This is a genomic window from Chitinophaga ginsengisegetis (genome assembly GCF_900168065.1).
Lineage (GTDB): Bacteria > Bacteroidota > Bacteroidia > Chitinophagales > Chitinophagaceae > Chitinophaga > Chitinophaga ginsengisegetis.
Genome location: NZ_FUZZ01000007.1, coordinates 57,672 through 115,342, shown reverse-complemented (window position 1 = coordinate 115,342; position 57,671 = coordinate 57,672). Strand labels below are relative to the sequence as shown.

At 46.6% G+C, this 57,671-nt stretch carries 46 protein-coding genes and 4 tRNA genes (2 of these 50 cut by a window edge); 21 read left to right on the top strand and 29 right to left on the bottom strand.

The features are described from left to right. Together B5Z18_RS31830 and B5Z18_RS31825 are read right to left on the bottom strand one after the other, a co-directional pair. Nucleotides 1-3,611, bottom strand: partial view of a BamA/TamA family outer membrane protein gene (locus B5Z18_RS31830; RefSeq protein ID WP_079473621.1) — the 5' portion only. It extends 43 nt beyond the left edge of the window; 3,611 of the gene's 3,654 nt are visible here — the first part of the coding sequence; the start codon lies at nucleotides 3,609-3,611; the stop codon falls past the left edge of the window. Beyond that, nucleotides 3,608-4,456: a hypothetical protein gene (locus B5Z18_RS31825; RefSeq protein WP_143313763.1), complete on the bottom strand. Its 849-nt coding sequence runs from the start codon at nucleotides 4,454-4,456 to the stop codon at nucleotides 3,608-3,610. Before B5Z18_RS31825 ends, B5Z18_RS31830 begins: the two co-directional genes overlap by 4 nt. 162 nt (nucleotides 4,457-4,618) lie before the next feature. On the opposite strand from B5Z18_RS31825, the gene B5Z18_RS31820 reads away from it, so the two are divergent. Genes B5Z18_RS31820 through B5Z18_RS31800 form a run of 5 tightly spaced genes read left to right on the top strand, consistent with a single transcriptional unit; the run spans nucleotide 4,619 to nucleotide 10,365 of the window. Further along, on the top strand, nucleotides 4,619-5,881 hold the full coding sequence (locus B5Z18_RS31820) for a Pycsar system effector family protein (protein WP_079473619.1): 1,263 nt from the start codon (nucleotides 4,619-4,621) through the stop codon (nucleotides 5,879-5,881). A 6-nt stretch (nucleotides 5,882-5,887) separates the two neighbouring features. Then, nucleotides 5,888-7,879 (top strand): polyphosphate kinase 1, encoded by a 1,992-nt coding sequence (gene ppk1 / locus B5Z18_RS31815; RefSeq protein WP_079473618.1) that lies wholly within the window; start codon nucleotides 5,888-5,890, stop codon nucleotides 7,877-7,879. A 28-nt stretch (nucleotides 7,880-7,907) separates the two neighbouring features. After that, nucleotides 7,908-8,411, top strand: a complete 504-nt coding sequence (locus B5Z18_RS31810) for a thioredoxin family protein (RefSeq protein WP_079473617.1) — start codon at nucleotides 7,908-7,910, stop codon at nucleotides 8,409-8,411. 7 nt (nucleotides 8,412-8,418) lie between these two features. Next, on the top strand, nucleotides 8,419-8,928 hold the full coding sequence (locus B5Z18_RS31805) for a DUF4442 domain-containing protein (RefSeq protein WP_079473616.1): 510 nt from the start codon (nucleotides 8,419-8,421) through the stop codon (nucleotides 8,926-8,928). A 33-nt stretch (nucleotides 8,929-8,961) separates the two neighbouring features. Next, nucleotides 8,962-10,365: an MBL fold metallo-hydrolase RNA specificity domain-containing protein gene (locus tag B5Z18_RS31800; RefSeq protein ID WP_079473615.1), complete on the top strand. Its 1,404-nt coding sequence runs from the start codon at nucleotides 8,962-8,964 to the stop codon at nucleotides 10,363-10,365. Between the two features lie 42 nt (nucleotides 10,366-10,407). On the opposite strand, the gene B5Z18_RS31795 is transcribed toward B5Z18_RS31800, so the two are convergent. From B5Z18_RS31795 to B5Z18_RS31760, 8 genes are all read right to left on the bottom strand, one after another. Beyond that, nucleotides 10,408-13,605, bottom strand: a complete 3,198-nt coding sequence (locus B5Z18_RS31795) for a ligand-binding sensor domain-containing protein (RefSeq protein WP_079473614.1) — start codon at nucleotides 13,603-13,605, stop codon at nucleotides 10,408-10,410. Nucleotides 13,606-13,761: 156 nt separating this feature from the next. After that, nucleotides 13,762-13,833, bottom strand: a tRNA-Glu gene (locus B5Z18_RS31790). A 101-nt stretch (nucleotides 13,834-13,934) separates the two neighbouring features. Then, nucleotides 13,935-14,621: a DUF1345 domain-containing protein gene (locus B5Z18_RS31785; protein WP_079473649.1), complete on the bottom strand. Its 687-nt coding sequence runs from the start codon at nucleotides 14,619-14,621 to the stop codon at nucleotides 13,935-13,937. 54 nt (nucleotides 14,622-14,675) lie between these two features. Next, on the bottom strand, nucleotides 14,676-15,668 hold the full coding sequence (locus B5Z18_RS31780) for a PorP/SprF family type IX secretion system membrane protein (protein ID WP_079473613.1): 993 nt from the start codon (nucleotides 15,666-15,668) through the stop codon (nucleotides 14,676-14,678). 15 nt (nucleotides 15,669-15,683) lie between these two features. After that, nucleotides 15,684-16,619 carry a T9SS type B sorting domain-containing protein gene (locus B5Z18_RS31775; protein WP_079473612.1) on the bottom strand — a complete coding sequence of 312 codons (936 nt, stop codon included), beginning with the start codon at nucleotides 16,617-16,619 and terminating at the stop codon, nucleotides 15,684-15,686. A 5-nt stretch (nucleotides 16,620-16,624) separates the two neighbouring features. Continuing rightward, nucleotides 16,625-17,542 (bottom strand): hypothetical protein, encoded by a 918-nt coding sequence (locus B5Z18_RS31770; RefSeq protein WP_079473611.1) that lies wholly within the window; start codon nucleotides 17,540-17,542, stop codon nucleotides 16,625-16,627. Between the two features lie 3 nt (nucleotides 17,543-17,545). Further along, on the bottom strand, nucleotides 17,546-18,973 hold the full coding sequence (locus tag B5Z18_RS31765; protein WP_079473610.1) for an immunoglobulin domain-containing protein: 1,428 nt from the start codon (nucleotides 18,971-18,973) through the stop codon (nucleotides 17,546-17,548). 316 nt (nucleotides 18,974-19,289) lie between these two features. Then, nucleotides 19,290-19,361 (bottom strand) — tRNA-Glu (locus tag B5Z18_RS31760). 140 nt (nucleotides 19,362-19,501) lie between these two features. Between B5Z18_RS31760 and gap the strand changes: the two genes are divergently transcribed. The 3 genes from gap to B5Z18_RS31745 all read left to right on the top strand — a co-directional run bounded on the left by gap (nucleotide 19,502) and on the right by B5Z18_RS31745 (nucleotide 23,427). Then, nucleotides 19,502-20,518, top strand: coding sequence for a type I glyceraldehyde-3-phosphate dehydrogenase (gene gap / locus B5Z18_RS31755; RefSeq protein ID WP_079473609.1), 1,017 nt, complete (start codon nucleotides 19,502-19,504; stop codon nucleotides 20,516-20,518). 164 nt (nucleotides 20,519-20,682) lie between these two features. Next, entirely contained in the window at nucleotides 20,683-21,876 is a 1,194-nt protein-coding gene (locus B5Z18_RS31750) for a phosphoglycerate kinase (protein ID WP_079473608.1), read from the top strand. A 138-nt stretch (nucleotides 21,877-22,014) separates the two neighbouring features. Beyond that, the gene (locus tag B5Z18_RS31745) at nucleotides 22,015-23,427 is read left to right on the top strand and encodes a cation:proton antiporter domain-containing protein (RefSeq protein ID WP_079473607.1); all 1,413 of its coding nucleotides are present in this window, start codon (nucleotides 22,015-22,017) and stop codon (nucleotides 23,425-23,427) included. Nucleotides 23,428-23,505: 78 nt separating this feature from the next. Here B5Z18_RS31745 and B5Z18_RS31740 read toward each other — a convergent pair whose 3' ends face one another. The 9 genes from B5Z18_RS31740 to B5Z18_RS31700 form a co-directional block, all read right to left on the bottom strand. Then, a complete protein-coding gene (locus B5Z18_RS31740; RefSeq protein ID WP_079473606.1) occupies nucleotides 23,506-24,786 on the bottom strand; it encodes a lytic transglycosylase domain-containing protein in 1,281 nt (426 codons plus the stop codon). A gap of 10 nt (nucleotides 24,787-24,796) precedes the next feature. Next, nucleotides 24,797-26,242, bottom strand: a complete 1,446-nt coding sequence (gatA, locus tag B5Z18_RS31735) for an Asp-tRNA(Asn)/Glu-tRNA(Gln) amidotransferase subunit GatA (protein ID WP_079473605.1) — start codon at nucleotides 26,240-26,242, stop codon at nucleotides 24,797-24,799. 64 nt (nucleotides 26,243-26,306) lie between these two features. Next, nucleotides 26,307-26,591 carry a Sec-independent protein translocase subunit TatA/TatB gene (locus tag B5Z18_RS31730; protein ID WP_079473604.1) on the bottom strand — a complete coding sequence of 95 codons (285 nt, stop codon included), beginning with the start codon at nucleotides 26,589-26,591 and terminating at the stop codon, nucleotides 26,307-26,309. 160 nt (nucleotides 26,592-26,751) lie between these two features. Next, a complete protein-coding gene (rplS, locus tag B5Z18_RS31725; protein WP_079473603.1) occupies nucleotides 26,752-27,099 on the bottom strand; it encodes a 50S ribosomal protein L19 in 348 nt (115 codons plus the stop codon). A 119-nt stretch (nucleotides 27,100-27,218) separates the two neighbouring features. Then, nucleotides 27,219-27,890, bottom strand: coding sequence for a tRNA (guanosine(37)-N1)-methyltransferase TrmD (gene trmD / locus B5Z18_RS31720; protein WP_079473602.1), 672 nt, complete (start codon nucleotides 27,888-27,890; stop codon nucleotides 27,219-27,221). Nucleotides 27,891-27,926: 36 nt separating this feature from the next. Then, on the bottom strand, nucleotides 27,927-28,448 hold the full coding sequence (rimM, locus tag B5Z18_RS31715) for a ribosome maturation factor RimM (protein WP_079473601.1): 522 nt from the start codon (nucleotides 28,446-28,448) through the stop codon (nucleotides 27,927-27,929). 129 nt (nucleotides 28,449-28,577) lie between these two features. Next, nucleotides 28,578-29,042: a 30S ribosomal protein S16 gene (rpsP, locus tag B5Z18_RS33070; RefSeq protein ID WP_079473600.1), complete on the bottom strand. Its 465-nt coding sequence runs from the start codon at nucleotides 29,040-29,042 to the stop codon at nucleotides 28,578-28,580. Nucleotides 29,043-29,151: 109 nt separating this feature from the next. Next, complete coding sequence (gene ffh, locus B5Z18_RS31705; RefSeq protein ID WP_079473599.1) at nucleotides 29,152-30,477, bottom strand: signal recognition particle protein; 1,326 nt, start codon at nucleotides 30,475-30,477, stop codon at nucleotides 29,152-29,154. A gap of 222 nt (nucleotides 30,478-30,699) precedes the next feature. Next, on the bottom strand, nucleotides 30,700-31,572 hold the full coding sequence (locus tag B5Z18_RS31700; RefSeq protein ID WP_209857032.1) for a sigma-70 family RNA polymerase sigma factor: 873 nt from the start codon (nucleotides 31,570-31,572) through the stop codon (nucleotides 30,700-30,702). Nucleotides 31,573-31,929: 357 nt separating this feature from the next. Between B5Z18_RS31700 and B5Z18_RS31695 the strand changes: the two genes are divergently transcribed. Beyond that, nucleotides 31,930-32,310 (top strand): START-like domain-containing protein, encoded by a 381-nt coding sequence (locus B5Z18_RS31695; RefSeq protein WP_079473597.1) that lies wholly within the window; start codon nucleotides 31,930-31,932, stop codon nucleotides 32,308-32,310. On the opposite strand, the gene B5Z18_RS31690 is transcribed toward B5Z18_RS31695, so the two are convergent. Further along, nucleotides 32,307-32,921: a hypothetical protein gene (locus B5Z18_RS31690; protein ID WP_079473596.1), complete on the bottom strand. Its 615-nt coding sequence runs from the start codon at nucleotides 32,919-32,921 to the stop codon at nucleotides 32,307-32,309. The genes B5Z18_RS31695 and B5Z18_RS31690 overlap by 4 nt on opposite strands. Nucleotides 32,922-33,053: 132 nt before the next feature. Between B5Z18_RS31690 and B5Z18_RS31685 the strand changes: the two genes are divergently transcribed. The 3 genes from B5Z18_RS31685 to B5Z18_RS31675 all read left to right on the top strand — a co-directional run bounded on the left by B5Z18_RS31685 (nucleotide 33,054) and on the right by B5Z18_RS31675 (nucleotide 36,888). Then, nucleotides 33,054-34,499, top strand: a complete 1,446-nt coding sequence (locus B5Z18_RS31685; protein WP_079473595.1) for an LptF/LptG family permease — start codon at nucleotides 33,054-33,056, stop codon at nucleotides 34,497-34,499. Nucleotides 34,500-34,527: 28 nt separating this feature from the next. Next, nucleotides 34,528-35,202: a phosphatase PAP2 family protein gene (locus B5Z18_RS31680; protein ID WP_079473594.1), complete on the top strand. Its 675-nt coding sequence runs from the start codon at nucleotides 34,528-34,530 to the stop codon at nucleotides 35,200-35,202. A 63-nt stretch (nucleotides 35,203-35,265) separates the two neighbouring features. Beyond that, complete coding sequence (locus tag B5Z18_RS31675; RefSeq protein WP_079473593.1) at nucleotides 35,266-36,888, top strand: ArnT family glycosyltransferase; 1,623 nt, start codon at nucleotides 35,266-35,268, stop codon at nucleotides 36,886-36,888. Nucleotides 36,889-36,966: 78 nt separating this feature from the next. On the opposite strand, the gene B5Z18_RS31670 is transcribed toward B5Z18_RS31675, so the two are convergent. Further along, on the bottom strand, nucleotides 36,967-37,695 hold the full coding sequence (locus tag B5Z18_RS31670; RefSeq protein ID WP_079473592.1) for a superoxide dismutase: 729 nt from the start codon (nucleotides 37,693-37,695) through the stop codon (nucleotides 36,967-36,969). 449 nt (nucleotides 37,696-38,144) lie between these two features. Here B5Z18_RS31670 and B5Z18_RS31665 point away from each other — a divergent pair, with 449 nt between their 5' ends. The 6 genes from B5Z18_RS31665 (at nucleotide 38,145) to B5Z18_RS31640 (ending at nucleotide 43,849) form a co-directional block, all read left to right on the top strand. Beyond that, nucleotides 38,145-39,242 carry an Rv1355c family protein gene (locus tag B5Z18_RS31665; RefSeq protein WP_079473591.1) on the top strand — a complete coding sequence of 366 codons (1,098 nt, stop codon included), beginning with the start codon at nucleotides 38,145-38,147 and terminating at the stop codon, nucleotides 39,240-39,242. Between the two features lie 86 nt (nucleotides 39,243-39,328). Further along, the gene (locus tag B5Z18_RS31660) at nucleotides 39,329-39,979 is read left to right on the top strand and encodes a hypothetical protein (RefSeq protein ID WP_227024684.1); all 651 of its coding nucleotides are present in this window, start codon (nucleotides 39,329-39,331) and stop codon (nucleotides 39,977-39,979) included. A 69-nt stretch (nucleotides 39,980-40,048) separates the two neighbouring features. Continuing rightward, nucleotides 40,049-42,199, top strand: a complete 2,151-nt coding sequence (locus B5Z18_RS31655) for a sensor histidine kinase (RefSeq protein WP_079473589.1) — start codon at nucleotides 40,049-40,051, stop codon at nucleotides 42,197-42,199. A 20-nt stretch (nucleotides 42,200-42,219) separates the two neighbouring features. After that, a complete protein-coding gene (locus tag B5Z18_RS31650) occupies nucleotides 42,220-43,317 on the top strand; it encodes a sensor histidine kinase (protein WP_079473588.1) in 1,098 nt (365 codons plus the stop codon). Then, nucleotides 43,301-43,720, top strand: coding sequence for a response regulator (locus B5Z18_RS31645; protein WP_159454505.1), 420 nt, complete (start codon nucleotides 43,301-43,303; stop codon nucleotides 43,718-43,720). Before B5Z18_RS31650 ends, B5Z18_RS31645 begins: the two co-directional genes overlap by 17 nt. 56 nt (nucleotides 43,721-43,776) lie before the next feature. Further along, nucleotides 43,777-43,849, top strand: a tRNA-Ala gene (locus tag B5Z18_RS31640). 56 nt (nucleotides 43,850-43,905) lie between these two features. On the opposite strand, the gene B5Z18_RS31635 is transcribed toward B5Z18_RS31640, so the two are convergent. The 5 genes from B5Z18_RS31635 to B5Z18_RS31615 form a co-directional block, all read right to left on the bottom strand. Continuing rightward, nucleotides 43,906-45,189: a hybrid sensor histidine kinase/response regulator gene (locus B5Z18_RS31635; protein WP_079473586.1), complete on the bottom strand. Its 1,284-nt coding sequence runs from the start codon at nucleotides 45,187-45,189 to the stop codon at nucleotides 43,906-43,908. 79 nt (nucleotides 45,190-45,268) lie between these two features. Then, complete coding sequence (locus tag B5Z18_RS31630; RefSeq protein ID WP_079473585.1) at nucleotides 45,269-45,841, bottom strand: chemotaxis protein CheB; 573 nt, start codon at nucleotides 45,839-45,841, stop codon at nucleotides 45,269-45,271. A 19-nt stretch (nucleotides 45,842-45,860) separates the two neighbouring features. Continuing rightward, entirely contained in the window at nucleotides 45,861-46,688 is an 828-nt protein-coding gene (locus tag B5Z18_RS31625) for a CheR family methyltransferase (RefSeq protein ID WP_227024683.1), read from the bottom strand. 2 nt (nucleotides 46,689-46,690) lie between these two features. After that, nucleotides 46,691-47,065 carry a response regulator gene (locus tag B5Z18_RS31620; protein ID WP_079473584.1) on the bottom strand — a complete coding sequence of 125 codons (375 nt, stop codon included), beginning with the start codon at nucleotides 47,063-47,065 and terminating at the stop codon, nucleotides 46,691-46,693. 5 nt (nucleotides 47,066-47,070) lie between these two features. Then, on the bottom strand, nucleotides 47,071-51,081 hold the full coding sequence (locus B5Z18_RS31615; RefSeq protein WP_079473583.1) for a response regulator: 4,011 nt from the start codon (nucleotides 51,079-51,081) through the stop codon (nucleotides 47,071-47,073). A gap of 135 nt (nucleotides 51,082-51,216) precedes the next feature. Between B5Z18_RS31615 and B5Z18_RS31610 the strand changes: the two genes are divergently transcribed. Further along, nucleotides 51,217-51,639, top strand: a complete 423-nt coding sequence (locus B5Z18_RS31610) for a response regulator (protein WP_133256265.1) — start codon at nucleotides 51,217-51,219, stop codon at nucleotides 51,637-51,639. A gap of 148 nt (nucleotides 51,640-51,787) precedes the next feature. Here B5Z18_RS31610 and B5Z18_RS31605 read toward each other — a convergent pair whose 3' ends face one another. Next, nucleotides 51,788-53,185 (bottom strand): S41 family peptidase, encoded by a 1,398-nt coding sequence (locus tag B5Z18_RS31605; protein ID WP_079473581.1) that lies wholly within the window; start codon nucleotides 53,183-53,185, stop codon nucleotides 51,788-51,790. A 130-nt stretch (nucleotides 53,186-53,315) separates the two neighbouring features. Between B5Z18_RS31605 and B5Z18_RS31600 the strand changes: the two genes are divergently transcribed. Next, entirely contained in the window at nucleotides 53,316-55,604 is a 2,289-nt protein-coding gene (locus B5Z18_RS31600; protein ID WP_079473580.1) for a tetratricopeptide repeat protein, read from the top strand. Between the two features lie 68 nt (nucleotides 55,605-55,672). On the opposite strand, the gene B5Z18_RS31595 is transcribed toward B5Z18_RS31600, so the two are convergent. Both B5Z18_RS31595 and B5Z18_RS31590 read right to left on the bottom strand, forming a co-directional pair. Continuing rightward, nucleotides 55,673-56,089, bottom strand: a complete 417-nt coding sequence (locus tag B5Z18_RS31595; protein ID WP_079473579.1) for a VOC family protein — start codon at nucleotides 56,087-56,089, stop codon at nucleotides 55,673-55,675. A gap of 60 nt (nucleotides 56,090-56,149) precedes the next feature. Beyond that, nucleotides 56,150-57,373, bottom strand: a complete 1,224-nt coding sequence (locus B5Z18_RS31590; protein ID WP_079473647.1) for an ROK family transcriptional regulator — start codon at nucleotides 57,371-57,373, stop codon at nucleotides 56,150-56,152. A 237-nt stretch (nucleotides 57,374-57,610) separates the two neighbouring features. Here B5Z18_RS31590 and B5Z18_RS31585 point away from each other — a divergent pair. Beyond that, nucleotides 57,611-57,671 (top strand) — tRNA-Leu (locus tag B5Z18_RS31585); it runs 21 nt beyond the window's last position.

The window sequence follows — 57,671 nt, the reverse complement described above, 5'->3', positions numbered from 1 at the left end:
TTGGAATGCCCCACCACTGCGGTAATGATCAGGGCATTGATCGGCGCAATATAAACGCCTCCGCCGTATCCATCGTGCCATACGTGCGAGGTTTCATTTTCCCTCCATATGCGGCCCACATCATTAAAGGCGATGAGCCCTACGCCTGCGGGCAGGATATAAGTTTTGAGATCAAATAACTTCACGCGTATTTCTGTATTGTTATATACGCTGGCGTCGCCGGCAAAGCGGTAGTTGCGGTAACCGCGCAGGTTTTGAACGCCGCCAACCGTGAGTGCCTGGAAGTACTCATAGTTCCCCCATAGTTTACCGCCGCCAAAACGACTTACAATTACAAAATTAGCCGGGATGCGGAAGCTCATGTATAAACTCAGATCCGATTGCAGCGAAGTAGTGTTATAACTCTTATCATTTACGCCAAAGTTACCGGCGTAAGTGGTTGTCCACAGAATGCCGCGGGTAGGAATGATTTTACTGTTACGGGTGTCAATAGTAGCCACTATTTTACCACCCGCATATGCTTTATTAGTATAGATGCCGGCAGAATCCAGTCCATTGTTTTTGAAGTCGGTGATGAAACGGTCATGGTTTTCATCTTTATCAAAGGCGTAATTATTGAATGTAGGACCGTACGCAATGGTCATATGATTTCCTATGCTGGTGCGCAACAATGCTTCTGCAGTATAAAAATTATACCGTGCACGATAGTAAGAAATGGTTTTATTACCGGACTTATCGAATATAGTTTCATTTCCATATCCGAAGAAGTTGATGGTATTGTTGGGCGCTTTTGCTCTGGCAAACAGCAGCAGGTCTGTTTTCCCGATTACATCGGTGTATTCTCCTTCATAGCGGAAGTTCCAGGCACGGGTGGCCAGTGCATGCGTAGCGGTGAACAGGTGTTTGGTGGAGAACGGCTCCCGGCGCCACGCGTGGCGGGTAACGGACAAGCCTAAACCGAGCAGCAAACCATCGTCACGATTGTAGCCGCCGGCCAGTAGCGGCATTGTTTTTTCATACTGGAAGGCGCTGCGGTTATATTTGATATTCGCCGGATCGTTGGACAGACGGCGTTGTTCATTGCCGGTGAGGGCGAAAGTATCTTTGCCGGTTCTCTGGTCGTATATGCGTACCCGTTTGCCAGCCCGCGCAGTGGTGCTGTCGATATAGGAATCGGCGTCCTTGCCGCCAACGAGGCGTATGCGTATGGGAGTTGCGTTATCGCCTTTTATTACAAAGCGATCATTACCACCCATGCCATATACATTTACTTCTTTGGTTACGGAAGGATCAAAAGTGCGGGAGTAGATGTTTTGCTGAACGACTCCTTTCTTGCTGATCTTAAATATATCGAGGGCTACTTTACCACCAGGTTGTTTTTCTACCGAGATGAGTTCATTCTTTTCAGTGGCCGGCACATCAACGCCTTTGGCGAGGAAGCGGTAGTATTTGAGTGTGTTCTTCTCCAGGATGTTGCGGCGGGCAGATAATTTATCGATCATCATAGGGCCTACCAGCGACCGGATAGTATCGGGAAAAGCGTTTACAGCAGCAGTGATCACACTGTCGGTCATCTTCTTTAAAAGCTTATCTGTTTGTTTCTTCCAATCCTCTTCATTCATTTCATTGAGGAAGGAGCGATCGAAGTAACGGGTGCTGAAGTTAAAGCCGTTGATATCGGGGATATCTTTCCGGAAGCCCTGTATGGCCGGCATAAACCAGGGGCGGGCAGCCAGGCGAGGAATAAATCCTCCGTTCAGGAAAAACGCCTGGTCGCGGTCGCGGGGAACCGGGTAATAGTATTCCTCTCCTTTATGTTTTTCCTTATACCAGCGCCACTGGTCGTCATGACGATCAAAGTCCATGATGTACATATCGAAGATGCGGGCGCGGAGTACAGATTTCTGGTCGATATGCTCATCATTATCTCCCCAGATCTTTGCCAGTACTTTTGGCGTATTGTAAGTTTTATTGTTGCTGCCGGTAGCGGGTTCTCTTTCTTCAAAAAGGAATACTTCGTTCCCATAGTCGTTTGCATAGATGCCGAGCGAGCTATCGGCTGGCAGGTATACAAAAGTGGGATTGGTGTGCGGCACGCCGGCGGCTTCGGCCAATACGCTTACTGCCAGCGGGGCATAAGGGTTGGCGGCGGAGATCTGGTCCTGTACTACTTCGCGGGCAATGGTTTCGCGGAGCAGTTCAGGAATAGCTGCCAGCGGGAACTTTTTCAGGGAGCGCATAGCCCATTCGGTGCCGGTGCTGTCTTCCAGGCGGAGTGAGTGTGTTTGTTTTCCACCGCCGCGTTGCAGGATCTTCAGGCCGCCTTTGGCAGTTTTGAGGTCCAGTACCGGGAAGTTGAGCGGGGTGGCCCATACCTGCCGGTAATTTTCTCCCAACAACTTTTTATGAAAATTGGAGACATGTACATACTGTGTATCCGCAGCTACCCTGATAAATGGCGGCAGTGATGCCGGCGGCGTGTAGGCGAGCGACTGTTGCGGAATGTCCTGCAGGCGGAACAGGTTATTGCTGAAAACGGGTTGTGTGCCGTTGTCTGCAACATAATACTGTACGCGTACGGTGCTGTCGGACATTAATTCGATGGCGCTAAAACCGTTATCTGTACTGGCGAACAGCGATTTCGGTCCTTTCTTTACGCGGTTATTTTTTGCGCCGCTGCCACTTACCACGTAGGCATTCTGCTGATCTTTTATGAGCTGGAGGGTGTGATCGTGACCAGACACAAACACCACCGGGCCATGAGGTTTCAGGGCTGCTTCCACTCCTTTGATCATCTGCTGATACTTCGGATTGGGAATGTCTTCCAGGGTACCAAAAACGCCACGGGCAATGGGATAGATAGAGCCTATCACCGGCAAAGGCACATACAGCGCCGGGCGCAGGTCTGTTAACGGGAAAATATGTTGCTTGATGGTATAATATCCTCCGTGAATGCCGTAGCTACGGAAGGGATGATGGGTAGCAAATATGATCAGCTTGTTGCGGTTGGTGGCTACTATTTCCGACAGCCTGGTAAGGATCTCGTCATTGTCTTTACAATCGCAGGAAGATTCTATTCCCGGCTTCTGATAAGGAAACACCCACCATTCGCTATCCATAATGATGAGGGTGATATTATCGGAGATCTTTACTTCTATGGGGCCGGGGCAACCTTCTTTTGGTTCAAACTGAACGTTATCGAGGTGTTGAGAATCCACATACCGTTGCTGGTTGCGGATAATATCCCATCCATCGGGTTTACTTTTGTCCCAGTCGTGGTTACCAGGAATGATATATCCCTGGGCTTTGGTACCACGTACCAGGTTGATCTGGTAGTCGATGATTTCTTTGGCCACCTGGAATTTGTTACTGGAGGAATCGGGTAACCCGTGCGGATATACGTTATCGCCCAGGAAGAGGATAGTATTCCGGCTATCCTGGAGATCGAAGGTATTACGTACGGCATCCACTACGGGATTTTTGCCGTTGTCGTGCAGTTCCCCGGCATCGCCGATAAGGATCACACGTTTCACGACCTGCGGCGACTGGGCATAGGCGGCAGTACATGTAACAATTAATAGGGCAATATAGATGATGGCTGATCTGATCATTTGGACTTGTAGGTAAATTTAAGAATATTGGCAGTACCGTCGTATCCGCCTTCATTAGAAATATACATATCGCCGTTGGGTGCAAATGCCAGTCCTTCCGGCTGAAGGAACAGGCGGTGTTTCAGGTTGTAGGCTTCCTGTACGTGGCCCTGCAGGTCGGAGATCACGAGCAATCCATTCACCGAGGCGATGATGTACAATCGCTTTTCGATGGGATGAATGGCTGCTGCGGAAGGTTTGAAGAACCGCATATCTGAACCGGCCAGGCGCGCAATTTCCTGGTTATTGAACTTATAAATGGCCGTGGTATCAAATGTCCTGGTGGCCAGATCGAAGCGGTAGGCGCTGGTAACGCCGAGGCGTTTATCATCTTCACAATTCTTACAGATCATCACAATACTGTTACGGGCAGAATCGTAGTAAGTGGTTTCAAATTCCTTCTTTCCCGTTTTTGGCATTTTGTGATGATCGCTGTAAACGCTGTCGGTGAACAGGCCGTGGACTTCAAACAGGGAGCCATTGCTTTTCAATACAAACCAGCCGCTATCTGTGTGGCAGATGTCTTCATAATCTCCGTTTTTTGCAAATTTAAAGTGCGGGTAAGGTTCCTTTGCCAATACATCCAGCTGGTAGATGTGGCCTTCCTCATCATTAATGGCCATAATTTTGTGTTCATCAGGAAACAATTCCATGCCTGAAATTTCCTGCATAGACTCCCTGACCCGGTAGCGTACCGGCTCTTTTAAATCGTAACCACGTGGGGAGGCGTATACTTTTTGTTCCCTGTCGCTCATATTACATGACAAGAGGAAAAGGAGAAATATTAACCCGATCCGGACATCCATAGTGTAACTTTATAGCATAAATTTAACTCAAAAATGCAGTAACTTAGGTTCAATTTGCGATTTGTAATACGCGAAGTAACGAACATACCGTTATTAGTACAATAAAATGTATAAAGTATACAACGTATTTCGCAGTTCCTTATCTTAATTTTCGTCTTCCTTATGCAAAAGAATGCTATTATAGATGCAGCCCGGGACTATGTTATAGCCCAGTATCAGCAACACCCGCGCCCTAACCTGGTTTATCATAATCTCGTACATACGCAACAGGTAGTACAGGCTGCCGGACAAATTGCGGCCCATTACCGCCTTCAGGACGACGAATTAGCGGCAGTATACGTAGCTGCCTGGTTTCATGATGCCGGGTACCTGCTGGGCGAAGGCAGTGCCCACGAAGAAAACGGCGCCAAAGAGGCCCTGCAATTCTTACAGCAACAACAGGCGCCGGAAAATGTTCAGTCGATGGTGCAAGGCGCCATCCTGGCTACCAAAATGCCCCAGTCGCCCCACAACCTGGTAGAACAGATTGTTTGTGACGCCGATCTTTCACACCTGGGATCCAAAGAGTACTCCGACCGGAACAAGCTGCTCCGGCACGAAATGGAGCTGACCTACCAAAAGGATATTCCCGCCGTGAAATGGCTGAATACCAATATCACCTTTTTAACGGAGCATCACTACTGGACCGACTACGCGCAGACCCTGTTTAAACAACAGAAAGAAGAGAACCTGGAAAAGCTGAAAAAGAAGCTGGAGAAAAAAACAAAAGAAGCTGCGGAAGATAATCTTACCGCTATCACCGCCACTCCCGGCGCCGGTACTTCCGATACCCCACCGGCTACCTTCACTGAAAAAAAGAAAAAAGACAAGGATAAAGAGAAGTCAGGTAAATCCGAACGTGGCGTGGAAACCATGTTCAGAACCACTTCCACCAATCATATCAGGCTAAGCTCTATGGCCGACAGTAAAGCGCATATCATGATTTCGGTGAATTCTATTATCATCTCCGTGATATTGAGCGTACTGGTAAGGCGACTGGAAGATTATCCCAACATGGTGATTCCTTCCATCATTTTTCTTTTCACGGCTGTACTCACCGTGATCTTCTCCGTGCTGGCCACCCGCCCGAATGTAACCAGCGGTACCTTCACCAAAGCAGATATCGAAAAGAAAGATGCCAATCTCCTGTTTTTTGGTAACTTTTATAAGATGCACCTGGAAGAATACCAGTGGGGAATCAAGCAGATGATGGATGATTCTGAATTCCTGTACAGCAGCATGACGAGAGACATTTATTACCTGGGCGTAGTACTGGGTCATAAATACAAACTGCTGCGTATTTCCTATAATATTTTCATGTTTGGTCTTATTATTTCTGTATTCGCTTTCCTGATTGCAGCAATTTTCTTCCCGGTAAAAGCATAATGATTCATGGGTGTTCCTTTATATAACCGCGATCTGAGCTGGTTATCCTTTAATTACCGGGTGTTGTTGATGGCGGCAGACCAACAGGTACCACTATACGAAAGGATTAAATTTCTTTCCATTTTCTCTTCCAACCTCGACGAGTTTTTCCGGGTGAGAATGCCGGCCATACTTACCATTAACCGGGTGCTGGAAAATGATCCGGCAGCCGGGGAAAATGACTCCATCAGCAGCGATACGTTACAACAGGTGTTGCAGGAAATAAACCGGCAGCAACAGGAATACGGACAGATTTTCACCGGCAGCGTATTGCCTGACCTGCGGACACAAGGCGTACAGTTGTATTATAACCAGCCGCTGCAGCCTGCCCATCTTGCCTTTACAAAATATTATTTCCTTACTACCGTACTGGCTTATTTACAGCCGGTATGGCTCAATGGAAAACATAAAAAACTATTTCTTGAAAACAACCAGCTGTACCTCGCAGTAACACTGGTGCCTGAAAATAATACCAGCATCCAGGAATTTGTAATTGTGAATATCCCCGCCGACCTGCCGCGTTTTCAGCAGCTGCCGTCGCTGGAGGGCGTTCATTACATTGCTTTCCTCGATGATATTATCCGCGCGCATCTCTCTTATCTTTTCCCTGGCTATACGGTGGAAAGCTGCCACAGCGTGAAGCTTACCCGTAATGCGGAAATGGACATGGACGAAGTGAAAGGTGACATCCTCGAAGAAGTAGAAACGTTGATCCGTAAACGTGAGTTGGGCGTGCCTACGCGCTTCCTGTATGATGCCGCTATTTCCCGGTCGCTGCTCCATTTCCTCGCCATCCAGTTTGATGTACAGGACGATGAGCAGGTAATGGGCGGACGTTATCATAACCTGAAAGACCTGGCCAACCTCCCCGCGCCGGCAGGGTTACTACACGTAGATTATCCCAAAGTAATACCCGCCGAAAATAAGGCCATTGTGGCTACCGACCGGTTACTGGACCTGGTGTTACAGCAGGATTTGCTGGTACATCTCCCCTACCAGCGCTACGATTATATCCTGCGCTTTTTTAATGAAGCCGCGGCAGATCCGGATGTAGCCGAAATATATGTAACGCTGTACCGCATTGCTTCCGGCTCACAGATTGCACAGGCGCTGATCAGCGCAGCAAAGAACGGGAAAAAGGTAACGGTGTTTGTGGAACTGAAAGCCCGGTTTGATGAAGCCAATAATATCCGCTGGGCAAAGAAAATGAAGGATGCCGGCGTAAAACTCATTTATAGTATTCCTGGTATGAAAGTGCATGCCAAAACTGCATTGGTAAAGCGTAACCGCGGCTACCAGTGGGATTATTGCGGCCTCATTGCTACCGGTAATTTTAATGAAAGCACTGCACGTTTTTACACCGATCATGTTTTGTTTACCGGGCATAAGGATATTACCCGGGAGATGGAACTGCTGTTCCTGTACCTTCAAAGCAGGGAACAACCAGCGGGTTACCAGTTTTTGCAGTTCCAGCATTTGCTGGTAGCACAGTTTAACATGACGGAACGTTTTACCGGGTTGATAGACCGGGAAATTGTTCACGTAAAAGAAGGAAAGCCCGGCAGAATCATCATCAAAATAAATAACCTGCAGGAAAGAGGGATGATCAGTAAACTGTATGAAGCCAGCCAGGCAGGCGTACAGATAGACCTGATTGTGCGCAGCATCAATTGCCTGGTGCCGGATATCGCGGAAAGTAAAAACATCCGCATCATACGGATTGTAGACCGGTACCTGGAACATGCGCGGGTATTCATCTTCCATAATAATAACCAGGAAGAAGTATATATGGGTTCGGCAGATTGGATGAACCGTAACCTCCATCGCAGGATAGAAGTATGTGTGCCGGTGTATGATCCTGCGTTGCAGCAACAGCTGAAAGATATTGTCCGGTTGCAGCTGCAGGACCCTGCCAAAGCCCAGCTGGCCATCCAGCAGTATGTGCAAAATATAGTGTAAATTAGATATCCTGATTAATAGTTTTTTTATGAAGAAGTTTGTTTGGACGTTGTTATTGAGTATGGCTTTTGCAATTCCTGCCACGCAGGCGCAAACACATGACCTGGAACATATTTATAACCCTGCTGCCGATGCAAAGGCGGATATTGCGGCGGCAGAACAAAAAGCAGCGAAGGAGCAGAAACATGTATTGCTGCAAATTGGCGGCAACTGGTGCATCTGGTGTAAGCGGCTGTATAAATTTATAGAAGATGATGCCGAGCTGAAAGCAGCATTGAATGATAATTATGTAGTGTATCATCTTAATTACAGCAAGGAAAACAAGAACCTGCCTGTTTTGAAAGAGCTGGGCTATCCGCAGCGTTTTGGTTTCCCGGTGCTGGTAATACTGGATGCGAAAGGTAACCGGCTGCATACACAGAATTCCGGTTTGCTGGAATCGGCAGATTCCTATGATAAAAAGAAAGTGCAGGAGTTCCTGAAACAATGGTCACCCGCTGCGTTGCAGCCTTCCCATTATATCAACGAATAACATCGTCATGGATAACGGCATTACCACTTTCAACACGGATGCTGTGCAATCTTTTCAGAAGTTTGCACAGCATCCGTTTAAGTTTTCGGCCTACCTGTTCTGGAAGCTGCCGGCAGCGTGGCTTTCAGGAGTGCGGTTAAAATCGCTGGAAGCCGATACCTGTGTAACCACTGTTCCTTTCCGCTGGTTGTCGCAAAACCCTTTCCGGTCTACCTACTTTGCCTGTTTAGCGATGGCAGCTGAACTCAGCACCGGTTTACCGGCGATGATGTATGTACGCAGCGCGCCACGGCGTGTATCCATGCTCGTTACCGGCATGGAATCCACTTTTGTAAAAAAAGCCACCGGCGTTACCACGTTTACCTGTTCAGAACTCCCGCTGCTGAGAGCCGCTATAGAACGGGCGCTAAATGATAATTCCGCGGAAACCGTTACCCTCCGCAGTGAAGGCCGGGATAAAGACGGCATATTAATTGCCTCCTTCGCCATCACCTGGTCGTTTAAATGTAAATCGTAAAATGGTGAACGCCGTTCACTCTAAATATCTGATATGAAAATTGCATTTCATGGCGCTGCGCGCACTGTTACCGGATCAAAACACCTGATCACACTTAAGAATGGCAAAAAGATTTTATTGGATTGTGGCATGTTCCAGGGCATGGGTCATGAAACAGATTCCCTTAACAGGGACTTCGGATTTGATCCGCAGGAAATAACGTACATGGTGCTGTCGCATGCACATATCGACCACTCCGGCCTTATACCGCGGCTCGTGAAGCTTGGATACCGGGGCGATATTTTCTGCACACCCGCTACCCGCGATCTGGCGGAAATACTGTTGCTCGACTCCGCCGAAATACAACGCGATGATGCGAAGTTCACCAATAAAAAAATGGCGAGAGAAGGACTCCCTTTTGTAGAGCCGCTATATAGTGTAGATGATGCGAAACTATCCATAGACCGGTTAAAGCCGACTGGTTATAATACCTGGACGCACATTGACAAGGATATACAACTGATGTTCACCGACGCCGGACATATTGTAGGCGCCGCGTCTGTACATCTGCGTATTACAGAAAATGGTAAAACAGAACAGATCTCTTTCAGCGGTGATATTGGCCGCTATAATGATGCGATACTGAAATCGCCGGAGGTGTTTCCACAGGCAGATTATATCCTGATAGAATCAACCTATGGCAGCACGCTACACGCAGATGCCGCTCCTGCTGATGCTGAACTGCTGCGTCATATCCGGGAAACCTGTATGGAAAAAAGAGGGAAGCTGATCATTCCTGCTTTCAGTGTAGGACGCACGCAGGAGTTGTTGTACGCATTGAACAATGCGCAACTGGCGGGTAAACTGCCGAGGGTTGACATTTTTGTAGACAGCCCACTTTCCACAGAAGCTACTGCCGTTACCAAAGCGCATCCCGAAGTATTTAACAGCGAAGTCGCTAATATCCTGAAAAAGGACGATGATCCGTTTGACTTCCCCGGTCTTCATTATATCAAAACAGTAGACGAGTCCAAAGCACTGAATTTCCGCCAGGAGCCCTGCGTGATTATCTCAGCATCGGGCATGGCAGAAGCCGGGCGTGTGAAGCATCATATTGCCAATAACATCGACAATGCCCGTAATACCATTCTTATTGTTGGTTATTGCGAGCCGCAATCACTAGGTGGTAAGCTGATGCGTGGCGCTAAAGAGGTATCTATTTATGGTACCCGTTTCCATGTAAATGCGGCGGTGGGCGTGATCCGTTCTATGAGTGCGCATGGCGACTATGAAGATCTGAGCCAGTGGCTGGCCTGCCAGCATCCGAAAGATGTGAAAAAACTTTTCCTGGTACATGGGGAGTATGATGTGCAGCAAATCTTCAGGGAATGGTTGATTAAAAAAGGCTTCCTGGATATAGAGATCCCGGAGCGGCATTATGAAACCGGCCTCGCATAAAAATATTCAGCCAATGGGAAAACAGATCGTTTTTCCCATTGGCTACTCTTCCACAAACGGGAACCACAGGTTTACCCTTGTTCCCAGCGCTTTCCCTTCTTCATCTGTCAGGTCTTCAATATCGAAGCTGGCATCTACATTAAAGCGGCTGTTATACAGTGAAAGGCGGTCGCGCGTAATTTGCAGTCCGCGGGATTGATGGCGGGGTTTGCTGAGGCGCTTCATTGCTGCAGATTTTTCCCGCCCGATACCGTTATCTTCTATGGTACATAAAATGCGGTCATCTACCTTTTTAAAGGTGATGGTTACTTTTCCTTTTCCTTTTTCGTGCAGCAAACCGTGCCAGATGGCGTTTTCCACAAATGGCTGGATGATCATGGTAGGCACATCCACCATGTTGGCATCGAGTGCCGGATCCACAATAATCTCGTATTCAAATTCGTCGCTGAAGCGGAGTTTTTCCAGTTCCATGTAGTTTTCCAGTACGCTGATTTCCTGGGCTACCGTAGTATTGTTGAGTTGTGAATTATCGAGTACGTTGCGGATCAGTTTTGCAAAGCGGCTCAGGTAGGCCAGGGCCTGTTCTGTTTCGCTCTTCATCATAAAGGTTTGGATAGAATTCAGCGCATTAAAAATAAAGTGTGGATTCATCTGGGCACGTAGCGCTTTCATTTCCAGCTGCGCAATTTGTTGTTGTATGGCTTCGCGTTGTTTTGCTTCTTTTTTGATACCTGCAATACGTAACCTGTAATAAAGATATACCAGTGAAACGGCCAGCAGCAGGCACAATAGCCGGAACCAGGAAGTTTGCCAGAAGGCGGGTTTAATAAAGATCTGCAGTGTAGTGATATGTTCAGAGAAGGTACCGGCGGTATTTACGGCCCGCACGCGGAACGTATAGTTGCCCGGAGGCAGATTGGTATATTTTGCTACCAGGATATTATCTGTAAGCACCCAGTTTTCGTCTACTCCTTCCAGCTGATAGTAATAGCGGATCTTTTCTTCGTGGTATAGCAGGCTTTTGAATTCTATGCTGATAAAGTTTTGTTTATAGCTGAGGGTAACCGGCACGCTGTCTTGCAGGGCGGCGTGGATCAGCACAATACTGTCGAGCGCTTTCAGGTTTACGATCGTTACATCCGGCGGCGGTGGCGCCACGCGCAGGCTGGCGGGATCAAAAGCCACAATATGATCGGATGCGCCTACGAGGAGACTGCCGTCGTCCAGCTTCACGATGCGGCGTCTTACCTTGCGGGTGTTATCGATGATATCGTCGCCCTGGATGAATGTTTCCAGGCGGTCGGCCGCCACATGGTAGCGATAAAATCCGTATTGGGTGGTGAACCATATTTTGCCGGGGCCGTCTTCTTCCATGCTCAGTACCCACTGATCAAACAGTTTAGTGTTGATGAGGAGCGGCTTATAGGTGTGCTTCCGCGTGTTATACACCCACAGGCCGTGATCAGTGCCAGCCAGTAATATAGTGTCGTTAAAACGGCGTAAGCTTGTAATGTTGCTATATCTTTTTGTTTCCAGTTCAAAGGTTTGGCGATGTACGATGCGGCGTGAGCGGGTGTTGAACTGTATGAGCCCTGCGCTGCTGGAGCCGAGCCACAGGAGGGAGTCTCCTTCCGGAACGATATCCATTACAGAAACGGGTCGTTTTAGAGAATCTACTATTTCATGATAATGTTGAAAAGTATTTTGCTGCGGGTTCCAGCTGGCGAGTCCGCGTTTATACAGGCCGATCCAAACGGTGGTGTCGTGTTGTGGTTTCAGGTTGAGTATTGTTTGTTCATAAAGTACCGGGGAAGTAAGATGTTTTGTGAATTTCCCGGTAGCGGGATTAAACAGGGAGAGGAATGCGTTTTCCTGTCCGACGAGGATGGTACCGTCTTTCAGTTCGGCGAAAGTCCATACCAGTCCGCGTTCTTCCGGCAGGGTGTATGCGGGTTCCCCGTCGTCGTGTACATAGTTGCGGATCAGTTCCAGGTTGGCGTTTAAGTGGCTAAAGCCTTTGCCCCAGTATCCTACGTATACATCTCCATTGGAAGCCTGGAAAATGCCTGTTACTTCTGTTGCCGGGAGGTGTTGGGTGGTATTTGGGAAAGTGGTTCTGTTATCGAGGATACGGAATGTTTTGTTGTGGAGGCTGAGGATATTTACGCCCAGATCGGTGCCTATCCACAGGTGGCCTTCGCGGTCGCTGAGAAAGCAATTGGCTTCGTAGGTGTAATGAAATCCTTTAGGATCTGCATTATTGGCGGTGATGTTCAGATCAAAGTGTTTCAGTTCGCGGTTATAGCGGAGTATCCCGCCTTTTTCGGTGGCAATCCAGAGGTTATTATCGTTGTCGTTTACCAGGTCGAAGATGGCGTCATAATCTTCATTATCTTTTTTACCACCGGGAGCTTCGAAGGTATAGTTCGTGAGTTGACGGGAGGCGGGATCGTAGTTGTATAAGAGTCCGTGCCGGCCGGCGAGCCATATTTGGTGATGGGGATCGGTGAATATTTTCTTGAAGGTATTATCGATATTGAGTACCGGCAGTTTCAGCGGGTTATTGGCGGAGCTGTATAAATTTTTCCGCTGGCGGTCCAGGATGTACAGGCCGTGTTTTCCGCTGATCCACAGGTTGCCGCTTTCATCTTCCATGATGGCGTCCATCATCTGGATGCGGTCTGCTTCGGGAATGATGGCTGCTTTCTGAAAGTTAAGTGCTTTTTCGTTGAAGCGTAGTAGTCCGTCGTGCGTGGTGGCCCATATTACGCCATCGTGATCTTCGAGGATCTGGCTGCATTGCAGTCCTTCCGGGCGAACGTCCCTGTCGGCTACCAGCAGGGCTTTTACCTGGTCTGTAACGGGGTCGTATACACGAATATTATCGGGTGTTCCCATCCAGATGCGGCCTTTTTTATCTTCGCAGAGGCAGATATCATCGTAGTAGATGGAACCGGGCACCCGGTCGAAACTGGCTACTGTTACGAGGTTGGTACCATCGTAGCGTTGCAGTGCGGTGCTGGCAATCCATATAAAACCTTTCCGGTCCTGCATAATGGCGGATACGTGGTTGCTGGCCAGGCCGTTGCTGATATCGAGGTGGGTGAAGTTGTAGCTGGCGGTTTCCCGTTTCTGGGCATTAACGGCGGTGAAAGACAATAGCATCCATAGCAGGTAAAAGCTATACCTGACTACTTTTTGCCATTGTTGGGCGTGCGCCTTTATATGACCGTTAATCATTTCAGTTTCAGGGAAAGGAGTGCTGTTGGAATAAATGTACTAAATGTTGTTGTGAATTTGATGCAGGAGACGACCCTGCCGCAAAACTTTCACCGGGGAAAGAGAATAAAATGGCTGAAACAAAAAAGGACCTCTTTGCAGAAGTCCTTTTTCTTGTACCACGTACGGGATTCGAACCCGTGATTCCTCCGTGAAAGGGAGGCGTCTTAACCCCTTGACCAACGCGGCATTTTTCGTTTGGGATTGCAAAGATAGGAAAATGTTTTACAAACCAAAACTTTTTTTCGATTCTTTATCAAAGGTAAGAAGATTGTACTTTTGAAGGCAATTTATTGCTTCAATCCTGCGATTAAATTTATCGTTAATGCTACCACAAACGTGTTCAGCAAAAAGGATAACAAGCCATGTGCCAGCGCTGTGCGGCGGATCAATCTGCCGGTGATATCCACATCTGATACCTGGAAGGTCATACCTATCACGAAGGCGAAATAGGCAAAGTCGATATAGTCCGGCTTTTTTTCTTTGGGAAACTCCAGCCCTTCCGCCTGTTTCGTATTATCGTCTTCGGCATCGTCGTAATACAGATGGGCATAGTGAAAAGTGAGGGTGGTATGTACCATTGTCCAGGAAGCCAGCATACCGGAAACGGCTACCGGGAGGTACAGGATCTTTGAAAGACCCGTCAGCTCTTTTGACAACATCATTAACAACACCAGTACCAGGCTCGCTACAGATGCGAGCAACACCGTTAAAGTAACGTAAGTGCGGCTACCATCGTCGATCCTCGCCCATGTACGGATCTCCTGTATGGTCCGGTTGAAGAAAACGATCCAGCCGGTGGAGATATAGGAAATGGCAAAGATGTTCCATAAAAGTGCAGACAATACCAGCGGATGTACCTCTATCTTCAGTAATAAAAAAATAATAAACACCGCGAAGGTGAACCCCAAACTCACCAGCACCCGTTGTAACGGATGCATACTCACCAGCAATGAAGCAACTTTCTTTTTTCTCATACCCGGAAACTTGTTACTTAAAGATACGAAGGTAATCCACTGCATCATCAAAGGTTAAAAATAAGAACATCTCACCTGTCGCAGAGAAGTCCGTTTGGCATTATCCATTCTCTTAAAATAATATCCAACAGATATTTCGTGCGTGCCGTTGTTGTAAGTGCGGTATTTGTTTAAAGCATAATCAAAGGCATATCCTATTCGTAATTCCGGCAACACAAATACTTCCGCCATTGCTATTACTGCACCAGGTTTGGCAAGGCCCTGCTGCAAAGCCGGCTTGTTATACAGCTCCACTGCTGTACGGTATCCGCCTCCCAGCCAAACCAGTTCCTTCAGTAATACAAACATATTCAGATCAAGACTGGTAGGTCCTGCCTTGTCGTCTTTTAACAGGAAAGATGGTTTCAGGAATACATCGTCGTTCATCCTGAGCAAAGCACCGCCGGTGAAATAAAAGTGTGGTTTAGGAGCCGGGATAAAATGACCCAATGGTTTATTTTTTGCCTGGTACTGCGCCGTAAGATTATCTGCCGAAAAACCAACAAACCAGTTTTCGGTAGCATAATATGCGCCCGCCCGGATATCGAATAACAGCATGTGTTGGGTGGCTCCGCCAAGATTTGGTTCGTTGGGATTGGTAAACTCCAGCTCATTGGGATTGAGCCCCTGTTGTACAATACCTGCACCAATACCAAATGCCAGCCGGCCGGTTTCACCTCCCAGTGGAATGCGGTATGCATAATTGCCATATGCCGCTAATTGGCTCTGGGCGCCTATTTTGTCGTGCGACACCTGCAGCGCAAGCCCTACCCGGTCGTTATTCAGGCTGCCATCAATTGCCAGCGACATGGTTTCCGGCGCACCGGGAACACCCACCCACTGATTCCTGTAAAACGCATGCGCATTCAGTTCCTGCCGGTATCCCGCATAAGCGGGATTTATATAGAGGCCATTAAAGATATACTGGCTGAACTGCGCATCCTGCTGCGCCTGCAACTGATGCCAGCTGCAAAACATGCTTACCAGGAAAACAAAATATCTCTTCATACACATAGTAAATGTTTATGGCTTCAGTAAACTGATATATCCTTTAAACTCCTGCCAGTGGCCGTTTTCATCCTTCACCCGCAGCAAGTAGAAATAAGTGCCTGCATTTAATCCTTTTCCGTTCCAGTTTTGCGTATATCCTTTTTGTTCAAATACATGATTGCCCCAGCGGTTGAGAATAGTAAGTTCATTTTCCGGATAAAGTTCCAGGCCGCTGATGATAAACACTTCGTTCACGCCGTCGCCGTTGGGAGTAATTGCATTGGGAATATGCAACGCCAATACTTTCAGCTGATGCGTACTGGTGTTATTCTGCAATACGTTATCATCTTCAGTGGCGGTAACAGTAGCGGTATTGCTGACCAGTCCGGGTTCCAGGACTTTTACCTTAATGGATAAAGAAGCGGTCATGCCTTTTTGCAGACTATTCATTTTCCACAGCACCGTATGATCGTTTGCTTCGTAGGTGGCGGAACCTGTTGTGGGCACTGATAGCAGGTCCATTGCCAGGTAACGGGGCAGCTTATCTGTTACCACTATGCCGGTAGCATTTGCCGGACCGTTATTCACCACTGTTAAATAGTAATTGAAAGTGCTGTTAACGCGGATGTTTCCCTTATCGGCAGTTTTGGTGATCTGCAGATCTGCATCCGGTCCCTTGCCGGTTATTTCGGCGATAATAACTGCTTCAGACGGTTCCGACATACAGTCGTTACCGTTATATGCCTCTACGGTATACCTGCCCGGCGTTGCGGTAACATATTCCGCCAGCGTAGCGCCGGTGATGGACACGCCATCGCGATACCACTGGTAGTATTGCGCATTGGTGGCTGTGGCGGTAAGCTTTACCTGCTGACCGGGCATGATATACCTGACCGGTGGTGACTGCGCCCATGCGGAAGTCATCCACCAGCCGAGGATTAAAAAGATAACAGTTATTTTTTTACCCATACAGATTACTGGATAGTAATAACCGGTTGACCTGGTTTAGGCGTAACAGTGATCACGGCTGGTTGTCCGCCGGATTGTGCAGTAGCGGTATAATCGCTGCATGCTTTCACCGTGTAAACCACTTTCACGCTGTAGTTATATTTTTTCTCGGTACCGGGTGTAGACACGGCCGGTTCCACGATGGTGTAATCAGCACCTGTGCCTACATCTGTTTTAGAGGCGGGCACGCCTACTTCCTGTTTAGACCATACATATTTCAATTCGAAATCGCTTATTGCATAGTCTTTCAGGCCGGTAATTTTGCGGGGCGGAGTGGTAAACGTTACCGTGCTTTTGAGGTTGATTGCTTTCGGGCCGGTGGGCGCACCGTTGGCCGCGCAATAGGTAAGGTTTGGATTATTCGCCGGATCTACTTCCGCAGCAATGGTTAGGTTTGGTAACACATACACCGTGAAAATCACCGGATCGGCCGGGCACTCTGAGGCGCCTGTAGCAGCAGTTACCTGGTAGGTGTGCCAGCCGGGTGTAGCGGATGCTACATTCAGTTTTTCATTGACAGGAACGGCTGTTGCAGGCAGCGCGCCGGGGTTCCCGTTTACATCAATCTCCTGCCATACCCAGCTGGTATAAGGTACAGGGGTGCCTGTAGCAGTGGGATCGGTTAAACTGGAGATAAGTGTAAACACGGATTGATCCGTACAGAACAAGGTAGTGCCTGTGGAGGTAGAAGTACCTTTTGAAGCATCATTGTTATCCGACAGCTCTGCCGGTGTTTTGATGAGTGTAGTGGTTTGTGCGCGGACTCCGATGGTACACAGCACTAAAAATACGCCCAGCAGGTACTTAACAGCAGGATGGCGTAAAACAGGGATCATTAAAACGGGATGGAAAAGCCGGTGCATTCCGGATGTAGCAATCTTCATATGTCAAGGGTTTAATTGAATGGTGAGTAATGGTTTTCCGGGACGGGGTTCCACTGTAACGTGAACGGGCACACGATTACTGACAACGCTGTTGCATCCGTTCCGTATGGCTTCCACATACCAGGTAAAATTTCCCGGGCTGGTAATTACCGGCGTATAGGCGTTACCGGTAGATAGCAATGTATTGTCTGTGCTGTACCATTTATACACTGCACAGGGGTCTGCATTGGTGATATTGAATTTCAGTTTGTCTGCGTCTTTAATACATATTGGGCCGGGGGTGAGATTACCATTGATGGTAAGTGAATACACCGGTACCGGCGATACTACTTTTACATCATAGATGCGCAGGGAAGAGAGGGCGCCTACAACGCCGCCCATTTGTATGTCTACCCGGTCGAAGGCCGCAGGGATAGCGGCAGCCAGCACATACTTTTGTCCCGGCCCGCTCAACAGGCGGAGACTCAGCAAGCTGCTGCTATTGGTGATGGGGCTTCCTGCCGGTGTTGTTCCGAGGTAAGGTTGTATGGTGAAACCAGTGAGGAGACTAAGGTTGAGCAGCCCTCCGCCAGGGTCTTGTAATACAAGGTATACCGAATCACCCGCTTTCGCGGGCGTATTAAATACAACAGTTTCAAACACCTGGCTCAGCACCTGTACGCCAGTGTTCAGTTGCGCATAAGTGGAGAGAGAAGGATCATTGTCGATCGCGTTCCATTTATTTACTACGCCGCCGGTAGCGGAAAGCAGGTTTACGCCGCCTGCGCGGATGCCTGCCAGTACATCGATGGCCTGGTTGCAACTGATATCACCGGGCGGGTCCTGCATGATCCAGGCATCGTATACGCCCATATTCATTGCCAGTCCGGCTATGCCGGAAAGTTTTATCCATACGCCATCATAGGCCACCGGGTTACCGGCAGCGTCTTTCGGCGTGAAGGTCAGTTCCATATCACCGGCGCCGTTCAGGAGAGATAACAGGTTGCCCACCGATGAGGATACACCTGCTGCTTTTTCTGTACCATTGTCGTATATGAAAGGTTGTACAGTAGCGGACGACCCCGCACCCAGGAGGTTGGTAGGGTAAATAATTTTTACGCTGAGAGGTGTGCCGGCAGCCACCTGTGAATTGAAACGAAGGTATTGGGTGGCGAAGGTGAGTCCTAACAGCGGAATGGGTGCATTCAGTGTAGAGAAGGTAACGGGATTGGCATCGGCTGCCAGTGTTTCATTGTCCACCCAACCCAGAAGCGAGGCCGTTCTTTGGCCGGAGACGTACTTTCTCACTTTAGGTACAGGGCAACCGGTTTGAGCGTGTATCTGAAGCGGGAAATAAATGAAACATACCAGTGTAGCATACCATATCCGTCCGGGAGATCCAGGTAACAGGGAATTGATAATTGCTTTCACGGCACGCAGAGGGATATGCATAAGGATACTTAGTCGCTTAATATATCGGGATATCGGTTCGGTATGGCTAAAGTATTGTAATAATCAATGTTGTAGCGGGTTGCGGGAATGAATGAATAAAATGAATAAATGAGTGAGAGGATTAAAAATGCACAAAATGAACAACGCGGGATAAATATTTTACATGAAATAATATATATATTATTATGAATTTATATTAAATATCACCGGGAGAGATGTGGGAAACTGGCATTAAAAGCCGGAAGAGGCTATTTAGGTAGGATGAGTAAGATTAAAATAAAAAAGGGTTCTTCAAAACAGAAGAACCCTTTTTTTGTACCACGTACGGGAATCGAACCCGTGACTCCTCCGTGAAAGGGAGGCGTCTTAACCCCTTGACCAACGCGGCGCATCATTTTCGGATTGCAAATGTAGGACGTTATTTTAAATTTCCAAAAAATATTTTCATAACCTAAAATTATATTGATTAATAAGGGTATTGATTGTAAATTCGCTCTCGATTTTTTCATACTCAAATCACGATGTAAAATGGGAACTACTCTCAAAATTGGTATTAATGGTTTCGGTCGTATCGGCCGTTTGGTATACCGCCAGATTTACAAAATGCCCGGCATTGATGTGGTAGCTATCAATGACCTCACCAGCCCCAACGTGCTGGCGCATTTGCTGAAATACGATTCAGCACAGGGTAGATTCGATGCAGACGTTAAGCATTCTGAAAGCGCAATCAATGTGAACGGTGAAGATGTGAAGATATATGCACAGAGAGATCCGTCTCAAATTCCCTGGAAAGAACATGACATCGATGTAGTGATCGAATGTACCGGTTTCTTTGCTGACAGGGATAAAGCTGCCGCTCACATTACTGCCGGCGCTAAACGTGTAGTTATTTCTGCTCCTGCTACAGGTGATCTGAAAACGATCGTTTTCAACGTAAACCACGAAATCCTGGACGGTAGTGAAACAGTTATTTCCTGCGCATCCTGCACCACCAACTGTCTCGCTCCTATGGCGAAAGTTCTGCAGGACACTTACGGTATTGCTACCGGTTTAATGACCACTGTTCACGCTTACACCAACGACCAGAACACCCTGGATGCTCCACATCCAAAAGGTGACCTGCGCCGTGCACGTGCTGCTGCTGCCAACATCGTACCTAACAGTACCGGTGCTGCAAAAGCTATCGGCCTGGTATTACCGGAACTGAAAGGCAAACTGGACGGTAGCGCACAGCGTGTTCCTACCATCACTGGTTCTTTAACTGAGCTGACTACCATCCTCAATAAAAAAGTAACTGTTGACGAAGTAAACGCCGCTATGAAAGCTGCTTCCAACGAATCTTTCGGTTATACTGAAGATGAAATTGTAAGCTCCGACATCATTGGTATTAACTTCGGTTCCCTGTTTGATGCCACACAAACTAAAGTACTCACTGTTGGCGAACACCAGATGGTTAAAACCGTTTCCTGGTACGATAACGAAATGAGCTATGTATCTCAGCTGGTTCGTACTGTAAAGTACTTCGCCGGTCTGATCAGCAAATAATAAATCATGACAGGTACTCCCGGTGCAAACCGGGAGTCTTTAAATTCCGCGGAACTACACCATAGCAGCAACTGGCCAGATTCATCTGGTTATATACCCGCTTTGCGCTGTTAGTACCGCGGTTTTTTAATTTACCCCTTCTCGTTATCTTAAATTGATACATTATGAGCAAATTTTCTGATTATAACTTCAATGGCCGCAAAGCCTTGATCCGCGTGGATTTCAACGTACCCTTGAATGATAAGTTCGAGATCACGGATGACACCCGTATGCGTGCAGCAGTTCCTACCATCCAGAAAATCCTGAAAGATGGCGGCGCCGTTATCCTGATGTCTCACCTGGGTCGCCCGAAAGATGGTCCTACCGATAAATACTCCTTAAAACACCTGGTATACCACCTCATTTCTTTACTGGGCGGCGTAACCGTGAAATTCGCGGAAGACTGCACCGGTCCTGTGGCTGAAAAAGCTGCTGCAGATCTGCAGATGGGCGAAGTACTGCTGCTGGAAAACCTGCGTTTCCACAAGGCAGAAGAAAAAGGCGATGCCGCATTTGCTGAACAGCTGTCGAAACTGGGCGATGTTTATGTAAATGATGCATTTGGTACTGCTCACCGTGCCCACGCTTCCACCGCAGTGATCGCACAATACTTCGCACCTGAAAACCGCATGTTCGGCTTACTGATGGAAGCAGAAGTAAACAGCGCACAAAAAGTACTCAACGACGCAGCATCTCCCTTTACAGCAATACTGGGCGGCGCTAAAGTAAGCGATAAGATCCTGATCATCGAAACCCTGATGGACCGCGCCAACAACCTGATCATTGGTGGTGGTATGGCCTACACTTTCCTGAAAGCCCAGGGCAAAGAAATTGGCAGCTCCCTCTGCGAAAATGATAAACTGGACCTGGCAAATGAACTGGTAGCCAAAGCAAAGGAAAAAGGCGTACAACTGTTACTGCCGGTTGATTCCATTGCAGCAGATAAATTTGCAGCAGATGCAAATACACAGGAAGTTTCCAACGACAACATCCCTGCCGGATGGATGGGCCTTGACATAGGACCTAAGTCTGTAGCCCTTTTCAGCGAAACTATTGCTGCCTCCAACACCATTTTATGGAACGGACCAATGGGCGTATTTGAAATGGCGGCTTTCCAGGCTGGTACCAAAGGCGTGGCAGACGCTATTGTAACCGCTACTGCCAAAGGAGCTTTCTCCCTGGTAGGCGGCGGCGACTCAGTAGCAGCCGTAAACCAGTTCGGTATTGCAGATAAAGTAAGCTATGTTTCTACCGGTGGTGGCGCATTGCTGGAGTTCTTTGAAGGAAAGGAACTGCCAGGTATTGCCGCTATCAGCTAAGCAACCGGCTAATATATTCCATAAAAAAGCTATTACAGCGATAACCGTATGCAAAGATTTAATCTACCGCAACGGCCCATCTCTGTAATAGCTTTTTGCTTTTTTATATCTTGCAGTTAACCATTAATACTTCCTGTCATGAATAAACGCTTTCTCTGGTACCCGGTGATTATTGGCATTTTTGCGGCGCTGATCTGGGTGATTCTTCAGAAGGGCCAATCTTTACCGGTGAATCCGCACACCGTTATTCCTCCTGCTCCGGCAGCGGCGGCTACAGCCTCCGGCAGCTGGTGGCGCTACCTGGAAAATCTGAAACATCCGCTGGGGTTGTTGCTGTTGCAAATCATCCTGATCATGCTGGCGGCACGGGTATTCGGGATCATCGCCAATAAACTGAAGCAGCCTGCGGTGGTGGGCGAGATCATTGCCGGTGTATTGCTGGGTCCTTCCCTGCTGGGTTGGGTGGCTCCGTCGTTTTCCGATTTTTTATTTCCTGCAGATTCCCTGAAGAACCTCCAGTTCCTCAGCCAGATAGGGCTTGCCTTCTTTATGTTTATTGTAGGAATGGAGCTGGACATCAGTAAAATCAGGAATAAAGCGCACGATGCGGTGATGATCAGTCATGCCAGTATTATTATTCCTTTCTTCCTCGGCGTTTGGCTGGCATATTTCCTCTTTACGCAGTTTGCTCCTGCCAATGTCAGTTTTTTATCTTTCGCGCTGTTTATGGGCATCGCCATGAGCATTACCGCTTTCCCGGTACTGGCCCGTATCGTACAGGAACGGAAATTAACCAATACACCGTTGGGGATTATGGCGATTACCTGTGCCGCAGCAGATGATGTTACAGCCTGGTGTATCCTGGCGGTAGTAGTGGCGATTGTGAACGCCGGCGGAATTGTGAGTGCACTGGTGACCATTCTGCTGGCGATTGTATTTGTAGCAGTGATGTTGCTGGTGGTGCGGCCCTGGCTGAACAGAACCATGCAGACGCAGATGGCGAAAGGCCATCAGAAAGCAGCGGTATCCCTGATATTTTTCATGCTGCTGATATCTGCATGGATAGCGGAAGTGATCGGGATTCATGCCTTGTTTGGCGCGTTCCTGGCGGGTGTGATCATGCCTCATGGAACCAATATCAAACAATTGCTGACAGATAAACTGGAAGATGTGAGCGTACTATTATTGCTTCCTATCTTCTTTGTATATACCGGGTTAAGAACGCATATTGGTTTATTGAACCAGGGCGATCTGTGGGTCGTATTCGGAATGATCATGCTGGTGGCCGTGACGGGAAAATTTGGCGGCAGCACTGTTACCGCGCGCTTAATGGGGCAAAGCTGGCGGCAGTCTGTTTCCATTGGCGCATTAATGAATACCCGTGGATTGATGGAGCTGGTGGTATTGAATATCGGGTTTGACCTGGGGATCCTGTCGCCGGAGATATTTGCCATGATGGTGCTGATGGCGCTGGCCACCACCTTTATGACCGGGCCGTTGCTGGACCTGGTAGCTTTCAGTGAAAAACGTAAAGGTCTGCTTACAACCTGATACAGAGCCATTATAAATAAAAAGAGACCGCTGATGATCAGCGGTCTCTTTTTTTATTTCGTATACCCTTGCGGGTGATTATTTCTTTGTGGTAGTTTTCTTTTTAGCAGTTGTCTTCTTTTTAGCGGTATAATGATGCTTTTTGGAAGAATAATGTTTTTTGCTGCTGGTAGTGGTGGTTGCTTTTTTAGCAGATGTATTCTTTTCTGCCATTCTCACCGGTGGCGGGAATTTGGATTTATCCACTCCTACTGCTTTATCGTCCAGTGTCATCTGAACAGATTCTTTCAGCATTTCATTTTTTTCTGCCATGAACAGCTTCATCTTTTCTTTCGGGATGCGCAGGTCATAGTTATTTTCGGCGCTGGCCATTGCTTTGGAGAAGCCTGGGTTGAAGCGGTCTAATTCGGCCAGGTTCATATCCAGTTTCTTTGCAATTGCTTCCAGGCGGTATTTGCCGGTTACATTGATTTCAACAGTGCTGAAAATTTCATCTTCTGTTAAAGGGCCTCTTGCAACGGGAGCAGACAGGTTATCTGCTACAGGTACATTCACGGTGATGGTGTTATCTTCACTTACACCGAAGAAGTTATTAAACTTATCGAGGATATAACCGGTAGCGATGAATTTGTAAACATGGTTACGGGATTCCGCTGGCAGAAAATATTGCATGCCCCAGAAATCGGTACGGCCACTGGCTTTGATAGCGCGTTGAACGCCACCTGCGCCACAGTTATAAGCAGCAACTACCAGTAACCAGTCGTCGAACTGTGCATACAGCTGATTGAGGAACTGGGCGGCGGCCAGGGTAGACTTATAGAAATCTTTTCTTTCGTCTATTTTCTTACCTACACTTAAACCAAAAATGCGGGCGGTTCCGGCCATAAACTGCCAGGCGCCTACTGCACCCACTCTTGAGCGGGCATTGGTGTTAAAGCTGGATTCAATTACTGCGAGGTATTTCATTTCCTCGGGTATACCATTATCACGGAACACCTTTTCAATCATATTGAAATAGGGTTGTCCTTTATCGATCATGATTTGCAGATGCTGACTATACCGGGTGGCATAGTTACTCACGTAACCGGCAACCAGGTTATTGTTGATCTGTTCATACACTTTCGCGCTGCGGATGGTGTTAGGCAGGCTCTGAGCGGCTTTCTTCACTGCCACGGACGTTGGCGATGGCAATAAAGCGGTATCCTTTGGTAAACGTACCTTGTGATTCAGCTTTACTACAGAAGTATCAGGTGAAAATACCGGATACGCCATCTCTTTAGGATTGCTATTGCCCCCCATTGCACTCACACTCATTAAACTTGTTGCTGGCAACAGCAGTAGTAAAAAGATTTTTCTCATACAATTTATTTTAAACAACAGTAACCTGTTCCTTAGCCATCAATTGATGCGCTATATGTAACAAGTTTGCTTCGCTAAACTTCTTTGTGATGATCTGTACACCGTATGGCATCCCGTTTGAATGCCGGTACAAAGGAACGGATATAGCCGGAACCCCTGCCAGATTTGCCAGTACCGTATAAATATCAGCCAGGTACATAGCTATAGGGTCATCAGTTTTCTCCCCTAATTTAAATGCTGTGGATGGCACAGTTGGCATTAAAATGGCGTCGTATTCTTCTAATATATCGTTGAGTTTTTCTGTTACAAGACGCCTAACCTGTTGTGCCTTAGTATAATATGCGTCATAATAGCCTGCACTCAGCACAAAAGTCCCCAGTAATATACGACGTTTTACCTCTTTCCCAAACCCTTCGGATCTACTTTTTTTGTAAAATTCTGTCAGGTCCAGGTTTTTTTCAGCGGTTCTGTGTCCATATTTCACCCCATCAAACCGGGATAAGTTGGAGGAAGCTTCTGCTGTAGTGAGTACATAATATGCCGGAACTACATGGTCGAGGTATTCAAAACTCTTTCCTGATACCGTATGACCTAAAGACTGCAAACTTTCAAAGAAATCAATATAGCCGTTTTTCATTTCTGCGTCCAGTCCATCGTGGTACTGTGCATCCCTTAAATACGCAAATTTGAATGTTTTATTGTTTTCCAGCTGTGCTTTATAATCCGGTACTTCTTTTTGGGAAGCGGTACTATCAAACTCATCCGGACCGGCAATCACCTGTAGAACAGCTGCCACATCGGCAATATCCTTGCCAAAAATGCCTATCTGGTCAAATGAGGAGGCGTAAGCGATGAGTCCGTAGCGGGAAATACGGCCATAAGTGGGTTTCAGGCCAATTATACCGCAAAAGTCCGCCGGCTGGCGAACAGAGCCACCGGTATCGCTACCGAGGCTCACCTGGCACAGATCTGCCTGTACTGCAACGGCAGAGCCCCCGGAGGAGCCACCTGGTACGCGGGTATTATCCAAAGCGTTCAGGGTGGGGCCATAAGCGGAGTTTTCATTGGTAGATCCCATTGCAAATTCGTCGCAGTTGAGGTTACCGATGATAATAGCATCTGCTGCCAGCAATCTTTCGATGGCGGTGGCAGAGAACAGGGAAGTAAACCCTTCCAGTATATGGGAAGCGGCACTTACATTATGGCCTTTATAGCAGATCACATCTTTAATACCTACCACCACACCTGCGAGTGCGCCCAGCTTTTCCCCGTTTTTGAGGCGGGTATCGAGCTCGCGTGCTTTCTCCAGGGCTTCCTCTTCGTATACTTCCAGGAAGGCATTCAAGTGTTTTAACTGAGCTATACGGTCGAGGTAATAACGCACCCTCTCCGTACAGCTTGTGCTGCCGGCGTATAATGCTTTATGGAAAGTGATTATACTGCTGAATTCAGACAAGACTAAACCAGTTAAAATTAAATTAACAGAAAATACTCCTTTAGGGGGAGTTGGCTACAATTTATTATGCTTTTGGCAGAGGAGCATCTTCAGTGCTGGTATGTGGTGCATCTGTAGTGGCCGGTGCTGCAGCCTGAACGGGCTTTTCCCTCATTCCTTCCTCGATTTCCTGGCGCACATTGTTTTTTGCGTCATTAAACTCACGGATACCTTTACCCAGGCCACGCATTAATTCGGGAATTTTTTTACCTCCGAAGAGCAGCAATACTACCACAGCAATCAACAGCAGCTCGGACATACCAATATCCTGAAGGATCAAAAATGATGAATTTAAAAAAACAGCAGTCATCTTCTCAAATGTTTATAAGTTCAGTCAACAAAGATAGCAGATATAATCGGCTTTTTCACCGTTATGAGCTACCCTGCTCCAGTTTTAATACCATTTTAAGCACACGAAAAAAGCGGCACCGGTAATGGTCCCGCTTTTAACAAATTTCCCTGTATTTATACTAAACCCTTTTTTCTTTGATACGGGCTTTCTTACCAGCACGTTCGCGCAGATAGTAAAGCTTAGCTCTTCTTACTTTACCTACCTTGTTCAACACGATACCATCGATATGAGGAGAGTAAAGCGGAAACAGTCTTTCCACACCAATGCCATCAGAAATTTTTCTAACAGTGAAAGACATTGTTGATCCCGTACCCTGGATTTTCAACACATCACCTTTAAAGGACTGAATCCTTTCTTTATTACCTTCCACGATTTTATAGTTGACAGTGACGTTGTCGCCTGCTTTAAACTTCGGGTACTGTTTGTTAGCTGTCAGTTGTTCGTGAACAAACGAAATTGCGTTCATCTTTCAAATATTTATGGGAGTGCAAAAGTAAGTCAAGAAATAGCATTTACCAAATTAAAAATCAAGAAATTATCCCTTTCAAATGGCAAAGCGCTCTATATGACCTATGTATCATTAAGTTATAACAGGTCGGGCCTGCGTTGTTTTGTTCTTTCTACCGATTCCTGGTGTCTCCACTCATCGATTTTCTTGTGATCTCCGCTCAGGAGGATCTCCGGTACTTTCCAGCCACGGAACTCTTCCGGGCGGGTGTACACCGGCGGCGCCAGCAGATTGTCCTGGAAGGAGTCTGTAAGGGCGCTGGTTTCATTATTCAGCACACCAGGCAGGAGGCGTCCGATGGCATCCACCAATACGGCGGCGCCCAGTTCTCCCCCGCTCAGCACGTAATCGCCGATGGAAATCTCTTTGGTAATGAAGTGATCCCGGATGCGCTGATCGATGCCTTTATAGTGCCCGCAAAGCATGAGCAGATTGCCTTTGAGCGACAGCTGGTTAGCCATTTTCTGGTTCAGTGTTTCGCCATCAGGGGTGAGGTAAATCACCTCGTCGTACTGCACTTTTGCCTGGAGCGACTCAATAGCATTTACAATAGGCTCCAGCATCATCACCATTCCTGCGCCACCGCCAAACTGGTAGTCGTCTACCTGGCTGTGCTTCAGGTTGGAATACTGCCTGAGCGGATGTACATGTATTTCCAGCAACCCCTTGGCCTGTGCCCTCTTCATGATAGAGTGGGACAGCGGGCTTTCAAGCAATTCCGGTAATACGGTGATTATATCTATTCGCATGATTGTGTGCCCTTTATAACGGTTGTATCCGGCAAATCAACCGGTGTATAATTCAATCAAACCATCCGGCAGGTTGAGGTGTACCGTCTGGTTCTTCTTGTCTACTTTCACCAGCGATTGCTCATTGACCGGCAGCAGGGCTTCTTTGCCTTTGATGAATACTTTTACGAGCACCTGCATAGGCATTTCAATGACTTCCTCAATAGTGCCCAGGGGGCCGTATTGCTGGTCTTCCACTGCAAATCCCAGCAAAGCGAGGGGCGCAGAGGAAGCAGTTTGTTGTTTGAAATCCTCCTCCTGCAGGTATACCTGTGCCGGCATCAGTTTGTGTGCGGCTTCCTTGGTATCTATTCCTTCCAGCTTGATGTATACGCTTTCGGTGTCCTTTACGGTTACCTGTTGTATAAAGTAGGGAATAAAGCTGTTTTTGCGCTCTTCCAGGAATATAACGGTTACCCCTTTCAGCGCGGATCTTTTGCCCAGGCTGTGCCTTAAAACCAGGTCGCCCTGCAAACCATGCGCTGAAGCAAGTTTACCTATACTGAAATAATTACTCATAATTTTTGCTGTCGGACTTTAGCGGATCAGGTAACTGATTGCTGGTGAGGCTATTAACAAAAATTAAAAAAGGAAACATTTGCGGTTGCAAATATTTCCTTTTTCAGGTATTGTTAAAACGTTGCCGTTTTATGCTTCGTTACCTTCTTCTGCTGCTGGTGTTTCAGTCGCAGGAGCGGCCGGAGTGTCTTCTACCTTTCTTACGATTGGAGCAGCAATCCTTGCTTTCTTGTGACCGTCACGGCGGGCAGAAACTTTTTGTTCGTGTTCAGCTTGCCATTGTGCGAACTTCTGGTAAGCAGTAGGCTCGTCGAACAGGTTCAAAGTAACACCCCTTAACAGGTGTTTCAAATACAATACACCTTTGAATGACAAGATTCTTCTAACAGTATCGGTAGGTTGTGCACCTTTCTGCAACCAACGCAATGCCTTTTCGGTATCAATGTTGATGGAAGCCGGAACTGTTAAAGGATTGTAAGTACCAATTTTCTGGATGAATTTACCATCTCTTGGTGCGCGGGCGTCGGCTACTACGATAAAATAGAAAGGCCTTTTTTTCGCGCCATGTCTCTGCAGTCTGATTTTTACTGGCATAAATAAGTCGAGTTATTTTTTGCGAGTTAGGAAATATTGTTTAATTAGGGATGCAAATGTAATCAGTAAGTTGGTATTTGCAAAAAATATTTATATCAATCTGATCCGTTTATCTCACCATTCCTTTCAAACCCTTACCACCACCGCCAAATTTATTCATCATTTTCATCATCTGGCGCATCTGTTCGAACTGTTTCATGAACTGGTTGACGTCCTGGATGTTTTTTCCGGCGCCTTTTGCGATGCGTTTGCGGCGGCTTCCGTCGATCATATCCGGGTCGGCACGTTCTGCCTTCGTCATGGAGTTGATCATGGCCTCAATGCCCTTAAAAGCGTCATCGCTGATATCCAGGTCCTTTACTGCCTTCCCAACGCCGGGGATCATGCCCATCAGATCTTTCAGGTTACCCATTTTTTTAATCTGCTGGAGTTGTTCCTTGAAGTCGTCGAAATCGAACTGGTTCTGGCGGATCTTTTTCTCGAGTTTCTTGGCCTGTTCTTCGTTGAACTGTTCCTGGGCGCGTTCCACGAGGGTGGTGATATCACCCATTCCGAGAATACGCTGTGCCATACGTTCGGGGTAGAAAACGTCGAGGGTATCGAGTTTTTCCCCCATGCTTACGAACTTGATGGGCTTTTCCACCGTGTATTTGATGGTAAGCGCCGCACCACCGCGGGTATCGCCATCCAGTTTGGTGAGCACCACGCCGGTAAAGTCGAGGCGTTCGTTGAACGCTTTGGCGGTGTTCACCGCATCCTGGCCGGTCATGGAATCCACCACGAACAGTATTTCCTGTGGTTTCACCGCAGCTTTTACGGCTGCCACTTCGTTCATCATTGCCTCGTCTACCGCCAAACGGCCGGCAGTATCGATGATAATAACGTTGAAGTTATTGGCTTTTGCGTGTTTGATAGCGTTTTCAGCGATCTGAACGGCATTTTTATTTTCCGGTTCGCTGTAAACTTCCACGCCTATTTGTTCCCCCAGTACTTTCAGCTGGTCTATCGCCGCGGGGCGGTAGATATCGGCAGCTACCAGTAAGGGTTTCTTATTTTTCTTTGTTTTGAGGAAGTTACCCAGTTTGCCGGAGAAGGTGGTTTTACCCGAACCCTGCAAACCTGCGATCAATACTACAGTAGGATTGGATTTGAGATCGAATTCGGCTTCGGTACCGCCCATGAGTTCGGCCAGTTCATCCTTTACGATCTTCACCATGAGCTGACCGGGGGAAATAGATGTTAACACCTTTTCTCCCAATGCTTTATCCTTTACTTTATCTGTAAATTCCTTGGCAATTTTATAGTTCACATCCGCATCCACCAATGCACGACGGATCTCTTTAACGGTAGAGGCGATATTTATTTCTGAAATCCGGCCTTCCCCTTTAAGCTGTTTAAACGCGGAATCGAGTCTCTCTGATAATGATTCAAACATTGTTGGTATTTTAAACGGACTGCAAAAGTATATTTTTTTGGGGATTTTGTCTTACTCAGGATTAAACTGATTATGCTGATTATGTTGATTTGATCTTTTTTGATTAAAAAAAGATTAGCGAAGACCATTGCGGATATTACCGCAGTAGTCTTCGCTAATCTTTAAAAATCTTTACAAATCAACTAAAAACATCAGGATAATCCTGAGTACGACAACATCCGCTTATCCCAGGTAATTGCGCAGCAACTTGCTCCTGGAAGTGGTTCTTAATTTGGTAATGGCTTTGTCTTTGATCTGGCGAACGCGTTCGCGGGTCAGGCCAAATTTTTCGCCGATATCTTCGAGTGACATGGGGTGTTCAACGGCGATGCCGAAGTACAGCATGATCACATCTTTCTGACGATCTGTTAAAGTAGAGAGTGAGCGCTCGATTTCGCGGCGGAGGGAATCGTGATGATCCAGTTCCTCGTCTGCGCTAACGGCATTCGGGTTTTCGAGTACATCCAGCAGGGAGTTATCTTCCCCATCGATAAAAGGCGCGTCCATTGATACGTGACGGGCAGCAACGCCGAGGGTTGCTTCCACTTCTTCCGTATTGATTTCCAGGATGGTAGCCAGTTCATCGGGAGATGGTTCTCTTTCATATTCCTGTTCCAGCTGGGAGTATGCCTTGCTGATCTTGTTGCTCAGGCCCACTTTGTTGAGCGGAAGGCGAACAATCCTGGATTGTTCTGCCAGTGCCTGCAGGATAGACTGACGGATCCACCAAACGGCGTAGGAAATGAATTTAAAACCGCGCGTTTCATCAAAACGTTGAGCAGCTTTAATTAACCCGAGGTTCCCCTCGTTGATCAGGTCACTGAGTGACAGGCCCTGGTTCTGGTACTGTTTCGCAACGGATACCACAAAGCGGAGGTTTGCTTTTGTAAGCTTCTCCAACGCTCTCTGATCGCCCTGCTTGATCCGGATAGCCAGGTTTACCTCTTCTTCCGGCGTAATTAAATCCACTTTCCCAATCTCCTGCAGATACTTCTCCAGGGATTGTGATTCCCTGTTGGTAATGGATTTAGTGATTTTAAGTTGGCGCATTGACATAGAGTCGGAACAGTTACAGGTTAATAAAAAGTTAAGATTTGATGAATGCCTGACAAAAATAACTTTTTTTAGATAGCCACCAAAAAAAATCTATTGTTTTTAAATCATTTCCAAATAAAATCGATTGATCATTAAGGGCTTGCAATTGTCGCGGAAATTCGCCACTATAGAGGCGAAGCAGTCAGCGCTATCACATGTTTGTATTTTATATTTATTATAAATGTAATATATATAGTTTTATTAAGGCGTGTAAAGTTTTTATGTATTCTATAAAAAAAAACCGTAAATTATTTTGACAGAGTAAAATATTTTCTATAATTGCAACTGGATGATATTGATTTACTAATTATTTGAGAGATGTCTAAGAAAGTGCTTTATGAGTTAGAATTTCCGGTAAGGTGCTCACCCGGTATCCTGTATGAATTCTTATCGACCCCTGCTGGTTTACAGGAGTGGTTTGCCGATAGGGTTGATTTCAGGGATAATGTTTTTTCCTTTTCATGGAACGGTACGGCTGAAGAAGCAGAAGTACTGGAACAGGAGGAAGATGAGTACATCCGGCTGCACTGGACGCATGCTCCCAAAGAAGAATATTTTGAGTTCCGCATACAAATTTCTGAAGTAACGAATGAAACTATCCTGGTAGTAAAAGATTTCGCAGAGAAGAAAGAAGTGAAGGACCAAAGTCAGCTATGGGAATACCAGGTGAAAGATCTCTTCCACCGCATCGGCAGTTAAGCCCCTTTATTTTCAAGTATATTGAGTAGCGCAGCATAGGCCTCCACTACATCAGTAATTATTTTGCCCCAATGACCGATCACGAAAGGTTTAGCCACTTTGATAAAATCGTTCCGGCTAATCAGCGTCTTCCACTCATCTAAACTTAAGGTGTTTATGAAACAATAATTTCCGTTTTCGAAATCATGCTCCCAGGGATCTTCCTGAACATACACCTGAAATCCGGCCTCCGCCAGTTTTGTGTAACTGCTTTCAAGAACAGCACTGTAATAGCGCTTTACGTTACCTGCCAGGTGCAGGGTAGCGCTAAAATAATGCCCCCACCAGAACATGGTGCGGAACGCAAATACTTCCGTTTTACTGAAATAACGCGGGTAGTCCAGCATTACCCAGGGTAACCCCTTGTACTGTTCCCCCTTTGAAATTTTACCTCCCTGCAGCAGCCACTCCGGCTTAAAGGGAAAATTACTGTTACGGTCGTACGCCGCCAGCGCTTCCTGCAGCTTTCCCATCAGCACCATTATCTTCTCTATTGCACTGTTTTTCAGGAGAATAAAATGAGTACTTTCTACAACAGCTGCTTCTTCCGGCGTTAGTTCAAAACTTTCCATATAAATTTTAACGGTATTTTCAGGTTCTCCCTAACACTCCTTTGTGAATTCGTGCTAACTTTACCGTTTAGGAGTATCCTGACCAGTAGAATACGAAGATCGGGATTCCATCTTTTTAATACCGCATTATCAGTGAAAAAACTCGACAAACTAATTATAAAAACCTTCCTGGGTCCCTTTGTAGCTACCTTCTTTGTTACCTTATTTGTACTGGTAATGCAGTTCCTCTGGAAGTATGTGGACGACCTGGTGGGTAAAGGTCTGGATACAGGTGTGATCATACAGCTCATTGCCTATACCAGCGCCACACTGGTAACCCTGGCCCTCCCCCTTGCGGTGTTGCTGTCTTCCATTATGACCTTTGGGAACCTAGGAGAAAGCTTTGAACTGGTGGCGTTAAAATCTTCAGGTATTTCCCTGTTGCGTTTTATCCGCCCGCTGCTGCTGGTGTGTTCCGTGATCGCGTTCCTCGCCTTTTTGTTTGCCAACTATGTGATCCCGGTGGCCAACCTCCAGGCCAAATCACTGCTCTATGATATTACCAACTCCAAACCGGCCTTTAATATCAAGGCAGGCGTATTCTATAAAGATATTCCCGGCTATACCATTAAAGTAGCCCAAAAGGATAAAGACAACCAGACCATTCACCAGGTAATGATCTTCGATCACCAGAGTGGTGGCGGCGACCGGATCATCCTGGCCGAAAAGGGACAGATGGTACTTACCGCCAACAAACGTTTCCTGTATTTTATCCTCGACAACGGGTGGCGTTATGAAGAGCGGAACAACCGCGGATACACTGTTCCCGGCGACATGATCAGGCTGGGTTTTAAAAAATACAGCAAGGCTTTTGACCTGAGCTCATTTGCTTTTAACCGCCTGAACATGGATCTTTTTGCCTCCAACCAGCAAATGCTGAACGTAAGACAGCTGGATGTGGCAATAGATTCCCTGCAGAAAATAGAGAACCAGTACAGCAAAACAGTAAATTCGTATGTTACTGTACGTTATCCTTTCTTCAAATGGAAGGATTCTGCCTGGGCGGCCAGCGCCCCTCCGCTGAAAGCAAAGGAATTTGAAGATATTGTACCGGAGAAGAGCCTCCGTACTGTGCTGGAAAGGGCAGAGCAGAATGTTCGTGAAACACAGAGCGCCCTTGAACAGCCTACCCAGGAGTTTGAAGACAAGCATGGCGTAATCCTGATGCACAAAGTTGAATGGCAACGTAAATTCACGCTGGCTGCTGCCTGTATCGTGATGTTCCTGATAGGCGCCCCCCTGGGTTCTATTATCAGGAAGGGAGGGCTGGGTACACCGCTGGTGTTTGCCGTGATCTTTTTTGTGATTTTTAACGTATTTTTCATGATAGGCGAAAAGATGGCCAGGAATGGCGTGATGTTTACCTGGTCGGGCATGTGGTTATCAAATATGGTGTTACTGCCTATTGCAGGTTTCCTTATTGTTAAGGCTATGAATGATTCGCAGCTTTTTAACAAAGAGTATTATTTTCGCGTTATTCAACAAATAAAAAAGTTCTTACAGAGATTTAGAAAGAAAGAAGTTCTTAAAGAGATTTAAAACAACCTACAATTTAAAACCTACAGACTTGAAAACGCTGTTTACACTGTTCAGAAAGAACTCCTGGTTCTTCCTGCCCTTCTTGCTATGGCTAATAGTGGGAGGGGTAATGTTAGCCACTTACAGTCAACGGGACCTGTTTCTCAGTATTAACAGAGAACATTCCGACTGGGGCGATGTTATTGTTACCGGGCTTACCTACCTCGGTGATGGAATTATGTTTGGAATAGTGCTGTTCCTGATGCTGATAACACAGCGGTTCAGGCTATTCTTTATCGGGCTGGCAGTGCTGCTATTGGTCACCATTGTAGTACAGGTGGCTAAACACTATTATAATGCACCGCGCCCCATCTCCTATTTCGGAGATGAAACCGCCACACTGGTGCATACTGTAAGATGGGTAAATGTGCACAGCAGTTGCAGTTTCCCGTCCGGTCATTCCGCGGCTGCCTTTGCCATGTTCAGCTTCCTGGCCGTAATTGTGCGCAATAAAAAGCTGGGATTGCTGTTATTAGTGATGGCGCTTTGCGCCGGTTATTCCCGCATTTACCTGGCACAACATTTCTTTGTGGATGTATATGTGGGTAGCATTGTGGGTACCTTAAGTACTGTTATCGTGTATGGACTTTTTAAATTCCGGGATACCACGTCGTCGCCGGAAGTATGTGCAGAGGCGCTTTTACAGGCCAATGCCACCACATAGGAATGCATAATTACGAACGGTCAGTCAGTGACCGTTCGTAATCCAATTTTTTAAATACTTTCAATGAAATACCTATTGATTGCCCTGGTGGCCGCTTTACTATTTATACCTTTTCTGGGGGCCGTACATTTATTTGACTGGGATGAAATCAACTTTGCAGAAGCAGCCCGGGAAATGATAGTAAGCCACAACTACAGCCAGGTGCAGATCGATTTCCGTCCTTTCTGGGAAAAACCACCCTTATTTATATGGATGCAGGCAGGCAGTATGCACCTTTTTGGCGTAAATGATTTTGCTGCCCGTTTCCCCAATGCCATCATCGGCATTGCTACACTGATCAGTTTATTTGCCATCGGTAAAAAAACAGTGGATGAAAGATTCGGTTTCTGGTGGGCATTGGTATATGCAGGCTCCTGGTTACCGCATTTCTATTTTAAATCAGGTATTATAGATCCTACGTTTAATTTCTTCATCTTCCTTTCTATCTACTTTGCCTATCGCATTGGCTATAACAGTAAGCCTTTCCGCATGGCCATTCTCAGCGGTTTATTCCTGGGGCTGGCAGTATTAACCAAAGGACCGGTAGCCATACTGGTGGCTTTGCTGTGCCTGTTGATATACTGGATCTGGAATAAAGGAAAGATCAGTATCCGTTTTTCCCATATCGGCTTAATTGCCCTGTTTGCCTGTGTTACCACACTGTTGTGGTTTGGGTATGAAATTATTGCACATGGCTGGTGGTTTGTCAATGAATTTGTGGCTTACCAGATCCGCCTGCTTACTACGGAAGATGCCGGTCATGGTGGCCCTTTCTTTTACCACTGGATTGTGTTGCTGATAGGTTGTTTTCCGGCAAGCACCTTTCTTTTTACCTATTTGCAGAGCAGGAAAAAAACGATCTACTCCACTCCTGCCGCCATTGAGCTAAAGGATTTCAAGGTATGGATGTGGGTATTATTCTGGGTGGTGCTGATCCTCTTCTCTATTGTAAAAACAAAGATTGTACATTATTCTTCGCTGTGTTATTTCCCGCTGTCTTTTCTTGCAGCCTGGCAGGTGTACCTCCTCTCTGAAGGGAAGCAGCGGCTGCGGGGCTGGAATATTGCCCTCATACTTTTTATAGGTATTGTGCTGGGACTGGCGATTGCGGTATTACCGCTGGTAGGTGTTTATAAAGACATGCTGATTCCTTATATCGGTGATAAATTTGCCGTTGCCAACCTGCAGGCAGATGTGCCCTGGTCGATAGCGGAAGCCGGGTATGGTGCAGGCTATATAATCCTGGTAATTGTGAGCAGCGTGTTACTGATACGCCGCAAAATCAGCAAAGGGTTGTTGTGTTTGTTTATCAGCTCCATCCTGGTGATCCAGGTAACAGTGGTACACTTTGTACCCAAGATAGAAGCCTATTCACAGCGTGCTGCGATAGATTACTTTATTTCCCTGCAGGGTAAAGACGTATATGTGAAGGCGTTAGCCTACCACAGTTATGCACAGCATTACTATTCCAGGGAGTTGCCGCATTCCAATAAAAACTATTACAATGAAGACTGGCTGCTGAATGGCCAGATAGATAAACCCGCCTATTTCATTTGCCGTATTACGGACAGTGAGCCTTACCGGCATCATCCTAACCTGGAGGTGATTGGTGAGAAGAACGGGTTTGTGTTCCTGAAACGGAAGTAGCCGTAAATTATATTTAATAAAGAAGAAAGCCCTTCCGGTTAGGAAGGGCTTTCTTCTTTATTAAATAAATCCATTAAGTTATACGGCTGCTTTATATCTTTTCTCTACTTCATCCCAGTTTACAGCGTTCCAGAAAGCATCGATATATTCCGGGCGTTTGTTCTGATGTTTCAGATAGTAGGCATGTTCCCATACGTCGAGTGCCAGGATGGGTGTGCCTTTATCTTTCACGATATTATGCATCAGCGGATTGTCCTGGTTAGGGGTATTGATGATGGCCAGTTTTTTCTCCGGGGTAACGATGAGCCATGCCCAACCGGAACCGAAAACAGTTTTTGCGGCATCATTGAATTTTGTCTGGAATGTTTCCCAGCTGCCGAAAGCACTGGTGATGGCTGATTTCAGCTTATCAGAAGGTGTTTTCTTTGTGGGAGATAATAACGTCCAGAAGAGGGAGTGATTATAATGTCCACCGCCATTATTGCGAACGGCTTTATCTTTATCCGTTACTTTGTTCAGGATTTCTTCCAGCGACAGTGTTGCAAAGGCAGTACCGGCGAGGTTATCGTTCAGATTTTTCACATAGGCAGCATGGTGCTTATCGTGGTGAATTTCCATAGTGAGCTTGTCGATATGAGGCTCCAGGGCATCATATGCATAAGGCAACGCAGGTAGAACAAAGGGTGCTTTAGGATCGGCAAAGGCCGGCTGTCCGGATACAGAAGAAGTGGCCAGGCTGCTCAATGGCCCGCTCAGGATGGCGGCGCCGGCAAGACTGGTAAGCTTGAGAAATTCTCTCTTATCCATGTTTTATTATTTAAATATATTATTGAGTAATAAAGATCGAGTCAGGCGGGGAAAGCCGCAAATATTAAACCAAATCTCTTTGGTGGGGAGAGATGAAAAGTAATATTAAAAGTAAGGTAAAAGTATAAAAATGAGGATTTAATATCAAAATAAAGGGAAACTTTTACTTTGTTTTCATATTAAATTACTATTTTACCATACATTCATATCATGATTGCAATGATGAATTGTAGTTAATTGTATGATTGCCAGATATATTTATCCCGGGCCTGGCAGGCAAACAAAGAAACCTGTTCATTAACCCGCCAATACGCCAACGTAATAACCGATCACATATATAATTAATATTTTAAGCGAATACTAAAGAGCAACAGGAATTGCTTTACACACGATGATATAGCGTAATCCAGTGCAAGCAATCCTGGCCCAACCTCGATAAAGCAGGAAACATGATACAAGAGTACCTAAGGAAACAACAGGTTGAAAACAATGACTATAAGCCTGTTTTTTATGATTTGAAGAAGGCACAAGACCTTCAGTCCTTCGAAACCCTTCTGAAAACCCGTCCGCACCTACGAATTAACGACCATATCGACTCTCAGTTAAAGGAGCTGATGAAAATCAGGAATCCTACTAAACGCTTGACTGCCGCGGAGTACGAGGAAAAAGTACAGGCACATCTTGCTGGAGTTTCCCCGGAAAAATATGGGGTATGGGTATATTATCCCTGGAGTGATCACGTAGTGCACCTGGTAAATGAAGCGGAGTTTATTGAGCTACGTACCAGCAGGAACCAGCATAAAATTACGGCGGAAGAAATTGCGGTATTATCCAAAAAGAAGATCGGCATTGTGGGCCTGTCGGTTGGTCAATCCATCGCACTAACCCTGGTGATGGAGCGTATCTGCGGCGAATTACGGCTGGCGGACTTCGACCGGCTGGAGCTGACCAACATGAACCGGATCCGTTGCGGGGTACATAATATCCAGTTGCCGAAAGTGGTAATAGCTGCCCGGGAAATTGCGGAGCTGGACCCCTTCATCAAAGTAAGCATTTACCAGGATGGCATGACTGAAGCCAACATGGACGACTTCTTTACCAATGGCGGTGTGCTGGACATTTTCGTGGAAGAGTGTGATGGTGTGGATATTAAGATATTAAGCAGAATAAAGGCAAAGGCACTGAAAATACCAGTTGTTATGGAAATGAACGACAGAGGTATGATAGATATTGAGCGGTTTGATCTTGAACCGGACAGGCCGCTTATGCACGGTCTGATACCGGAGGTGGATATTGACACCTTAAAGGGTTTGACGGATGCGGAGAAACTCCCTATTTTCAGCCCCATGCTGGCGCTGGACAAGGCATCCTCCAGGATGAAATTTTCCCTGGGTGAGATTGGTAAAACTATTACCACCTGGCCCCAGCTGGCCTCTTCAGTTGTACTGGGAGGAGCACTGGTGGCCGACACATGCCGTCGCATTGCCCTGGATCAGTTAAAGAGTTCAGGCAGGTATTACATAGATTTCGAGCAGTTGATTGTTTAACATACTTATGCCTTGTATAAGCGCTATTCCGCAATGTCATGATTAATGTAAGGGTATTTAGGGCTCCGGATGATCCTGAGGCTTGCATGAGATTTTATACCGGTCACCTCAAGTTGCTGGAAATCTATTTCGGTATTGCCCAGGTAACATCCGGCAGTGCTGACTGGATGCAACATGAAAATACAATAGTGATCATAGTGGAGGACGATACTCGTACCAAAACATATGGTGGGGCACGCGTGCAGATTGCTGACGGCGTGTTGCCACTGCCCATTGAAACGGCGATAGGCAAATACGATCCAAAAATATATTCATACGTAAAAAAAGGTAGTGCTGAGATCTGCGGAATGTGGAATTCCAAAGAAGTGGCCGGAATGGGAATCGGCAGCCAGGTACTGGCAAGAGTGGGTGTTGTATTGGGCGCACAGCTACCAATAGACACCTATCATGTATTGTGCGCTCCTATCACCACCCGGGTAGGAAAACGCGTAGGTTTTGTAATAGATGAATCACTGGGAAACAATGGTACGTTCTTTTACCCGAAAGACGACTTCCTGGCTACCGCTATGGTGATCAACGATTGCTACGACCTGCCACATGCCGATCCAAAAGAAAAATTACTGATTTCAGACCTGCGTGAAAATCCAATGCAGTCTAAAATAGAAGTGGGTCCAAAGGGTTCCTACGAGGTAAACTATAGCCTCCGGATCCCTACACACGCACATTTTACCCCATAAACAATTAATCGGGGCCGGTATTTCTGAAAAAACATATAAATTCAAGCCTGATACTTAATCTATTTCGTGATGCTGTCCAAGATTGTTGGTTTATGGTCAATCTTTACCCTGTTAGTCCTGTTTCATGTAACGGCACAACCTGTTGTGTTCAAAAACAGTAGATCGCTGCTGCAGATAGGTGGATATCTTGAGCTGTATACCGACAAGGCAGACACCCTCACAATCGCCTCCGCTCCCATGCAGGCGTTTAAAGTTTCCGGACAGGAGGTACCCAACCTGCAGATCACACCCTATACGCAATGGGCCAGGTTTTCCATCAACAACCAGTCGAAAGCCGAGAAGTTATTGCTGGAAGTAGAATACCCTATTATTGATGATATCACGCTATACGAACTGTTGCCGGACGGCACTATCAGGCAAACGCGCCTGGGGGAGTTTACCGCTTACAAAAACCGGGGATATGATCATCAGAACTATCATTTCCCAATACGGCTGCTGCCCAATGAAACGCGGCAGTTCTATCTGAAAGTAAAGGCAGGAGAACAGTTGCAGCTACCTATTTACCTGGGCACCCCGGAAAGCATCTTTGAAAAGAACAACAAACGCGAGCTGATTTTTGGTATATACGTGGGCGTTATCCTGGCGATGGCCTTTTATAATCTCTTCATTTATATATCCACCCGCGACAACAGCTACCTCATTTACGTGAGTTATATTATTTGCGTGGGCCTTACCCAGGTAACGCTGCAGGGGTACTCCTTCCGTTTCCTGTATCCCAACAGTCCCTGGCTGGCCATGCATGCCACGGTACTGGTGCCGGTATTCAATGGTCTTACGGCGCTGGTATTTATTCAGCAGTTCCTGTCTACCAAAGTGAATTACCCGCTGGGGCATAAGCTGATGAATGCAGTGATTGTACTGTACCTGCTTTGCTTCATACCTACTTTCCTGGACATGTATAATTACGCGCAGATACTGGTGCAGCTGGATGCTTTCCTGGCGGCGGTAATGGCCTTTGTTGTTGCCTACCGTATCAGCCTGAAGGGGGTAAATGCGGCGCGTTTCTTCCTGATAGCCTGGTCAATATTCCTGATCAGTATTTTCGTTTTCGTACTGCGCAATTTCAATGTCCTGCCATATAACAACTTCACCTATTATGCGCTGCAGATCGGCTCCGGTGTGGAAGTACTGTTGCTGTCGTTTGCACTGGCACATAAGATCAATGTGTTTAAGGCGGAAAAAGAAGCATCACAGCAAATGGCACTGGCTATTTCTCAGGAAAATGAAAGACTGGTAAGGGAACAAAACATCATACTGGAAAGTAAAGTAAAAGACAGAACTGAAGACCTGCAGGCTACCAACCTGGAACTGAACAATGCGTTAACAAACCTGAAAGATGCCCAAACCCGGCTGGTGGAAAAGGAGAAGATGGCATCGCTTGGTCAGCTTACGGCTGGTATTGCGCATGAAATCAATAACCCGATCAACTTTGTTACCTCCAATATCAAACCGCTGAAACTGGATATTGCTGATCTGAGAGAGCTGTTAAACCGCTATGATGAATTACCTGTGAGTACCGATATCTCAAAATCGCTGGCTGATATTGCCCTGTTCAAGAAAGAAATTGATATTGATTATATCCACGAAGAAATTTCTTCGCTTATCAAAGGCATAGAAGATGGTGCAGCGCGCACCGCAGAAATTGTGAAGGGCTTACGCACTTTCAGCAGGCTGGATGAAAGCGAGGTAAAATCCATCGACATCCATGAAGGACTGGATTCTACGCTGGTATTGCTTCGCAATGCCATACCACCTTATGTGAACATTATAAAGGATTATGCGGGCTTGCCGAAGATAGAATGTTACGCCGGTAAAATAAACCAGGTGTTCATGAACATTTTCAGCAATGCGCTGAACGCTATCAAAAGCAAGAAGGAACATCACAATGAATTCATCTCCATCACTACCAGGCAGGAGAACAGTTTCATTGTTATTACCATCAAAGATACCGGTATTGGTATGTCGGAAGCCGTGCGGGAAAAGATCTTTGATCCTTTTTTCACCACCAAAGATGTAGGGGAAGGTACCGGGCTGGGATTATCTATCGTATTCAGTATCATTGAGAAGCATAAAGGGAAGATAGTTGTGAATTCGGCGCCCGGTGAAGGAGCGGAATTTATTATATATTTACCACTCAGTATCGCAAATCATTTATCGTAATTAACCATAAGGGTCTTTTAATGAAAGAAAACCGCATAAGAATATTATACATAGATGATGAGATTCATAATCTGAATGCGTTTAAAGCAAGCTTTCGCAGAAGTTATGAAATTTACACGGCTACTTCAGCACAGGAAGGCAAACTGCTGCTGAAGGAGATCATGGTACATATTATCATCGCAGATCAGAAAATGCCAGTATCTACGGGTGTGGAATTCTTCAATGAAATTAAAGATACCCTGCCCGACCCGATGCGTATTTTGCTGACCGGTTATACCGATGTGGAAGATATTATCGATGCCATTAACAAAGGGCACATCTACTCTTATATTAAGAAGCCCTGGGATGAACATGAGCTGCATAAAACCATTAATAACGCTTACGAAATATACCGTACACGGAAGCAGCTCCGGGAAAAGATAGAAGAGCTGGAGAAAACGAACGATGAACTGAACCGGTTTATTTATTCCACCTCACATGACCTCCGTTCCCCGCTAATGTCTGTGCTGGGTATTATCAATCTGTCCAGGCTGGATAATTCCGTGGTAGATCCCAATGGTTATATAAACATGGTAGAAACCTGTGTGTTAAAGCTGGATGATTTTATCCAGAAGATCATTGAGTATTACCGCAATTCCCGGCTGGAGATAGAATATGAAAGAATTGATTTCAACACGCTGCTGAACGACTGCATCACTGCGTTTAAACCGCAGAATACCCAGATCCGTTTTCAAACCAACGTGGAGCAGGCGGTTGATTTCAGGGGAGATACCTTCCGGATCAGTGTTATTTTAAACAATCTTATTTCAAATGCTGTTAAATACCAGAAGCCGGAGGAAACAAATCCAATGGTCAACCTGGCGGTTAAAGTGGAACCTCACAAAGCAACCATCTGTATACGTGATAACGGGATCGGAATTTTAAGTGAACATCTGAACAATATTTTCAAGATGTTCTTCCGGTCCAAAAATAATAATAAACCGGGCAGTGGTATTGGCTTGTATATTGTTAAGGAAGCGCTGAGTAAGATAGGCGGTACCATCAATGTAGAGTCCAAGTATGGAGAGGGCACCCAATTTGAAATTACCATCCCTAACAGAAATGAATTCGATACCTGACCTGCGAGTCATATTGATTGATGACAATGAGATTGATTTGTTGCTGCATGAGAAGTTGATCGGATTTCAACAAATCAGCAGAACGGTGATTTCGTTTGTAAATGCCAATAAGGCACTGGAATTCCTATCTTCCAATATTGCCCTTCCCAAAATTCCGCCTACTGTAATCCTGCTGGATATCCAGATGCCGGAGATGGATGGCTTTGAATTTCTGCAGGCATTTGATTCCTACCCCAGTAAGATTAAGTCCCAATGTCATATCGTAATGGTGTCGTCCTCCCTGGATTATGGAGATATTACCCGTACCAACGCGAATCCTATGGTAATTAAATTGCTCCGGAAACCCTTATTGTTAAAGGATTTAAAGGAAACTGTGGAAGGAATTTTCAAAGATTTTCTATAAAATGTTGGTGTTTACAGGAAAAAATATATTTTTGCATCCCGAAGAAAGCAATAAACGGGGGATTAGCTCATCTGGTAGAGCGCAAGCATGGCATGTTTGAGGTGAACGGTTCGAGCCCGTTATCCTCCACCCGTAAAGCCTGACACAATGTGTCGGGCTTTTTTTATGTGTGTACCCGGCGGCGATCAGGCAAATGCGTCGCTCAAACTGGTGGCCACGGGCCTGGCTTGTTTCAGAGGTAATACGATGATGAAGGTAGCGCCCTCTCCTTCCCTGCTCCTGGCGGTGATAAGTCCGCCGTGTTTATCAATTACTTTTTTAGCGATAGCCAGCCCGATGCCGGTCCCTTCATAAAGATCGGAAGTGTGGAGACGCTGGAAGATGGTAAATATTTTAGAGAGATATTTTTCATTGAACCCGATTCCGTTGTCGCGGATAACGATGCGGCAGTATTGACCTCCCTCAAAGGCTGCACTGTCGGGGTTTAGATCCGTTACGATATCTGCGGTGATATCTATCTGAGGGGGTATATCTTTCCGCGAAAACTTTAATGCGTTGCTGATGATGTTTTGAAACACCTGGCGTATTTGCCCCGGAACCGCTTCAATCTGAGGCATTTTTTCCACAGTGATGATCGCGTCCCGTTCAACAATCATCAGCTCCAGGTCCACCAGGATCTCCTGGATAATTTTATTGAAGTCGGTAACTTCGTTTATGCTTACCCCGGATAAACGGGAATAGTTCAGCAGGTCGTTGATGAGCCTTGCCATGCGTTCTGACGACCCTACAATCCTTTCCATATAGGAAAGGGCGTTAGGGTCTGTATGCAGAAACTTGTCTCTTAAAATAGCACCGAAAAGCTGAATCTTCCGCAAGGGTTCTTTCAGATCATGAGAAGCAACGGACGCAAACTGTTGCAGGTCGTGGTTACTGGCTTCCAGCGATTTATTAATCTCTCTCAGTTCTTCCGTTCTTTCCCTTACTTTCTGCTCCAGCATTTCATTTACCTGCTGCTGGTGTGCAATCAGTGCTTCCTGCGCGAGCTTTCTTACTTCTACTTCTTCTTTGAGCGACTGATGCATTAGCTTCAGTTCCTGTGATTGCTGATAAAGACGGGAGAATGTTTTTACTTTCATCAGGAGGATGTCAGGATCTACCGGCTTGGTGATATAGTCGATCCCGCCGGAGTCATATCCTTTTACAATAAAGCGTTTGTCTTTATTTACGGCCGACAGGAATATAATCGGAATGTCTTTCGCCTTACTGTGTCCGGAGAGTGCTTCCGCTACTTCAAAGCCATCCATGCTGGGCATCTGCACATCCAGGATGATAAGGGTATAATTATGTTTAAGTATTTTTTTCAGCGCTTCCTCACCAGACAGCGCAGTGTCCACTTCGAACTGGTATAGTTCAAGGGTTTTCCTGATAGACAGTATATTTTCCGGCTTATCATCTACAATTAAGATCATATAACATACTCGTTATAACAAGAGGGCGACGGGTGGAAAACGGCCCAATGTATTCTTTTAAACATTGACAGCTCAATAATCATACCTCTGCCATTCGGTTTATGAAGGCAGCCATTTCGGATGGCTGCAGGATAATATCAACGGGAGCGTGCAGGATGGCTTGTCTTGGCATATAATCCGAATCCGCAGTGGCCGGGTCCTGCACGGCGGTGGTGCCGCCGGCATCGTGTACATCTATCAATCCTTCGGTACCATCGGTGTTGGCGCCAGAAAGCAGTAAGGCGGTCATCCTGCTGCCATAGGCCAGCGCTGCGGATGTAAAGGTAACGTCAATACTCGGCCGGCTGAAATTCACCTTCTCCGAATCATCCAGGGAAAAGGTATGATCTGTTTCTATCAGTAAATGGTAGTCGGCCGGCGCAATGTAAATAGTAGCCGGTAACAATGGTTCTTTTTCTGAAGCCTCTTTAACCGGCAAAGCGGATTTAGCCGACAGCAGGTCTGTTAGTACAGATTCATAATGGCTTTGGCGGTGCAAAACAATTAAAATGGCTGCAGGAAGCGATGCAACAAGTCCCGGCAATAAAGTCAGGATAGGGTGCAATCCCCCGGCGGAACCGCCTATTACAATTAAGTATGGTGCTGTGGTCATATAGCCTCTTGTTTTGTTATTACAGCTGCACCTTTCGCCAGATCTTCTCCCGGTTTTCCAGTTGTTTGAATTTGCCGGTTACGCTGGTGAAGTTAAGTGTTTCCTTACTTCCCAGCGCCAGGAAGCCCAGCTGTTCCAAACTATCACTGAATAGTGTTAATACCCTGTCCTGTAATTTTTTACTAAAGTAGATCAATACATTGCGGCAGATGATTAACTGGAATTCATTAAATGAGCCATCTGTTACCAGGTTATGCGGTGAAAAAATGATCTTCTCCCCGAGGTCTTCCCGGAACTTGGCATATTCATAATTGGCTGTATAATACGAGGAGAAATCTTCGCGGCCACCGGACTCCATATAGTTGCGGGAGTATTGCTGCATTTGCGAAAGCCGGAACATTCCTTTGCGGCCCTTTTCCAGTACGCCCGCATTGATATCGGTAGCATAGATCACTGCTTTGTGCAGCAGTTTTGCTTCTTTGAGCAGGATGGCAAATGAATATACTTCCTCACCGGTGGAACAGCCGGCATGCCATACCCGGATAAACGGATAGGTGGCCAGCACCGGCAACACCTGGGTACGCAATGCCTGGTAGAAAGAAGGGTCCCTGAACATCTCTGTTACATTTACCGTTATTTCTTCCACAAAACGTAATGCGTATGCCGGATCCGAAATAATACGGTACCGGTATTCGGCAAAACTGGGAAAGCGGTCTACCTGGTACAGATGATTTACCCGCCGGTTAATAGAAGCGGGGGCATACTCTGTAAAATCATACCCATATCTTTCCAGTATATCATTCAGCAACAGGGATACTTCCTGTTCGCTTATCAGGTTCCTGCTCACGTTTATTCAGATAAATATTGTTGTAGCTGCAACAGTAACTCATCTACATCAATCGGTTTGGAAATATAGTTATCGGCGCCTGCTTCCAGGCATTTTTCACGATCGCCTACCATTGCTTTTGCTGTTACTGCAATCAGCGGCAGCCGGCTATTCCAGGGCATGGCACGGACAGCAGAAATAGTTTCATAGCCATCCATATCGGGCATCATGATATCCATCAATACAGCTCCTATTGCATGCTCTGTTGATAACACCTGCAATGCCTCCGCACCGGTGCTCACAGATACGCATGGAATATTCCTGGATCGCAATACTGCCTTTAACGCAAAGATGTTGCGTGCGTCATCATCTACAATTAATACCTGTTTCTGTTCCATACAAACTATTTCATGGCTTTATCGTATAACCATACCCGTAGTAATGATAACAATTGATCTACATCCACTGGTTTGGAAATGTAATCCGAAGCGCCCGCCTGCAGACATTTCTCCCGGTCGCCCATCATGGCTTTTGCAGTAACTGCAATCACCGGCAATCCTTTCAGCCCCGGTTGTTTCCGGATAGCAGCAATAGCATCGTAACCGTCCATTTCGGGCATCATCATATCCATCAGCACAATGTCTACCGGATGTTCCTTCAGCTGCTGCAGCGCCTCTTTACCATCAATGGCAGACAGTACCTTCATCTGGTGTTTCTCCAGTGCTTTTGTTAAAGAGAAGATATTGCGCACATCATCATCTGCCACCAACACGGTTTTATCTTTCAACACTTCATTCAATACGCCCATCTTCCCATTTCCACCCTGTGCTGCCGGCGCATTTTCAGATACCAGGTGCAGGAACAGGGATACTTCATCCAGCATACGCTGATAGGAATGCGCCGTTTTTATCACGATAGAATCAGCATACTGACGGATTCGCTGTTCTTCTGCCTTTGATAAACTTTTACCAGTGAAAATGATAATCGGGAGATTTTCCAGTCCCTTTATTTCCTTCACCATTTCCAGCGCTTCATAAGCCTGCTGATCAGGAATTCCCATATCGAGGATCACACAGTCCACGTCATGTTGTTGCAGCAGGGATACACCTTCTTCCACGTTATTGCTGATTTCGGAACTCACCTGGTAGTTACTGAGGAAATAAGCCAATGCTTTGGCGTGTTTCGCATTTTCTTCCAGGATCAATACTTTTTTGGTGGAACGCTGCAATACAAATTCCATTTTTTCAAAGATCAGCTGCATGCTCTCCGGATCTACCGGCTTGCTGATAAAGTCAACTGCGCCTTTCAGGAGGCTTTCTTTTTTTGCTTCCATGGAAGACATGATATGCACGGGTATCGGTCTGGTGGCCGGATCACTTTTCAGTTCTTCCATTACCTGCCAGCCATCTTTTATAGGCAGCTGGATATCCAGCAGGATACCGACCGGCTTGTAGATACGCGCCAGCTCTGCAGCTTCATCGCCTCGCACGGATACAATTCCTTTGTATCCTCTTGTATGTGTGAAGTCGAGCAACGCCTTTGCAAAATGCGTATCATCTTCCACGATGAGTATTACAGATTCGCCGGTTTCAATAAGGCCGCGGTCATCATAAACATCTTCCGGAACGGTAAGTGAAAGGAATCTTTTCTTTTGCCCGCCGTTGGTTTCTTCTACTACCGGTGACGGCAGTACGAAAGGTTTATTTACGGATGTTTCTGTTTTGCGGACCACCGGGATGGTAATGATGAATTCACTGCCCTCATTGTTGTTGCTGTTCACGGTAATTTGTCCGCCGAGCAGTTTCGCCAGTTCCCGGCTGATAGACAGTCCCAGGCCGGTACCACCGTATTTCCGCCGCGTAGATCCATCTGCCTGCTGAAACGCTTCAAAGATCACCTGTTGTTTTTCCGCCGGGATACCAATGCCGGTATCCTTTACTGCAAAGCGGATTGTTTGCGGCGCTTCTCCTTCCAGTACTTCCATCCGGACAAATCCCCTCGCAGTAAATTTCAGTGCGTTGGATAACAGGTTTTTGAGGATCTGTTCCAGTCGCAGCTGGTCTGTTTCAATGCTGGCGGGCACAGCAGCGTCCTGATGTATTTGCAGCTGCAGTCCTTTTTCTTTGGCAATCGGTTCAAACAATGCCTGCATATTGGAGCAGATATCGGCTATGGACACCTGGTTAAATTCCAGTTCCATTTTGCCGGATTCTATTTTTGAGAGGTCAAGTATTTCATCTATCAGCGTCAGCAGCCCTTTACCGGAGCTATTGATCACCTGTGCATATTCGACCTGGTCGCCATTGAGATTGGCATCGTGATTTTCAGAAAGGAGTCTTGATAACAATAAAATCGAATTCAGCGGCGTACGCAGTTCATGCGACATATTGGCCAGGAACTCTGATTTGTAGCGGGTGCTGAGGGCCAGCTCTTCTGCTTTTTTATGTATATCCAGGTTCCGTTCCACGATGATCTGATTTTTCTCTTCAAGGAGACGGCTTCTTTCTTCCAGTTCTACATTCGACTGCATCAGTTCTTCCTGTTGCACTTTCAGTTCTTCTTCTGATACCTGGAGTTTTTGTGTCTGGGCTTCCAGTTCTACGTTCAGGCTTTCCAGTTCACTGTGTTGTGTTTGCAGCTCTTCTGCCTGGGCCTGGGTTTCTTCCAGCAGTTCCTGCAGGCGGGCACGGCTCCGGGTGCTTTGCAGGGCGATGGCGATATTAACGGCGGCCTGTTTCGCAAAGTCGATCACATTATCTTTAAAAGGGAACAGGGAGCCTATTTCTATCACGCCTTCCGTGATGCCTGCATGAATGAGCGGAATGATGAGTACATGGCCGGGTTGCGCGGAAGCCGCAGCACCGGCGATATGCAGGAAATCGTCTGGTGCTTCCCGGATGTATAGCGGCTCCTTTTGTAGTACGCTTTGGCCGAGCAGGGTTTTGCCTACTTCAATTACGGGTGGCGCCGGATGGGCCGGCGATAGTGCAAATTCAGCGGCTAAGCGCAGTTCACCGGAATACCGGATGTACAATACGCCTGTTTGTGCGCCGGTGTATTGTACCATATCTGTTAATGCGTCTTTACTGAGCGAATCCATATCCTTTTCACCGAGCAGCGTTTCGCTGATGCGGTTAAGCCCTGTCTGGATCCATATTTTCTGGTCGGCATGATACCGGAATGTTTTCAGATCTGCGGCCATCTGCACTATTGCGTGGCCAAGTACATCGCCTTCGCTGCGGGGCTTCACATCAATATTAAAATTGCCCTTACCGATACTATCGGCTGCAGTGGCCAGTTCCTGGCTGGTTTCGTCGATAACGGCGAAAGAACGTGCCAGGCTGCCAATAGCATCTTTGGCGTGTACCTCCGGCGCTGATCCTGGTACCCCTTTTGCAATATTCACTGCCGCAGCCCGCAACAGTTCCAGGCTATCGGTGATGCCCTTAATAGTATAAGAAATAAATACTACCACCAATACGATGATACCTACCAATATCAGCAGGTAGCGGGTTTTCAGATCATTTTCTTTTTTGGAGATAATTTTTGCGTCCCGGCCTACTTTATCCATCACGGAGCGCTGCAATTGTTTCAGCTGATCTACTGCTAAAGAAGAGTTATCCCACCAGGAGTCTGCGTTGAACAGGGTATCAATTTTACGGGAGGTGATAGTGCTTTTAATGAAATCATTTGTGATGGTCATTTCATTGGAGGATTCCATTTTAAGATAATCCTTTGAAACGGCGGGAGAGGCTTTGTCTACCAGCTCTGCACGCAGGGCGGCATACATGTCGGCATTGTTTTCTATGCGGGCAAAATCTTCCGGCCACACTTCTTTTTTCAGCATGAAATAATAAATATCCATGCGGATCATTCCCTGGTAGGCTGCCATCTGTGCCAGCAGGTATTGTGCATTCATATCCTGCTGAACAGCTTTTAATACCGGGATATCCGGGGTATTGGTATTGGCCAGGTCGTTCAGACGGAAAATAAGGTTGGAATAATAATCGAGCACTTCCCGTTGCGGCATGCTTTTGTTATCGATGTCCTTTCTTTTTTTGGGAAGTGTATTTAGCAGTGAGTATTGGAAGAAATGGCTGTCATTGGCCAGCAGTCTGCCTTTTACACCATCGATGGCGAGATCGGTTTTAGCGCGTTGCATAAGCAGGTCGTTCAGGCTTCCGGTCAGCATCACATAGTTTACGCTATTCCTGCGCTCCATATGGATTTCATCGGCTACTCTCATGATAGTGGTGGCAGTGGTAATTTTCTGCACCAGGTTATCGATGGTACTGATATCTTCACTCTGTTTATTGAATACAGCTATACCAAAATATACAAGGCATGCCAATGGTATTACAGCAACTAACATCAGCTTCCTGGGAAGCGGGAGCTGCATAAAGTATTTCTTCATTTGCCTGAGCTTGTTTAACTTTTATGGGGATACTGTCCTGCAATCTATGCTTACAAAGAGTTTGAGCAAATTTTACTTCAAACAGTATCCCTAAAACGAATTATGTGATAATAAAATAACAACAAAATCTTAGATTTGTCTCTATTCCAAAACGATATGCCCGATAGTTGTAAATATACCTCAGTACTTTTAATTGACGATGATATAGATGACAGAATGATATTTGGTGAAGTATTAAAAGAGCTGGCACCGGATATTATTTACCATGAAGCTATAAACGGAGAAGATGCACTATTTAAGCTAAACAACAACCTGGTGCCCGACCTCATCTTCCTTGACCTGAATATGCCGAGAATAGACGGGAAACAGTTTCTTGCAGAAATACAGCAGCAGGATCATTTAAAACATATACCTATAGTCATCTATACCACTTCTTCACATGAATCTGATAAGAAAGAAACCCGGGAGCTGGGAGCCTCTTATTTCCTGACAAAGCCCAACAGTCTTCATGAGCTTACGCATATACTGGTAGATCTTTTACAACAAAAGTTGTTTTAATAAAGAAGCCTCACAAAGAATTGTGAGGCAGTTTTTCTACCATTGTTACTATTTTTAAACCCTATATATGCGTGAGCATATGCTTTGTATCTCAAAGATGGGTTTTAAATGATGTTCAAGTGTTAACCGGATCTTAACGACTCCCGCATTAAAATTGCTTCACTACTTCTTCCAGCCAGCCGGCCGAATGGAAATTTACTTTCACTGCAGGCTGAATGCCCTTGTTATCAATGCCTTGTCCTGCTGCAACCCTGCGGGAGCGGGTAACGGGATAGTCTATTGAGAAATCAGGCGCTGAAAACTTTACCCTGGCTACATTGGAGTAATCCAGCGCTCCTGCTGTGGGCGTGCCCATGAGTTTTACTTTCTGGCTTTGTGCGGCTTCCAGTAAAAACTGTTCTGCGGTATTACTGCATTTACCGTTGATGAGTATCGCTACTTTGGCCGGAGCCGGCAGCGGCGAAGGCAGGATCATGTTTTCATCCGGTCCCATACTCACCAACCGGCCCTGTAAACCACTACCCTGTTCGATCGCAGCCCGGATCTGTTCTACGTATTCTTCCGGTAGTTTTCCGGTTTGTTCGTCCAGGACATGTCTCCATGCGGCAATATTATCGGGTGTGGCATAAAAGTCGGCCCCGGTGATCCTCACGGGTTGGGTATACAGTAAAGGCCGCAGGCGTTCAATCAGTTTATCGGCGCCCAGGCCGCTGTTACGTACATCAATTACCAGGTTGGGGTTTCTGCGCAGGTATTCATCGTTTGCATTCAGTACGGAATCTGCCAGTGGATAGAATGCCGCATCAAAGCTGCTTATGCGCAGGTAGCCGGTACTGTCGTTTACCTGCCGGAAAAAGAGGGGCGCGGGCATATCGGCGAAGGCGGGTATTTCTGCCGGTGTGTTGCCGGCTTTCTGTAACGATGCCGTAGCGGGCTTCTGCCACCCCAATGCGGAAAGGCCATCACGCTGCTTTCCGATGGTGAGGGTATCAAAATTCACCTCCTGCGTTACATAGCTGATCATATCAAATTTATCCGGTCCGGTAGCCGCCAGTTCAAACAACACGTCGCCGGGTTTCCAATCCGGCGAAGCCGATTCCATAATCACGGCAGCATAAGTACGCAGCCCCCGCAGGTTCTTTACCAGGGCTACTTTGTAAAGGGAGTCGGCCTGGTAGATTCCGGCTACGCCACTTACCGGTTGTTTTTGCAGCAGGTCCAGCTGCTGGGGAGTGAGGGCAATTTTTTCTTTTAAGGGCGTGTAGCCAATGTGCAGGGCGAGGTGCTGGTCTTTAAAGAAGCGCAGGTAGCGGTTTACCAGCAGGAGGCAATGAGTGGCGCCTTTGATAGTGGCGGCTTGTAGCCGGATTTTTGTGAGCATGGCAGTATAAGCCTGCTGCGTAACCGGGGTTACTTTGTCGATAAACCCTACATAATTCTTTTTCAGATACACCTGTACGCTGTCAAATTTCTTCCTGCAATCGCACTCCTGCGCGTTTACAACTGTATTACACAGGAGTAATAACAATACTGCTATTGCTTTCATGGCAAAGGATTTGAATGTTTCTGGCTGATAATAAATGGTCTTTAAATATATATATTCGGGAGGAAACTACCAGAAAATATTTATCATCGTCCACCAATATTAATAAATTACATGTCCTAATAAAGCGCATATGCATTTTGACGAACTGGAAAGGCTGTATAATGAACAGGCATATACTGAAGCAATTACCCAACTGGAAATATACCTGCAGGATAACCCCGGCGAAGCCCGGGGCTGGCAACTACTGGGCTTATCCCAGCTGGAAAATGCCAAAGCCACTGACAACAGGGACCTGGCCACCGCCATGTACAACGAGGCCTACGAGGCATTCAGCCAGGTACTGATCATTGATCCCACGCATGTACAGGCCCGCGTACACCGCGCGTATATGGGCGCCAATATCATGGCCGACAAAGGAGATGAAACAATCGGCGATTGTGATATCCTCATTGCCGGTGGCGATGAAGAACTGACTACCAAAGCACTACTGTACCGCTTCCAGGTATGGGTACTAAAAAATGAAACGGAGAAAGCACTGGCAGATATGCAACGCAACCTCGAGGTGTATGGATCACTCTATGCCGATGATCTGCCCCAGTTGAATGTTGCGCGGTTCCAGTGTTTTACCCGTATAGGCGATGTATACTATCATACGGAAAACAGACCCGCTGCACTGGAATACTATAAACAAGCCTTTGAATGTACGGTGTTTAACAACCGCCTGCTGTCTACCACCTGGTTTGCGCTGGATATGGCGGATTATGACTTTGCCGCCAGCATGCTGCAGATCATGATCACCGCAGGAGAAAATACAAAAGATGATATGCTGCGTTTGCTCCGGCACATCCAGCAGCTGCTGGCAGATGGTGTGCGGAACGCTGCGCTGGCAAGGGAATTCTGCAAAGGCACTACCGAATTCTGGCAACAGTTTTTTGGAGATGATGATGATGAAGGCACCCTGGAACAGATCTCCACCGGCAAACGTTTTATTGCGGAATATCCCGGCGAAGCCTATTTCTATCATTATACCGCCACGGCATTCTTCAACATCGGCAGTTACCAGGAGGCATTGCCGTGGTACGAAAAGTCGCTGGCCATTAAGCCTTATCCATTCAGCGTAGTGAGGTGGTATTTCACGAGTTACAAAGTAAACGGGCAATTCCCCGAAAGCTGGCCGGATGTGGAGCATAACATTCCGTACGACTGGTACGCAGCGGGTGTTATCTTCAGTGAAATTATTCAACTGGAAAAAGACAACGGGGTAAAACAGGCGTCCACGGCCCTGAAGCGCTTCCTGTATAAAAAAGCTTTTGATATTTACCATGCCTATTGGTATGAGAATTCGGGCAACTCTTATGCAGGCCATCCGCATCATTTCGCCATGTGCTGCAACAACTATGGTATTGCTTTGTATGAAGGCGGTATCTTTGTGGAAGCAGCGCATGTGCACACCATCGGGTACAATATGTCGCCTTTCTGGGAGCAGCTGGAATCCAGGGCAGATGCGTATCACAGCATGGGTAAGCTGGCCGAGGCGATCGCCGACCGGCATACCATCCTGGAAAATTTCACGGAAGTATTGCCGCTGATGTACTATGTATCTATCCATGAACGAATGATCGACGACCTGTGTACATTAGAGAAACATGCCGAAGCATTGGATCTCTATGAAAAAATACTGGGAGAATATAATACCTGGATTGCAAAAGATATGCAGGAACTGGAGGACTACGACCGGGAAACCATTACGTATAACATCGACCGTATTAAAACCGGCCGGGCCTTTATCCGTACCAATAGCGCCGATGATTTGTCTGAACGTATACTGGCGCTGGAAACACACCTGGTGGAAAAGCCCGACGACAGTGATGCCTATTTCAACCTGATGTACCTGTATTTCGATAATGCACAGTACGAACATTGCATAGGCGCTATCAACAACCGTATTTCCATTGGCGGCATCACCAAACTACCGGTGATTTCACAAATGAAAATCTATTACTTCCGGGGAAAGGCGGCGCTAAAGCTGGGCCGTTATAAAGCGGCCATTACAGATCTGCTGCATACGCTGCAGATTATGTCCAACGGCGACGCGGCAGACAATGCACCCAACTACCGGTTTGGCGTATACGCTTTTCTTGCAGAGGCGTATCTCGGTGAAAAAGAATACGATGAATGCCTTGCATATGCCACACAGTGTTTAAACATTTACGCCAGCAATAACTGGGCGTGGGATACAGAGGCTTCTGCGGTGAGATATACGATGGCACTGGCTTACGAAGCAAAGGAAGATCCTGCCACCTGCAAAAAAATCATTGACCTGATTGTGGCGAATGATCCGGAATTCCGTCCTGCGGCAGAGAAGAAAAACGAATTGAGAGGAGGAGGATTATTTTCTTTTTTCAGGAAGAAGAAATAAATAATTCAGCTGTTTATTTTCTGCATGATATGGAGAAAGTAAACAGCTGAAAAAAAGATGATTGTCTTTTACATGGGCTTGTTAAAGCTCACCATCCAGAGAAAACCATATTTATCGGTTAACATACCAAAACGGTGTGCCCAGAAGGTTTCAGCCAGTGGCATGGTTACTTTTCCTCCGGCAGATAACGCATTGAATAATTTTTCTGATTCTTCATTTGATTCCGTACCCAGTGCCAGTGTAATAGTATCCCCATTTTTAGGCGCCGGCCCCATCACGGCATCGGACGCCATAATTTCAAAAGAAGATGTTTTCAAAAAAGCATGCATCACAAGATCTTTCGATGCAGCAGGTACATTTTCGCTTTCAGGCGCTTCGCCCACTGTCATGATAAACAGTTCTCCTCCGAAGATGCCTTTGTAGAAGTTCATGGCTTCGCGGCAGTTAGTTCCAAACGTGAGATAAGGTGTTAATGTGGTGGACATAACAATCTTTTTTTAGGGTAAGAAGATGGAATTCAGGTGAATAATAAAGTTAGGCAAAAACTAACTTATCAGCACCTTATTTCTTACCAGCAGGCAGGCTCCGATAATACCGGCGCTTTCACCAAGCCGTGACATTTTCAGTTTGGAATCATTACTTACCAGGCTGAGGGAATACTTTTTCATAGCGCTTTTTATGGGCAGGCGGATGTGATCCTGTGTAGCGGCCAGTGCGCCACCGAGTATCACCAGTTCGGGGTTGAAGATGTTCATGAGCAGGGCTACGCCGCGGCCCAGGTTCTCTCCTACTTTGGCGATGAGTTCAATGGCCAGCATATCGTCGTTGTTAGCGGCGTCTATAATATCATGCAGGTGGATATCTTCAGGTGATTGATGGGTGCGGCTGAGCATAGAGGAAGAACCCGCAGCCAGCTTTTGCCGGAACATGTTTACCAGCGCCCATCCGGAGGCTTCCGTTTCCAGGCATCCTTTTTTTCCGCAATGGCAGATGATTTCGTTGTCGAACATCGGGATGTGCCCCACTTCCCCGCTGTAGCCGGATTTACCGTAGTACAGTTCCCCGTTGATGAGTACGCCCATACCTATGCCATAGTCGAGGTTGAGGAACAGCACGTTGCGTTCACCGTTCACCAGGTCGGAGCAAAATTCTCCGTAAGCCATTGCCCGTGAATCATTCTCCAGGAAAACGCGGATACCCACCTTGGCAGCGATGACTTTGCTGAGTGGTTCGTCGTCGAAATAGAAGAGGCTGTAGTTGTAGCCGGTGGCGTAGTTGATGCGTCCCTGGATATTGATACCGATGCCGAGGATCTTTTCTTTGGGAACGGTGAGGCCATCGATAAAGTTATTGATCAGGAGGCACAGTTGTTCCAGCGAGGCTTTGGTATTATCCAGTTCGTAGGGCAGTCCTTCCACGGTGGTGACCAGGTTTTTGTGAAGATCCGACAAGCCCAGGTTGAGGTGGTCGTGTTTTACGTCCACCCCGATGAAGAAGGCCGAATCCGGTACCAATCCGTACAGGTTGGGCTTACGGCCGCCTGTGGATTCTATTTTGCCATAGTCCATCACCAGGCCATCGGCAATGAGGTCGTTCACCAGGTTGGTTACTTTGGGTGTGCTGAGGTTCAGCTCTTTGCACAGATCAGCGATAGTGGCATTGCCCGAATTGGCAAAGTAGGCCAGTGCGGCCTTTTTCAGGTTGATATTCTTATAGGCTACACCGGTAGCATTTGCGCTGTTTAATTCTTCAAAAAAGGTTTTAGCCATAGCCATCAGATAGACTTTTACAGTAATTGCTCACCAATTTAACAGCTTAATTCTGATTTTTTTAAAATTAGGGGCAGAAACACGCGGAATGTTCTCTATATAAATGATTTTGTTAATTCACAAAAAATAATACCTTTGCAATCCTTTTTGAGCTAAAAAGGGGCTCTTGTCATGTATAGCCGGATGGGGTTTCCGGGGCCGGGACGATACAGGGAGAGTAAGTTCTTTTTACTTATTGCGGATGTGATGAAATTGGTAGACATGCCAGACTTAGGATCTGGTGCCGCGAGGCATGGGG

Excerpts from the sequence above, each read along its gene's own strand:
- B5Z18_RS31825 (WP_143313763.1), bottom strand. The coding sequence starts at position 4,456 with ATGGATGTCCGGATCGGGTTAATATTTCTCCTTTTCCTCTTGTCATGT.
- B5Z18_RS31820 (WP_079473619.1), top strand. The coding sequence starts at position 4,619 with ATGCAAAAGAATGCTATTATAGATGCAGCCCGGGACTATGTTATAGCC.
- ppk1 (WP_079473618.1), top strand. The coding sequence starts at position 5,888 with ATGGGTGTTCCTTTATATAACCGCGATCTGAGCTGGTTATCCTTTAAT.
- B5Z18_RS31810 (WP_079473617.1), top strand. The coding sequence starts at position 7,908 with ATGAAGAAGTTTGTTTGGACGTTGTTATTGAGTATGGCTTTTGCAATT.
- B5Z18_RS31805 (WP_079473616.1), top strand. The coding sequence starts at position 8,419 with ATGGATAACGGCATTACCACTTTCAACACGGATGCTGTGCAATCTTTT.
- B5Z18_RS31800 (WP_079473615.1), top strand. The coding sequence starts at position 8,962 with ATGAAAATTGCATTTCATGGCGCTGCGCGCACTGTTACCGGATCAAAA.
- B5Z18_RS31795 (WP_079473614.1), bottom strand. The coding sequence starts at position 13,605 with ATGATTAACGGTCATATAAAGGCGCACGCCCAACAATGGCAAAAAGTA.
- B5Z18_RS31785 (WP_079473649.1), bottom strand. The coding sequence starts at position 14,621 with ATGAGAAAAAAGAAAGTTGCTTCATTGCTGGTGAGTATGCATCCGTTA.
- B5Z18_RS31780 (WP_079473613.1), bottom strand. The coding sequence starts at position 15,668 with ATGAAGAGATATTTTGTTTTCCTGGTAAGCATGTTTTGCAGCTGGCAT.
- B5Z18_RS31775 (WP_079473612.1), bottom strand. The coding sequence starts at position 16,619 with ATGGGTAAAAAAATAACTGTTATCTTTTTAATCCTCGGCTGGTGGATG.
- B5Z18_RS31770 (WP_079473611.1), bottom strand. The coding sequence starts at position 17,542 with ATGAAGATTGCTACATCCGGAATGCACCGGCTTTTCCATCCCGTTTTA.
- B5Z18_RS31765 (WP_079473610.1), bottom strand. The coding sequence starts at position 18,973 with ATGCATATCCCTCTGCGTGCCGTGAAAGCAATTATCAATTCCCTGTTA.
- gap (WP_079473609.1), top strand. The coding sequence starts at position 19,502 with ATGGGAACTACTCTCAAAATTGGTATTAATGGTTTCGGTCGTATCGGC.
- B5Z18_RS31750 (WP_079473608.1), top strand. The coding sequence starts at position 20,683 with ATGAGCAAATTTTCTGATTATAACTTCAATGGCCGCAAAGCCTTGATC.
- B5Z18_RS31745 (WP_079473607.1), top strand. The coding sequence starts at position 22,015 with ATGAATAAACGCTTTCTCTGGTACCCGGTGATTATTGGCATTTTTGCG.
- B5Z18_RS31740 (WP_079473606.1), bottom strand. The coding sequence starts at position 24,786 with ATGAGAAAAATCTTTTTACTACTGCTGTTGCCAGCAACAAGTTTAATG.
- B5Z18_RS31730 (WP_079473604.1), bottom strand. The coding sequence starts at position 26,591 with ATGACTGCTGTTTTTTTAAATTCATCATTTTTGATCCTTCAGGATATT.
- rplS (WP_079473603.1), bottom strand. The coding sequence starts at position 27,099 with ATGAACGCAATTTCGTTTGTTCACGAACAACTGACAGCTAACAAACAG.
- trmD (WP_079473602.1), bottom strand. The coding sequence starts at position 27,890 with ATGCGAATAGATATAATCACCGTATTACCGGAATTGCTTGAAAGCCCG.
- rimM (WP_079473601.1), bottom strand. The coding sequence starts at position 28,448 with ATGAGTAATTATTTCAGTATAGGTAAACTTGCTTCAGCGCATGGTTTG.
- rpsP (WP_079473600.1), bottom strand. The coding sequence starts at position 29,042 with ATGCCAGTAAAAATCAGACTGCAGAGACATGGCGCGAAAAAAAGGCCT.
- ffh (WP_079473599.1), bottom strand. The coding sequence starts at position 30,477 with ATGTTTGAATCATTATCAGAGAGACTCGATTCCGCGTTTAAACAGCTT.
- B5Z18_RS31700 (WP_209857032.1), bottom strand. The coding sequence starts at position 31,572 with ATGTCAATGCGCCAACTTAAAATCACTAAATCCATTACCAACAGGGAA.
- B5Z18_RS31695 (WP_079473597.1), top strand. The coding sequence starts at position 31,930 with ATGTCTAAGAAAGTGCTTTATGAGTTAGAATTTCCGGTAAGGTGCTCA.
- B5Z18_RS31690 (WP_079473596.1), bottom strand. The coding sequence starts at position 32,921 with ATGGAAAGTTTTGAACTAACGCCGGAAGAAGCAGCTGTTGTAGAAAGT.
- B5Z18_RS31675 (WP_079473593.1), top strand. The coding sequence starts at position 35,266 with ATGAAATACCTATTGATTGCCCTGGTGGCCGCTTTACTATTTATACCT.
- B5Z18_RS31670 (WP_079473592.1), bottom strand. The coding sequence starts at position 37,695 with ATGGATAAGAGAGAATTTCTCAAGCTTACCAGTCTTGCCGGCGCCGCC.
- B5Z18_RS31665 (WP_079473591.1), top strand. The coding sequence starts at position 38,145 with ATGATACAAGAGTACCTAAGGAAACAACAGGTTGAAAACAATGACTAT.
- B5Z18_RS31660 (WP_227024684.1), top strand. The coding sequence starts at position 39,329 with ATGAGATTTTATACCGGTCACCTCAAGTTGCTGGAAATCTATTTCGGT.
- B5Z18_RS31655 (WP_079473589.1), top strand. The coding sequence starts at position 40,049 with ATGCTGTCCAAGATTGTTGGTTTATGGTCAATCTTTACCCTGTTAGTC.
- B5Z18_RS31650 (WP_079473588.1), top strand. The coding sequence starts at position 42,220 with ATGAAAGAAAACCGCATAAGAATATTATACATAGATGATGAGATTCAT.
- B5Z18_RS31645 (WP_159454505.1), top strand. The coding sequence starts at position 43,301 with ATGAATTCGATACCTGACCTGCGAGTCATATTGATTGATGACAATGAG.
- B5Z18_RS31635 (WP_079473586.1), bottom strand. The coding sequence starts at position 45,189 with ATGATCTTAATTGTAGATGATAAGCCGGAAAATATACTGTCTATCAGG.
- B5Z18_RS31630 (WP_079473585.1), bottom strand. The coding sequence starts at position 45,841 with ATGACCACAGCACCATACTTAATTGTAATAGGCGGTTCCGCCGGGGGA.
- B5Z18_RS31620 (WP_079473584.1), bottom strand. The coding sequence starts at position 47,065 with ATGGAACAGAAACAGGTATTAATTGTAGATGATGACGCACGCAACATC.
- B5Z18_RS31615 (WP_079473583.1), bottom strand. The coding sequence starts at position 51,081 with ATGAAGAAATACTTTATGCAGCTCCCGCTTCCCAGGAAGCTGATGTTA.
- B5Z18_RS31605 (WP_079473581.1), bottom strand. The coding sequence starts at position 53,185 with ATGAAAGCAATAGCAGTATTGTTATTACTCCTGTGTAATACAGTTGTA.
- B5Z18_RS31600 (WP_079473580.1), top strand. The coding sequence starts at position 53,316 with ATGCATTTTGACGAACTGGAAAGGCTGTATAATGAACAGGCATATACT.
- B5Z18_RS31595 (WP_079473579.1), bottom strand. The coding sequence starts at position 56,089 with ATGTCCACCACATTAACACCTTATCTCACGTTTGGAACTAACTGCCGC.
- B5Z18_RS31590 (WP_079473647.1), bottom strand. The coding sequence starts at position 57,373 with ATGGCTAAAACCTTTTTTGAAGAATTAAACAGCGCAAATGCTACCGGT.